Here is a 54105-nt window from a genome sequence, read left to right as displayed (position 1 = left end):
GGTATCGAAGCCCGAGGCGCCGGTGCCCTTGCCCTTGAGGCGTTCATAGCACTCCACGCCGCGGTCGGTGGCGTAGGCGGTTTCGCACTCTTCGTACGTGATCTTGACGCCGTTGACGCCGCCGTCGCGTTCGTTGACCAGCTTCAGGTAGTCCAGCTTGCCGTCCGCCCAGGGAATGCCCAGCGGGGCGAAGGATCCGGTGCGATACACCAGCAGCGGAACGAACTGCTCTTCTGCCGCCATCGCCGGCGTGGCCACGGCGCCAACGGCGCCGGCTGCGGCCACCAGGGCTGCCGCCAACTTCAGGTTAAGACGCTTCATCTCCATTTACCTCCTGCGTGGTGTTGGGTCCATGAACCCTGGGACACCGGGGTTGGCCCGGTCTTGAGCCGGGTATTCAGTACAGCAATGTGCTAGTGCGGGAAAGGCCAGATGCGGAGTTTTTCCTTGCCGATGCTCCACAGGCGGGCCAGTCCATGCGGTTCCGCGATCAGGAAGAACACGATCAGCGCGCCGAACACCATGTGCTCGACGTGCGCCGCGGTGTCCACCGACAGCGACAGGCCCAGCATGTGCGGCACGTTGGTCAGCGCCACCGGCACCAGCACGATGAACGCGGCGCCGAAGAAACTGCCGATGATCGAGCCCAGCCCGCCGATGATGACCATGAACAGCAGCTGGAACGAACGCCCCAGGTCGAAGGCCAGCGGTTCCCACGAACCCAGGTGGATGTAGCCCCACAGCGCGCCGGCCACGCCGACGATGAACGAACTGACCGCGAACGCCGTGAGCTTGGCGTACATGGGGCGTATGCCGATGACCGAGGCCGCCACGTCCATGTCGCGGATCGCCATCCACTGGCGGCCGATGGCGCCGCGCACCAGGTTCTTGGCCAGCAGGCTGAACACCACCACCAGCGCCAGCACGAAGAGATACTTCTCCAGCGCGCTCTGCACCGGCAGGCCGAAGAAGTGCAGCGGCGGCACCGACACGTTGCCCGACGAGGAGTAGTTGGTGAAGAACGGGATGCGCAGGAACGCCCAGTCCACGAAGAACTGCGCCGCCAGCGTCGCCACCGCCAGGTACAGGCCGCGGATGCGCAGGCTGGGTATGCCGAAGACCACGCCGACGATGGTGGCGAAGAAGCCCCCCAGCAGGATCTGCACGATCAGCGGGATCTCCGGAAAGCGCACGCCGAAGTTCCACGCCGCATAGGCGCCGACGGCCATGAAGGCGCCGGTGCCCAGCGAGATCTGGCCGCAATAGCCCACCAGTATGTTCAGGCCCACGGCGGCCAGCGCCAGGATCAGGAACGGGATCAGGATGGCGCGCAGCAGGTAGTCGCTGGCCAGCGCCGGCACGGCGATGAAGGCCGCCGCCAGCAGCAGCCAGATGAAGATGCGGTCCTGGCGGATCGGGAAGATCTGCTGGTCGCTGCGATAGCTGGTCTTGAATTGGCCGTTTTCGCGATAGAACATGTTTTATTCCTCAGACCCGGTCGATGATCTTCTCGCCGAACAGCCCTTGCGGACGGAACAGCAGGAACACCAGCGCAAGCACATAGGCGAACCAGATTTCGATGCCGCCGCCCACGAGCGACCCCAGGTAGACCTCCGACAGTTTTTCTCCGACGCCGATGATCAGGCCGCCCAGGATGGCGCCCGGCACCGAGGTCAGCCCGCCCAGGATCACCACCGGCAGCGCGCGCAGCGCCGCGGTCGAGAGGGTGAACTGCACGCCGAACTTCGAGCCCCAGATCACGCCGGCCACCAGCGCCACCAGGCCCGCCACGCTCCAGACGATGACCCAGATGCGGTTCAGCGGAATGCCGATGGATTGCGCCGCCTGGTGATCGTCGGCCACCGCGCGCAGGGCGCGGCCGGTCGAGGTGTACTGGAAGAACAGCGCCAGCGCCGCCACCAGCAGGGCGGCGATCACGGCCGCGGTCAGGTCTTCCAGGTTGATCAGCAGGCCGCCCTCGAACACGGAGTCCAGGATCAGCAGCGGGTCCTTGGGCATGCCGACGTTGATGGAATACACCGAGCTGCCGAAGGTGATCTGGCCCAGGCCGTCCAGGAAGTAGCTGATGCCCAGCGTGGCCATGAGCAGGGTGGTGGCCTCCTGGTTGACCAGGTGGCGCAGCACGTAGCGTTCGATGGCCACGGCCAGCAGGAACATCACGCCGGCGCTGACGATGAAGGCCAGCACGTTGGCCAGGATCATGTTGTCGAAGCCCAGCCATTGCGGCAGCCACTCCGAGAAACGTGCCATGGACAGCGCGGCCACCAGCACCATCGCGCCCTGCGCGAAGTTGAAGACGCCGGAAGCCTTGAAGATCAGCACGAAGCCCAGGCCGATCAGCGCGTACAGCATGCCGCTCATCAGGCCGCCGAATAAGGTCTCTAGAAAAAATCCCATGTCTGTCCGCCTCAGTGCGACACGCCTAGATAGGCCTTGACCACTTCTTCGTTTGCCCGGACCTCGTCCGGCTTGCCGTCGCCGATCTTCTTGCCGTAGTCCAGCACCACCACGCGGTCGGAGATGTCCATGACCACGCCCATGTCGTGCTCGATCAGCACGATGGTGGTGCCGAATTCGTCGTTCACGTCGAGGATGAAGCGGCTCATGTCCTGCTTTTCTTCGATGTTCATGCCGGCCATGGGCTCGTCCAGCAGCAGCAGGCGCGGCTCCATCGCCAGCGCGCGGCCCAGGTCCACGCGCTTTTGCAGGCCGTAGGGCAGCCGGCCCACCGGGGTCTTGCGGTAGGCCTGGATCTCCAGGAAGTCGATGATGTTCTCGACGAACTCGCGATGCTGGATTTCCTCGCGCTCGGCGCGGCCCAGGCGGAAGGCCTGCGCCAGCAGCCCGCACTTCATGCGCAGGTTGCGGCCGGTCATGATGTTGTCCAGCACGCTCATGCCCTTGAACAGCGCCAGGTTCTGAAAGGTGCGCGCGATGCCCATTTCGGCGGCGCGGCGCGGATTCATGCGCGAGAAGTGCTCGCCGCGGAAGGCGATGGCGCCTTCCTGCGGCGTATAGACGCCGTTGATGACGTTGAGCATCGAGCTCTTGCCGGCGCCGTTGGGGCCGATGATGGCGCGGATCTCGTGTTCGCGCACGTTGAAGGAAATGTCGGTCAGCGCCTTGACGCCGCCGAACGACAGGGAAATGTTCTGCATGTCCAGCATGACGTCGCCGATACGCTGGTCGCGGTCGTTGTGGCTCATGGTCTACGCGGCTCGGGCGGTGATGGCGGGAAACGTCTTTACCGGGCGGATTTTCAGGTCCGCCGAAATCTTGCCGGTGCGTCCGTCTTCGAATTTCACTTCGGTCTCGATGAACTGCGACTGCTTGCCGCCGTACAGCGCGTCGATCAGCACGCCGTACTTCTGCGCGATGAAGGCGCGGCGCACCTTGCGCGTGCGGGTCAGTTCGTCGTCGTCGGGATCGAGCTCCTTGTGCAGGATCAGGAAGCGGCTGATCTGCGAGGCCGACAGCTTGGGATCGGTGGCGAGATCCGCGTTGACCTGCTCCACGCAGTCGGCGATGAGCTGGTAGACCTCGTCCTTGGAGGCCAGGTCGGTATAGCCCGCGTAGGGCATGCCGCGGCGCTCGGCCCAGTTGCCCACGGCCTCCAGGTCGATGTTGATGAAGGCGCAGACGTCGTCGCGGTTGGCGCCGAAGGCCACGGCCTCCTTGATGTGCTGGAAGAACTTGAGCTTGTTCTCGATGTACTTGGGCGCGAACAGGCTGCCGTCGGCCAGCTTGCCCACGTCCTTGGCGCGGTCGATGATCTTGAGCTGGCCGTCGGTGTCCAGATAGCCGGCGTCGCCGGTATGGAACCAGCCGTCGGCGCTGCGGGCCTCGGCCGTCGCTTCCGGGTTGCGGTAGTACTCCTTGAAGAGGCCGGGGCTCTTGACCAGGATCTCGCCGTTTTCGGCCACGCGGATCTCCACGCCGTCGACCGGCGGGCCGACGGTGTCGTCGCGCACGTGGCCGTCGGGCTGCACGCAGACGAACACCGAGGTCTCGGTGGAACCATACAGCTGCTTCAGGTTGATGCCGATCGAGCGGTAGAACACGAACAGGTCGGGGCCGATGGCCTCGCCCGCCGTGTACGCCACGCGCACGCGGCTCATGCCCAGCGCGTTGCGCAGCGGGCCGTAGATCAGCACATTGCCCAGCGCGTAGCGCAGGCGGTCCCACGCGCCGACGGATTCGCCGTCCAGGATGCGGGTGCCGACGCGGCGCGCCAGCTTCATGCAGCTGGCGAACAGCTTGCGCTTGATGAGGCCGGCGTCTTCCATGCGGATCATCACATGGGTCAGCAGGCCTTCGAGCACGCGCGGCGGCGCGAAGTAATAGGTGGGGCCGATGTCGCGCATGTCGATGGACACGGTGTCGGGCGACTCGGGATGGTTGACGGTGAAGCCGGTGACCAGCAGCTGCGTGTACGAGAACATGTTCTGGCCGATCCAGGCCGGCGGCAGATAGGCCAGCACGTCTTCCTGGTCGGTCAGTTTTTCCAGTTCGGAGACGGCGCGCGCGCGGTCGATCAGCGCATGGTGGGTCAACACCACGCCCTTGGGCTTGCCGGTCGTGCCCGAGGTGTAGAACATGGCGGCGGGGTCCTGCGGCTGCACCGCGGCGATGGCGGCGTCCAGAAAGCCGGGGTGCCTGGCCGCGTATTCGTCGCCCAGCGCTTCCAGCTTTTCATACGACATCAGCATGTCGTCGGCGTAGTGGCGCAGGCCGCGCGGATCGTCGAACACCACGCGCTCGAGCGCGGGGCACTGTTCGCGGATCTCCAGCATCTTGTCGACCTGTTCCTGGTCCTCGACCACGGCGACGCTGATCTCGGCGTCCTGCAGCACGTAGACCATTTCCTGGGCCACGGCGTCCTGGTAGAGCGGCACCGGGATCGCGCCCAGCGACTGCGTGGCCATCATGGCCATGTACAGGCGCGGCCGGTTCTCGCCGACCACGGCCACGTGCATGCCGGGCTGGATGCCCAGGGCGGCCAGGCCACTGGCGACGCGCCGTACGTGCTCGGCCACTTCCGACCACGTAAGGGTTTGCCAGATCCCCAGATCTTTTTCGCGTATCGCGGGCCGCGACCCGCGCACCTTGGCATGCGTGAACAGCAGCGCCGGAAAAGTATCCGACGCCGCCGGCATCCGGGCGGATGCGGGCGGTGTATGTGCCACGTTGTCTCCTCCGGTTTGGGCGCTACGGGCCGGGGCCGCGCGGGGCGGCGCTGGCGATGGGCGCTTGACCAGTTGGTTTTAGATTTACGGCAGGACTTAAGGTATAAGGTTGGGTTGCTACCAACTGTCACCATCGCGACATTCAAGGACCTTTTAGGGTATTCCCGATGCAGCTAGCCGACTCCCTGCAACTCGCCGCGGCCTGGTTTCGCGTGCTCGACCGCGACCAGCAATCGCGGGTCGAGCGGGACCTGACCGTGCAGCAGGCCGCCGCCGGCTCGATCATAGAGCGCAAAGGGGAGCTCGCACAGGCTTGGATCGGCGTGCTGGCGGGGCTGGTCAAGGTGTCGGTGGGCAATGCCGAAGGCAAGGTCGCATCGCTGACCGGCGTGCCGGCCGGCGGCTGGATCGGCGAAGGTTCGCTGCTCAAGCGCGAGATCCGCAAATACGACATCGTCGCGCTGCGCGACTCGGTGGTCGCGCGCCTGCCGGCGGCCACCTTCGACTGGCTGCTCGACACCAGCATTCCCTTCAACCGTTATCTGCTGCATCAGTTGAACGAGCGCGTCGCGCAGTTCATCGGCAAGGCCGAATACGACCGCCTGCTGGACCCGGACGCGCGCGTGGCGCGTTGCCTGGCCGAGCTGTTCAACCCCTTGCTGTATCCCGGCATGGGGATGCGATTGACGATTACGCAGGAAGAGGTCGGCTATCTGGCCCGGGTATCGCGCCAGCGCGCCAACCAGGCCCTGCGCAAGCTGGAAGAAGCCGGCCTGCTGAATGTGGAGTACGGGGCGGTGCGGGTGCTGGACCTGGACGGGCTGAAAGGGTATGGGTCGGATCGTGGGGCGGAGGATGGGACGGGCGGCGCCTGATGGGTTGCGCGCGTTCGGCCGCGGGTTTCTTATGTTGAGTGTCTCGCGCTACACCCATCCTACGGACATCGAACGCGCGCAACCCATCTGCCGCCCTCCCTAATGCGACCCCCCCAGATACGCCGCCACCACCGCCGGATCGTGCTTGAGCTTGTCGGCGCTGCCGTGCACCGAAATCCGCCCGTTCTCCAGCACGTAGCCATAGTCGGCGACGTTCAGCGCGGCGGCGGCGAATTGCTCCACCAGCAGCATCGTCACGCCCTCGCTCTTGAGCCGCTCGATGATCCTGAATACTTCTTCCACCAGGATCGGCGCCAGCCCCATCGACGGTTCGTCCAGCAGCACCACTTCGGGGTTGAGCATCACGGCGCGGGCCATGGCCAGCATCTGCTGCTCGCCGCCGGACAGCGTGCCGGCGAGCTGGGTGCGGCGTTCCTTCAGGCGCGGGAACAGGTCCATGGCGCGGCCCAGGTCGGCCTGGACGTCGCCTTTGGGGCGGCTGCCGCTCAGGCGCGGAAAGGCGCCCAGCAGCAGGTTGTCGGTCACCGACAGGGTGGGGAACACGCGCCGGCCCTCGGGCGAGTGCGCCAGCCCCAGCCGCGCGATGCGGTGGGACTCCAGCCCGTCGATGCGCCTGCCGCCCAGCGTGACCTCGCCCGCGGCGGGGCGGATCATGCCCGAGAGCGCGCGCATGGTGGTCGTCTTGCCGGCGCCGTTCGAGCCGATCAGCGTCACCACCTTGGCCTTGGGCACCTCCATGCTGATGCCGTGCAGCACCTTCACCTTGCCGTAGCCCGCTTCCAGATTCTTGATCGATAGCATGTTGTCGTCTCCCTGGCGTCAGGCGGGCGCGCCGCCCAGATACGCCTCGATGACCTTGGCGTCGCTTTGCACTTCGTTGGGCAGCCCCTCGGCGATCTTCTGCCCGAAGTCCAGGACCGACACGGTGTCGCAGACCCCCATCACCACGTCCATGTGATGTTCGATGAGGATCAGCGTGAGGCCGTGGTCGCGCACCTTGCGGATGATGGCGAGCAGTTCGACGATGTCGGGCGCGGTCAGGCCGGCCGCGGGCTCGTCGAGCAGCAGCAGCTGCGGGTCCAGCGCCAGCGCGCGCGCGATCTCCAGCAGGCGCTGCTTGCCGTAGGGCAGGTTGCGGGCTTCTTCGCCGGCCAGGGACTGCAGGCCGACGAATTCCAGCAGCGCCATGGCGCGCGCGCGGGCGCGCCGTTCCTCGTCCTTCCATCGGGACGTGCGCAGCGCGATGCCGGCCAGTCCGGTGGTAAAGGTGTGGTGCAGGCCGACCAGCACGTTCTCCAGCGCGGTCATTTCGCCGAACAGCTGCACGTTCTGGAAGGTCCGCGCGATGCCCGCCTCGGCGATGTCCGCCGGCGCCAGGCCCACCAGCGACTTGCCGGCGAATTCCACCGCGCCGGCCGTCGGCACGTAGATGCCCGTCAGCACGTTCATCATGGTGCTCTTGCCCGAGCCGTTCGGTCCGATCAGGCCGTGGATGGTGCCGCGCCTGACGGTCAGGTCGACCTGGTTCAGCGCCTTCAGGCCGCCGAACTGCATCAGCACGCCCTTGGCCGCCAGCAGGGTTTCGTTCTTGCCGCGGGCCGCGTCGGGCACGGCGTCCTGGGTCCTGACCAGCTCCGATTCGACCGCCAGCGCGCTGCGGCGTCCCGAGAAGAACAGATTGCGCACGAAACCCACGATGCCGTCCGGCAGGTAGTACACGACGAACAGGATCATGGCGCCGAAGATCGTCAGGCGCCAGTCGGTCACGGCATCGAGCCAGTACGCGAAAATCGCCAGCACGATGGTGCCGGCCACCGGCACGGCCACCCGGCGCGGTTCGGCGCGGCCCTTGGAGACGGCCACCGCGCTGCCGATGGCGACCACGATCGCCACGCCCAGCGCGATCAGGCGGAAGGTGGCGATGTCGTCCAGCATCTTGGGCAGCAGCACGATGATGGCGGCGCCCAGCAGCGCGCCCGTGCGGCTCTTGCGCCCGCCCATGATGATGGCCAGCAGGAACAGGATGGTGAGCTCGAAGTTGTAGGTGTTGGGCGAAATGTACTGTTCCGAGTACGAGTACAGCGCGCCCGCCAGCCCGGCGAAGCCGGCGCTGATGACGAAGGCGAACACCTTGTGCCGGTACACCGACACGCCCATGCAGTCCGAGGCGATCGGGCTGTCGCGCAGGGCCTCGAACGAGCGGCCCAGGTGCGATTTCAGGATGCGGTGCACCACGATCAGCGACAGCACCAGCAACGCGGCCACCAGCCAGAAGTACTCGCTCTTGGTCAGGATGTGCCCGGCGATCGACGGTTTCGGGATCTTGATGCCCAGCGGGCCTTCGGTCAGGAAGGTCATCTCGTTGATCAGGATCTGGATGATGGTGCCGAACGCCAGCGTGACCATGGCCAGGTACGGTCCCGTGACCCGCAGCGCGGGCAGCGCCAGCACCGCGCCGAAGGCCGCCGCGATCAGGATGGCCGCCGGAAGCGTGGCCCAGATCGGCAGCTGCAGATGGAAAAACAGCGCGCCGGCCACGTACGAGCCGATGCCGAACAGGCCGGCATGGCCGAGCGAGACCTGGCCGGTATAGCCCACCACGATGTCGAGCCCGAACAGCAGGATCGCGTAGATCATGATGGTTTCGATCAGGTGCAGGTAGTACGTGTTGGTGACGCCCAGGGGCACGGCGGCCAGGCAGGCCACGGCCACGATGGAAAGCAGGAGGTGCAGGGGTTTCATCGTCACACCTTCTTGATCGCGGTCTTGCCGAACAGGCCGGCGGGTTTGAACGTCAGCACGAGCAGAAGCAGCACCAGTCCGGGCACGTCCTTGTACCCCGTCGACAGATAGAAGCCGGTGGTCGTTTCGGCGATGCCCAGGATGAGTCCGCCCACCACCACGCCCATGCCGCTGGACAGGCCGCCGATGATGGCGACCGCGAAGGCCTTCAGGCCCAGCACCGCGCCCATGGTGGCGCCGGTCAGCGTCAGCGGCGCCACCAGCACGCCGGCGAATGCGGCGGTCAGCGAAGACAGCGCGTACGAGAACGTGATGACCATGCCGGTGTTGATGCCCATCAGGCCGGCGGCGTCGCGGTCGTTCGAGGTGGCGACGAAGGCCTTGCCGTAGATGGACTTGCGGTTGAACAGCTCCACCAGCAGCATCATGGCCAGCGCGCCGAACACCACCAGCAGCTCCATCGGCAGGACGTTGGCGCCCAGCACCTGTATCGGGGCCTCCGGCAGGGGCGAAGGGAAACGCAGGTCGTCGCGGCCCCAGATGTTCTCGGCCACGTTCTTGAAGATGATGCCCAGCGCGATGGTGGCCATGATCCAGCCGAACTCGGAGCGGGTCTTGATGGCGGGCCGCACGCCCACGCGTTCGACCAGCGCGCCCTGCGCGAAGCCGAAGATGCAGACGATGGGAATCATCACCCAGTAGTTCACGCCCAGTCCGACCAGCGTGAGGCCGACGAGCGCGCCCAGCATGAGGGCTTCGCCCTGGCCGAAGTTCAGGGTGCCCGAGGTGGCGAAGGTGAGCTGGTATCCGAACGCGATGACGGCATAGATCATGCCCAGCGCGATACCGCTGTAGACAAGCTGTAGAAGAATCATGGTGTCAGTGTGGTGTAGCGGGACGGAACGCGGCTTGCGGGCGGCACGAGGCCCGCGCCCCGGCGGCCGGGGCGCGGATGGCGGCGCGGCCGCCGCGATGCGTTGCTAGTTGGCTTTGACGACGCGGCCGCTCTTGACCTCGCCGATGACCACTTCCTTGGCGGTGATCGCGTCGTGGTTGTCGTGGCTGAACGGCTTGTTGTAGGTCATCACCACGCCTTCGACCGGCGTCTGCAGGTTCTCCAGCGCTTCGCGGACCTTGGGGCCGTCGGTGGAATTGGCCTGCTTGATCGCGGCCGCCAGCAGGAAGATCGAGTCATAGCCCTGGGCCGCCGACACCGGGGAATCGATGCGGTCGTTCTTGGGCTTGAACTTGGCCAGATAGGCGTCGATGAAGGCCTTGCGCTTGGGCGTGTCCGGGTCCTGGATGAAGGTCTGCGGCATGCGCGCGCCTTCCCCGTTGGCGCCCGAGTTATCGATATAGTTGGCCATCGACAGGGTCCAGCTGCCGATCATCGGCACCTTCCAGCCCAGCTTGGTCATGCCGTTGGCGATCTGGGCCAGCTCGGGTCCGATGCCATAGGTCAGCACGGCTTCGGCGCCGGCGGACTTGGCCTTCAGCAGCTGGGCCGTCATGTCGACGTCCTTGATGTTGAACTTCTCCACGGCCACCGGCTTGATGCCCTTGCTGGCCAGCGCCTTCTCCAGGTCTTCGCGGCCGAGCTGGCCGTAGTTGGTGGAATCGGCCAGGATCGCGACCTTCTTGTAGCCGCGGCGGGTGATCGCCTCTTCGACGATCATGGGCGCCTGGATGCTGTCGTGCGCCGCGTTGCGGAACACGTAGTTGTCCGGGTATTCGGGCGCCTGGAACTGATGCGTGATGACGCTGCCGGTGGCCACGTTGTTGAACACCGGGATCTTGGCGTCCTGGTAGAAGCGCTGCGAGGCCAGCGCCACGCCGGTATTGATGTAGCCGACGGTGGCGGTCACCTGTTCCTTGTTGATCAGCTCCTGCGCGATCTGCACGCCGCGTTCGTTCTTGGCTTCGTCGTCGCGTTCCACCGCGACCAGCTGCCGACCCAGCACTCCGCCGTTCTTGTTGATTTCTTCGATGGCCAGGCGCACACCGTCGCGCATGCTCACGCCCATGGAGGACGACCCGCCGGTGTAGGGACCGGCGACGCCGATCTTGATGGGGTCGGCGGCGTGGCTGACGGCCGTTGCGGCAAATGCGAGGGTTCCTGCAAGCAGCTTCAAACGAAAATCCATGGATGTCTCCGTTGTAATTGGTAGGACTGCGTGGAAAACCGAATGCCGGCGCGTAGGTGCTGCGGCGCGCTCTATGTTGCAAGGGTGTGACTGTCTGCCCTATCACTTACGCGAATCTGACGCGATGGGGCTTGTGCGCGTAAATACCTACGCGTGGACGAGGACGCCGGAAACGGCGCCGCGCGCGCCTGGCCAGGGCGGCGGCGCCTTAGGCGGAATATCGTTCCGCCTCTTGCTGGAAATTTATTCCTGACTGGTCCGCGCGCCGCGCGGCCATTGCGATACCCGCCGGCATACGTCGTGCAGCCAGTCGGAGAACGCCTGGCGCGCGCGGGTCAGCGGACGCGAGGCTTCGGTGCAGAGGTAGTACTGGGATTCGCCGGGGATCTCGATGTCGAAGACGCGCACCAGCCTGCCTTCGTCCAGCCACTGCGCGGCCAGGGTGCGGCGCGTAAGCGCGATGCCCTGGCCGGCGCGCGTGGCTTCCAGCGTCATGCCCAGATCCACCAGCCACACGCCGCGCGACGGCTCGGGCCAGTCCAGCCCGGCCGCGTCCAGCCAGGGGCGCCAGGGCTCCATCGGACAGCGCAGCAGCTGCGCCCGCGCCAGGTCCGCGGGCTGTCTGAAGGGACCGTGCGCGTCGAGATAGCCGGGCGTGCAGACCGCGAACACCGGGTCGGCGGTGAGTTGGCGCGTGTGCAGCCCCGGATACTTGCTGCTGCCGAAGCGGACCCAGACATCCGCGTTCGGCGGCATGATTTCCAGGTAGGGGATGGAGAGCATGATCTCCAGTTCCACGTCGGGATGCGCGGCGGTGAACTCGGCCAGGCTGGGGATCAGGACCTGGCGCGCGAAGGTCGGCGTGGACACCACGCGCAGCGTTTCGGGCTTGGGCTCGCCGCGCTTGTGCAGCGAGGCGTCCGACAGCAAGTCCAGCGCGGTGCGGACCTGTTCCAGGTATTCCTGTCCGGCCGAACTCAGGGTCGCCCCGCGGCGGCTGCGTATGAAGAGCGAGACGTCCAGCAGCGCTTCGAGCATGGCGATGCGCTTGCCGATGGCGCTGGCCGTGACGAAGAGTTCTTCGCTGGCGCGCTCGAAGGAGCCGAGCCGCGCGGCCGCTTCGAACGCCTGGATGGCGGCCAGCGGCGGCAGGCGCACGTCTTTGGAGGAGGGTCCGCGCATGATCGTCTGGCGGGCCGGCGCTGCGCCCGACGCAAGATTGGCAAGGGGCCGATTATAAGGACGGCGCCCTTGCCGGGCTGCGCGTCATACGCCCTTGAGGGCCAGGCTCACCGCCAGCGCCGCCATCACCACCGCGATGATGCCGTCCAGCACGCGCCAGGCCGAGGCGCTGGCGAAGAACGGGGCGAACAGGCGCGAGCCGATGCTGAGCACGGCCAGCCACAGCAGGCTGGCGGTGAGCGCGCCGGCGGCGAACGCCATGCGGGCGTCCTCGAAGCCGTGCGCCAGCGAGCCGACCACCACCATGTCCAGCCAGAAGTGCGGATTGAGCAGCGAAAAGCCCAGCGCGCCCAGCATGGCGGCGCGGCGCGACGGCACCACGTCGCGGGCGGCGGCCAGCCCGCCGTTGGCGGTCCAGGCGCGGCGCGCCGATTGCAGGGCGTACCAGGTCAGGAAGGCGACGCCGAACCACAGCACGGCGGTCGTCAGCCACGGAAACCAGGTGGTCAGGGCCTGCAGCCCGGAGACGCTGGCGAAGATGAAGACGGCGTCGATCAGCGCGCAGATCGCGACCACGCTCAGCAGGTGCGCCCGCATCAGCCCCTGGCGCAGGATGAACGCGCTTTGCGCGCCCACGACGGCGAACAGGCCCAGCCCGGTGGCCGTTCCGCTGGCCCAGGCAGTGAAGAAGAGGGGGGAAGACAACGTGGCGAACATGACGCAAACACCTTATGACTGCTACGCCTGTGGCGGCGCTTGATTTGGCGCCGGCAGCGGCGGGGCGTGCCGGCAATGCGTCATTTTCCCTTGTCGGATAGATGAAATAAAGCTAATTTTCCTTCACTATCTTAAGCAAAGCTAATGATATGAAACTCGATCACGGCAACCTCAGGGCCCTGGCGGCGGTGGTGCGCGAAGGCAGCTTCGAGCGCGCCGCGCTGTCGCTGAACGTCACCCCGTCGGCGGTGTCGCAGCGGATCAAGGCGCTGGAGGACCGCATGGGCCGCCTGCTGGTGCAGCGCACGGTGCCGGCGGCGGCCACCGCCGACGGCCAGGTGCTGGTGCGGCTGGCCGAGCAGACTGCGCTCCTGGAGCACGACGCGCTCAGCCGGCTGGGCGTGGCCGACGACGACGTGCCCTATGCCAGCATCCCCGTGGCGGTGAACCACGACAGCCTGGAAACCTGGTTCGTCGACGCGGCGGTGCAGTTCTCGGCGCGTACCCGCGCCACGCTGGACATGCAGTCCGAAGACCAGGACCACACCGCCGCCTTGCTGCGCAACGGCTCGGTGCTGGGTGCGGTGACCGCGCTGGCCGAGCCGGTGCAGGGCTGCCGCATCCATGCGCTGGGCAGCATGCGCTACGTCGCGACCTGCACGCCGGCATTCCACAAGCGCTATTTCTCGCAAGGGGTCAACGCGCAGACGCTGGCGCAGGCGCCGGTGCTGGTGTTCAACCGCAAGGACGCCCTGCAGGCCCGCTTCGCCCACAAGATCGCCGATCCGGCGCCGTGGCAGCCGCCGGTCTGGTGGGTGCCGTCGACGCGCGCCTTCGTGCAGGCCACGCTGGGCGGGCTGGGCTGGACCATGAATCCGCTGCCGCTGGTGCAGGAGCACCTTGACGCAGGTCAGTTGATGCTGCTGCGCGGGCGCGCCTGGGAGGATGTGCCGCTGTATTGGCAGCATTGGCGGGTAAACTCCGAAGCCATGGAAGCCCTGACCGATTCGGTTCTGTCAGCCGCCCGCAGCCTGGTCAGGAGGCGTTGACCCGCGGCGTTAACCCTTAGGAGTACTAGTCATGAACATCCGCAAGTTCGCTGTGATCGCCGCCCTGGGCCTGTGCACGGCCGGCACGGCCTGGGCGAAGGACTACAAGGTCGGCCAGATCGAGATCGACGACCTGTGGGTGCGCGCCTCGGCGCCGGGCCAGTCCAACGGCGCGGGCTATATGGACATCGACAACGACGCCAAGACCGAGGACCGCCTGCTGTCGATCACGTCCGACGCCGCCGAACGCGTCGAGCTGCACACGGTGCAAACCGAAAACGGCGTGTCCAAGATGCGCCAGGTCGAAGGCGGCATCGCCTTGCCCGCCGACACCGAGGTCAAACTCAGCCCGGGCGGCTACCACGTCATGTTCATCAAGCTGAAAGCGCCGTTCGCCGAAGGCGCAACCGTGCCCGCCACCCTCAAGTTCGAAAAGGCCGGCGAAGTCGCGGTCCAATTCAAGGTCAAACCCGCCACCCACAACCCCGGCATGACCAACATGAACCACGGCACGATGAAGCATTAAGGAGCACTAAGGCGCGCGCCGCGCGCCTTCGCCCCACGGGGCAAACCCTCCCCAAGAGCGCGGGGCCGCACGGATCCGGCTCCGCCGGTCCGTAGCGGCGCCCCCCTGGGGGGGAAGCGCCAAAGGCGCTTCGGGGGGGGCCTAATACAAGCCTTGCTGCCGCATAGCGTCAGCCACCTTCACGAAACCGGCGATGTTCGCGCCGTCCAGGTAGTTGACGTATTCGCGCTCGGTGTGGCCGTGGCGCACGCAGTTTTCATGGATGTCGCGCATGATGGCGTGCAGGCGGGTGTCGACTTCCTCGCGCGTCCAGGACAGGCGGGCCGAGTTCTGGGCCATTTCCAGGCCCGATACCGCCACGCCGCCGGCGTTGCTGGCCTTGCCCGGGGCGTACAGCACGCGGGCCGCGACGAAGGCCTTGGCGGCCTCCAGGGTGGCCGGCATGTTGGCGCCTTCGGCCACGCACAGCACGCCGTTCTTGATCAGCGTCTTGGCGTCGTCCAGCTCCAGCTCGTTCTGGGTGGCGCAGGGCAGGGCCACGTCGACCGGCACGTGCCACGGACGCTTGCCGGCTTCGTATTGCAGGCCGAATTCGCGCGCGTAGGTGTCCAGGCGGCCGCGCAGGTCGTTCTTGATGTGCATCAGCGCGACCAGCTTTTCATGGGTGAAGCCGGCTTCGTCGACCACGGTGCCGTTGGAGTCGGAGACGGTGACCACCTTGGCGCCCAGCGCCATGGCCTTCTCGATGGCGTACTGGGCGACGTTGCCCGAGCCCGACACCGAGACGCGCAGGCCGTCGAACGAACGGCCGACGCGCTTGAGCATTTCTTCGGCGAAATAGACGGTGCCGTAGCCGGTGGCTTCGGGGCGGATCAGGCTGCCGCCGAAGGTCAGGCCCTTGCCGGTGAACACGCTGGCGGTCGAGTTCGACAGCTTTTTCATCATGCCGGCCATGAAGCCGACTTCGCGCGCGCCCACGCCGATATCGCCGGCCGGCACGTCGGTGTCCGGACCCAGGTGGCGGTACAGCTCGATCATCAGGGCCTGGCAGAAACGCATGACTTCGGCGTCGGACTTGCCCTTGGGGTCGAAGTCCGAACCGCCCTTGCCGCCGCCCATGGGCAGCGTGGTCAGCGAGTTCTTCAGGGTCTGTTCGAAAGCCAGGAACTTCAGGATCGACAGGTTCACCGAGGGGTGGAAGCGCATGCCGCCCTTGAACGGGCCGATGGCCGAGTTGTGCTGAATGCGGAAAGCGCGGTTGACCCGGGCCTGGCCGCGGTCATCGGTCCAGCACACGCGGAACTGGATCACGCGTTCCGGCTCCACCAGGCGCTCGAGCAGGGCGTGCTCGGCGTAGTGCGGGTGCTTCTCGATGAAAGGCCACAGACTCAGCATCACCTCCTGGACGGCTTGCATGAATTCAGGTTGTTGCGGGTCGCGCGCGGCAACGCCACGCAGGAAGTCGTCCAGACTCTGCACTTTCAACATGTTCTCCTCGGGGGTGCTTCGAATAGGTGCGGGGTGGCCCCGGATTGGGGCGCGATAGACACGGGTTTGGTGCAAGTTCGCACCCGTATGGTGCGGAATTGTAGGGCTAAATTATTGCCCTGCGCAAAGCCGTGAAATGCTGCATCACATTGATATCAAAGCGATTTTTTGCGACCCGATAATTGGGGCCGCATCATGTCGAAATGGGCGGCTCACGTCTGGAAAATTCCCTGGACCGGTGGAATTCCGTTGAATTTCCTGGGGAAAACAATGTGTCCCCAAATAATTGCACAGGGAGAAACCGGCGCCGGGCAGGCCGGGCCGCACGTAAATCGGACCATTAGCCATGCCTGGAAGCCTCATCAGGCAGACAGTCCGATTTAATGCGTCCCCATTATTAATTTGAGAAAAGTCACACGCAGGCAACAGTTCAGACCTGCGCGACCGCCAGCGCGCCGCCCAGGGCCATCAGCACGGCCCCCACCACCCGGTCCGCGGTGCGCTGATGGTCCAGCAGCGCGCGGCGCAGCACGGGCGAGGAAACCGACCATGCCACGACGCTGAACCACGCCCAGTGCGCGAACGACATGAACAGCCCGTAGCCGAATTGCCGGGTCAGCGGCGTGCCCGGCGAAACCAGCTGGGTGTAGGTGCTGACCACGAACAGCGTGGTCTTGGGATTGAGGGCGTTGGTCAGAAAGCCGTCGTAAAGCGCCCGCCAGGCCGAGATGACCGGGCGCGCCGACAGGTCGCGGTCGACCGGCGTGCGGTTGAAAAACGTCTTCCAGCCCATGTAGATCAGATAACAGGCGCCGGCCAGCTTGATGCCCTGCAGCACGGGCCGGGCGTAATGGGCCAGCAGGCTGACGCCGAACATGGTGTAGAACACGTGCACCTGCACGGCCAACGCAATGCCGGCGGCGCAGGTCAGGCCGGTGCGCCGGCCATACAGATAGCTGTAGCGGGTCACCATCGCGAAGTCCGGCCCGGGGCTGATGACGGCAAGAACGGTGATCAGGGCGACGGCTATCAGTTCGGTCATGGAAGGGAAGCGCAAGCAAGAGGGAGCCGGTATTGTCCGGCGCTGGCGCACGCCCGAAAAACGATTTTTAATGCCGGATATACGTCAGAAAAACTCACCGATAGCCATGAAACTCCCGCCGCTCAACGCGCTGCGCGTCTTCGACGCCGCCGCCCGCCACCAGGCCTTCGGCAAGGCCGCAGAAGAGCTGAACGTGACCCACGGCGCGGTCAGCCGGCAGATCCGGCTGCTGGAGGACAGCCTGGGAATGCGCTTGTTCGAGCGGCGCAACCGGGGTGTTTTCCTGACTGATCGAGGCGGGCAGCTGCACGAGCTGACCCGCGCGCTTTTCGAGCAGCTCGCCACGGGCCTGGCCAGGCTGCGCCAGCCGGCGCCGGACGCGCCCCTGGTGCTGTCCTGCGAGCCCACGATCGCCATGATGTGGCTGATTCCGCGCCTGCCGGATTTCCAGCGCCTGCATCCGGCCGTGCAGGTGCACCTGTATGCGGCCGGCGGTCCGCTGGATTTCGCGGCCCAGGGCGTGGACGTGGCGCTGCGGCGCAATGATTTCGAATGGGACGCCGCGCTGCATGCCGAGCGGGTGTGCGAGGAATGGACCGGGCCGGTATGCCGGCCGGGCCTGCTGGGTCCCGCCGGCGAGGGCTGGGACGGCGCGCCGGCGCTGGGCAGCGCGACGCGGCCGCAAGCCTGGCGGCAGTGGTCCCAGGCCGCAGGCGGCAGGCCGCCCAGGCGCGCCGGGCCGGCCTATGAGCATTTCTACCTGAGCCTGCAGGCCGCCGCCGCGGGGCTGGGCGTGGCCATCGGGTCAGCCCTGATGGCCTGCGACGCCGTGCGCGACCGCCGCCTGGAGGCGCCGCGCGGCTTCGTGCGCGACGGCTCCGCCTATTTCCTGCTGTCGCCCCGGCCGTATGCCGAGGATCCGCGGGCGCGGGTCTTCCTGCAATGGCTGCGCCGGGAGGCCGCCGAGTCGCTGCGGCAATCCGGCGCCGGGGCCGGCCATCAGAGCGTGGCGTCGTAGTCGATCGTCAGCGGCGCGTGGTCCGAGAAGCGTTCGTCCTTGTAGATGGCGACGCTGCGGGCGCGGGCCGCGATGCCCGGCGTGGCGATCTGGTAGTCGATGCGCCACCCGACGTTCTTGGCCCAGGCCTGGCCGCGGTTGCTCCACCAGGTGTACTGGTCGGGCCGGTCGTCGATGGTGCGGAACACGTCCACGAAGCCGCGCTTGTCGAACACGTCGGTCAGCCAGGCCCGCTCTTCGGGCAGGAAGCCCGAATTCTTCATGTTGCCCTTCCAGTTCTTCAGGTCGATTTCCTTGTGGGCGATGTTCCAGTCGCCGCAGATGATGAACTCGCGGCCGGTGGTCCGGTGCTCGTGCATCAGGGCGTCGATCCAGGGACCGAACCGGTCCAGGAACCGGTACTTGGCCTGTTGCCGCTCGTCGCCGCTGGAGCCGGACGGCAGGTAGGCGCTGATGACGGACAGGTTCTTCCAGTCGGCGCGGATGATGCGGCCCTCGGGGTCGAATTCCTCGCATCCCAGGCCGGTGTGCACGCGCTCGGCGGCATTGCGCAGATAGATGCCGACGCCGCTATAGCCTTTCTTCACGGCATGGTGGAAGTGGCCGGTATAGCCGGGCGGGTGGCGCAGGTCTTCGGTCAGGTCGTCGTGGGAAATCTTGATCTCCTGCAGGCACAGCACGTCCGCGGCGTGCTTTTCCATCCAGGGTTGCAGGCCCTTGCGAAAGGCGGACCGGATTCCGTTGAGGTTGATCGAGGTAATGCGCAGCAAAGCGAAACTCCTATAGGCGGGGCGCGAGGCCCGGGCAATGCCAGGAATTTAACCGACTCGGCGCCCAGGCCAGGGAAAAGCCCCGACAACGGATAAAATGCCGGGGTTTGCCATCTACCGGATCCCTCGCATGACCGCCGCCCAATCCTCCGCCACCGCTCTCGACTTCGTCCGCTTCGCCTTGAACGAGGGCGTGCTGCGCTTTGGCAGCTTCAAGGTCAAGTCGGGTCGTATCAGTCCGTATTTCTTTAACGCGGGGCTGTTCAACAACGGCGGTTCGGTCGGCAAGCTGGCGCAGTTCTACGCGCAGGCGCTGCTGGATTCGGGCGTGGCCTTCGACATGCTGTTCGGCCCGGCCTACAAGGGCATTCCGCTGGCCACCGCCACCGCCGTCGCGCTGGCCGGCCACCCCGACATGCAGGGCAAGAGCGGCGTGCCCTTCGCCTACAACCGCAAGGAAGCCAAGGACCACGGCGAAGGCGGGACCCTGGTGGGCGCGCCGCTTGCGGGCAAGGTCGTCATCATCGACGACGTGATCACCGCGGGCACTTCGGTGCGCGAGTCGGTGGAAATCATCCGCGCCGCGGGCGCCGAGCCGGCGGCCGTGCTGATCGCCATGGACCGCATGGAACGCGCCGGCCCGGACGACGCCCTGTCGGCGCACTCGGCCGTGCAGGACGTGTCCAAGACCTACGGCATCCCGGTGGTGGCCATCGCCTCGCTGGCCGACATCCTGGCGCTGCTGCAGGACGACGCATCGTTTTCCGAACACCGCGACGCGGTGCTGGCCTACCGGACGAAGTACGGGGTGTAAGGGACGTTTTCCCAATCCCCGCCATAGTGTGCGGTCGGCTCGGCCAGCCGGTCGGCCTGTGCGCTTAGCGTCACGCCTAGGGCACGCGCGGCGCACGCCAGCTTGCTGTCGAACGTGGCGAGCGCCGCGTTGACGGTCAAGGCCAGTTCGAGATACGACGCGTCATATACGGTCAGTCCGTGTTCACGGGCCAATGACACGCTTGCGGCCAACCATTGCGCAGGCGGACGCAGGTCGTGCACCACGGGAGCGCTGCGCAAGGTCAGCGCAAAGCGGGCGAGGATGTCCGGGGTTGCCGCCTTGGTCCGTTCCACACGCAATGCGCCCTGGGCGACCTCCAACGGCCAGACCACAGGAACATGCGCGGGCATGCCGGATAGGCCGCCCAGTATGTCCATGGCCTGTAAACGGAACGGTTGGCTGGGCAATTGCAGCCAGCTCAGCGCGACTGAGGCATCCAGCACGAGCTTCATTCATGCACGCCTTTGACGATGTACCACCACGTGGCTTCGTCGACGTAGGGAATCCTGGGGAAATTCTTGAGTTCTTCAATCGCGTTGTGCGCCTCTTCGGTCAGCAGCGGATTGACTTGGCAGATCTGCGCATGAGCCTGGCCGTTGCGGGTGATGACGACGCGCGCGCCGTCTCGCGCAGCCTGAATCATGTCGTCCAGGCAACTGGCTAGCTCTTCCTGCGGGATGGCGACGTAAGGAATGGCCATGAAGGCGTCTCCGGTCTGGGGCGATCCGGAAATTCTTCGCCAAACAAAAGGCCGCAGCAAGATGCTGCGGCCCTTCGTTTCGTCTGGTACGGGCGCTTGCGCGGCCCGTGATCCATCAGCTGTCCAGCTTCTGCTTGAGCAGTTCGTTGACCTGCTGCGGGTTGGCCTTGCCGCGCGCGGCTTTCATGATCTGGCCGACCAGCGAGTTGAAGGCCTTCTGCTTGCCGGCCCGGTACTCTTCCACGATGGCGGGGTTGGCCGCCAGCACCTCGTCGATCATGGCGCCGATGGCGCCGGTGTCGCTGATCTGCTTCAGGCCGCGGGCCTCGATGATGGCGTCGGGCTGGCCGCCGTGTTCGCCGGCCCACATGGCGCCGAACACCTCGCGGGCCATCTTGTTGGAGATGGTGCCGTCGATGATGCGGCCGATCAGGGCGGCCAGGGCCGGGGCCTGCACGGGCGAGTCGGCGATGTCCTTTTCTTCCTTGTTCAGCGTCGCGGCCACTTCGCCCATGATCCAGTTGGCCGCCAGCTTGGCCTGGCCGGCCGGCAGGGCCTGCGCCACCGCCTCGAAGTAGGCGGCCAGGCCGCGGCTGGCGGTGAGCTGGGCCGCGTCGTAGGCGCTCAGGCCGTAGTCGGACTCGAAGCGGGCGCGCAGCGCGGCCGGCAGTTCGGGCATGGCGGCGCGCACTTCGTCGACCCAGGCGCTGGAGATCACCAGCGGGGGCAGGTCGGGGTCGGGGAAGTAGCGGTAGTCGTGCGCGTCTTCCTTGCTGCGCATGCTGCGCGTCTCGTCGCGGTCGGCGTCGTACAGGCGGGTTTCCTGCACCACCGTGCCGCCGTCCTCGATCAGCTCGATCTGGCGGCGCGCTTCATACGCGATGGCGCGTTCCAGGAAGCGGAACGAGTTGACGTTCTTGATCTCGGTGCGGGTGCCGAATTCCTTCTGGCCCACCGGGCGCACCGACACGTTGGCGTCGCAGCGGAACGAGCCTTCCTGCATGTTGCCGTCGCAGATGCCCAGCCACACGACCAGGCTGTGCAGGGCGCGGGCATAAGCCACGGCCTCGGCGGCCGAGCGCATTTCGGGTTCCGTCACGATTTCCAGCAGCGGCGTGCCGGCGCGGTTCAGGTCGATGCCGCTGCCGGGCGAGCCGTCGGCCAGGCGGAAGTCGTCATGCAGCGATTTGCCGGCGTCTTCTTCCAGGTGCGCGCGGGTCAGGTTGACGGTTTTTTCTTCCTCGCCGACGAAGAAGGACAGCGAACCGCCCACGACCACGGGCAGTTCGTACTGGCTGATCTGGTAGCCCTTGGGCAGGTCGGGGTAGAAGTAGTTCTTGCGCGCGAACACCGAGCGCGGCGCGATGGTGGCGCCCACCGCCAGGCCGAAGCGGATGGCGCGTTCGGCCGCGCCGCGGTTCATGACCGGCAGGCTGCCCGGCAGCGCCAGGTCGACTTCGTTGGCGTGGGTATTGGGCGCGGCGCCGAATTGGGTGCTGCTGCCCGAAAAAATCTTGGAGTCGGTGGAAAGCTGGGTGTGCGTTTCCAGGCCGATGACGATTTCCCAGTTCATATTAGGCGTCCTGCTGAGCGGGCGTTTCTTTGTGCCAGCCGGTGACTTGTTGGTAGCGGTCGGCGATGGCCAGGAGGCGGCCTTCGTCGAAGTAGTTGCCGATGATCTGCAGGCCGACCGGACGGCGCTGGTCCTGCCCCCCGAAGCCGCAGGGCACGGACATGGCGGGCAGGCCGGCCAGGCTGACGCCCAGCGTGTAGACGTCGGCCAGCCAGTCGGCGGTGGGATCGTCGCGGTTGTCGCCGATGTTCTTGGCCACGGTGGGCGTGACCGGGCCCATGATGACGTCGCACTGGCCGGCGAAGGCGCGCTGGAAGTCCTGCGCGATCATGCGGCGCAGGCGCTGAGCCTGCAGGTAGTAGGCGTCGTAGTAGCCATGGGACAGCACGTAGGTGCCGATCAGGATGCGGCGCTTGACCTCGTCGCCGAAGCCTTCGGCGCGCGAGCGGCTGATCATTTCGTTCAGGTCGCCGTACTGGGCGGCGCGATGGCCGTAGCGCACGCCGTCGTAGCGGGCCAGGTTGCTGGAGGCTTCGGCCGGGGCGATCACGTAGTAGGCGGGGATGGCCAGCTCGGTGCGCGGCAGCGACACCGGCACGCGCACGGCGCCGAGTTCTTCGTAGCGGGCCAGCGCGGCCTCGACCGCGGCGGCCACGTCCGGCGCCAGGCCGGCGCCGAAGTATTCCTCGGGCACGCCGATGCGCAGGCCCTTGAGCGGCTGGCTGCCGGCGGCGTCGAAGCGGGCCTGGGCGGCGTCGAAATCGCGCCGCACCCGGCCGGGCTCGTTGGCCGCGCCGTCGCACTGCTGCAGGCTGGTGGCGTCGCGCGGGTCGAAGCCGCTGATGACGTCCAGCAGTTCGAGCAGGTCGCGGGCGCTTTCGGCCAGGGGGCCGGCCTGGTCCAGGCTGGAGCCGAAGGCCACCATGCCGTAGCGCGAGACCGTGCCGTAGGTGGGCTTGATGCCGCTGACGCCGCACAGGGCGGCGGGCTGGCGCACCGAGCCGCCGGTGTCGGTGCCGGTGGCCGCGGCCACCAGGCGGGCCGCCACGGCGGCGGCCGAGCCGCCCGAGGAGCCGCCGGGCACGGCGGCGTGGTCCCAGGGGTTCCTGACCGCGCCGTAGGCAGAGTTCTCGTTGCCCGAGCCCATGGCGAATTCGTCGCAGTTCAGCTTGCCCAGCGACACGGCGCCGGCCTGGGCCAGGCGTTCCACGACGGTGGCGTCGAAGGGGCTGACATAGCCTTCGAGCATCTTGCTGCCGGCGGTGGTGCGCCAGCCGCGGGTGACGAACGCGTCCTTGTGGGCGATGGGGATGCCGGCCAGCGGGCCGGCCGAGCCGGCGGCCAGCGCGGCGTCGGCGGCGCGGGCCTGTGCCAGCGTCAATTCGGCGTCAATATGTAAAAAGCTATTCAGGCCGCTGGCCGCTTCGGCCGCCGCCAGGGCGCTTTGGGCCAGCTCGACGGCGCTGACCTGGCGTTGCGCGAGGGCCTCGCGCAGGCCGGCGATGCCCTTGAATTGGGTGTGCAGTGCGGGTTTCGTCATGTCTCAGTCCAGGACCTTGGGGACCAGGAACAGGCCGTCCTGGGCGTCGGGCGCGTTGGCCAGCAGTTCCTGGCGGCGGGCTTCCGAGCTGGTTTCGGTCACGGCGTCTTCACGCAGGCGCAGCACGATGTCCTCATGGGCGGACAGGGGGTGGGCCAGCGGCTCGACGCCCTGGGTGTCGACCGACTGGAGCCGTTCGATCAGGTGGAGGATGCCGTTGAGCTCGGCTTGCGCGAGGGTGCGCTGGTCGGGAGTCAGTTCGATTCTGGCCAGCCGGGCAATGCGGGCCACATCTGTGTCATTGAGCGCCATGGGGAGTGCAAAATCGATAAGCGAAGGCCGAAGGGCGGGACGGGCCAGTATGCATATGCCGAACCCGTTACAAAGCTTGAATAGCCTGCATTTATGCGCTATTTCCGCGGAAATTATAAGTTATGATTCACGGTTTAATCGTCGCGAAGACAGGCGGACCCGTCCCCATCCGGGCCCTACGCCCCGCGGCATGTACCCAATTCCCCCCCAGAGTTAGCTGAGCTCCCATGTTCGGATTCCTGCGCAGTTATTTTTCCAGCGATATGGCGATCGACCTCGGTACCGCCAATACGCTGATCTACGTCCGCGGCAAGGGCATCGTGCTCGACGAGCCGTCCGTGGTCGCGATCCGTCATGAAGGCGGCCCGCACGGCAAGAAGATCATCCAGGCCGTCGGCCACGAAGCCAAGCAGATGCTCGGCCGCGTTCCCGGCAACATCGAAGCCATCCGGCCCATGAAAGACGGCGTGATCGCCGACTTCACGGTCACCGAGCAGATGCTCAAGCAGTTCATCCGCATGGTGCATCCCCGCAACATGCTGGCTCCCAGCCCCCGGATCATCGTCTGCGTGCCCTGCGGTTCGACCCAGGTCGAGCGCCGCGCCATCCGCGAATCGGCGCTGGGCGCGGGCGCCTCGCACGTGTTCCTGATCGAGGAACCCATGGCCGCGGCCATCGGCGCCGGCCTGGCCGTCTCCGACGCCAGCGGCTCGATGGTGGTCGACATCGGCGGCGGCACCACCGAAGTGGCGGTCATCTCGCTGGGCGGCATGGTCTACAAGGGTTCGGTGCGCGTCGGCGGCGACAAGTTCGACGAGGCCATCGTCAACTACATCCGCCGCAACTACGGCATGCTGATCGGCGAGCCCACCGCCGAACTCATCAAGAAGGAAATCGGCTCGGCCTTCCCCGGCTCCGAAGTCCGCGAAATCGAGGTCAAGGGCCGCAACCTGGCCGAAGGCGTGCCGCGCAGCTTCACGGTCTCGTCCAACGAGATCCTGGAATCGCTAACCGACCCGCTCAACCAGATCGTTTCGGCCGTGAAGATCGCGCTGGAACAGACGCCTCCCGAACTGGGCGCCGACATCACCGACAAGGGCATCGCCCTGACCGGCGGCGGCGCGCTGCTGCGCGACCTGGACCGCCTGCTGCAGGAAGAAACCGGCCTGCCCGTGGTGGTGGCCGACGATCCGCTCACCTGCGTCGTGCGCGGTTGCGGCGAGGCGCTGGAACATCTTGAAAAGCTGGGCGCCATTTTCATCAACGACTAATTCCGCGCGCCAGCCCGGAGCCCCGCAGGTTCGCGGCTCCGGCCGCTGCCGCAGCGATGGGCGCGGGCGTCCGGGCTGAAATTCATGCAACGACAAGGGACTCCCCCCCTATTCAGGCGCGGCCCTCCTGCGGAGGTGCGGCTGGTCGTCCTGGTCTTGCTTGCCCTGGCCCTGATCGTCATGGATTCGCAGTGGCGCATGCTGGAACCGGCGCGCCGGGCGGTGTCCGTGGCGCTGTATCCCTTCCAGCGCGCCGTCATGGCGCCGCGCGACCTGGTCGAACAGGTCAACGAATGGGTCAACGCGGCCAATCTCATCCGCAGTGAAAACGAAGCCCTGCAGCGCCAGCGCATCGAACTGGCCCAGGTGGCCACGCACGCGGCCCAGCTGGCCGCCGAGAACGCGCAGCTGCGCCGCCTGCTGGGCGTGACCGATACCGTGGCGCAGGCCGCCGTGGTGGTCGAGGTCATGTACGAACCCACCAACGCCTTCACCCAGCGCCTGGTCTTCAACAAGGGCAGCAAGGCCGGCCTGGCGCCGGGCATGCCGGTGATCGACGAAGGCGGCGTGGTCGGCCAGATCGTGCGCGTCACGCCGATGACGGCCGAGGCCGCGCTGGTCACCGACGAGCAGGTCTCCATTCCCGTGCAGCTGCTGCGCAACGGCCTGCGGCTGATCGCCTTCGGCGGCAACTCGCCGGGCAAGATCGAGGTCCGCTACCTGGCGGCCAATGCCGACATCAAGGAAGGCGATACCATAGTCACCAGCGGCGTGGGCGGCCTGTTTCCGGCCGGCCTGCCGGTGGCCAAGGTGACCTCGGTCGAGCGCGATACGGCCTCGGGCTTCGCGCGCGCCGTGGGCGAACCGCTGGCCCATCCCGAACGCTATCGCCACTTCCTGGTGCTGCAGGTGGACGTGGCGCGCGCCGAATCCAACCGTCAGGAGGTCGATTCCGGTGGATCGGACTAATCAATCCGCGGCCCGGCCCCGCCGCCTGGGCACGCCCAGCAACGTGGAGCCCGACCGCCTGTCCGGTCCGGCGCACGGCCTGTTCGTCTGGGGCACGGTGCTGCTGGTGTGGCTGGTGTCGCTGCTGCCGTGGCGGCTGTGGCAGGGCGCGCCCGACGTGCTGCTGCTGATCATCGCCTTCTGGTGCGTGCACGAGCCGCGCCGGGTGGGCCTGTTCACCGCCTTCTTCTTCGGCCTGCTGATGGACGTGCACGACGCCGGCCTGCTGGGCGAGCACGCGCTGTCCTACACGCTGGTGGCCTACGGCGCGGTGGTGCTGCACCGCCGGCTGCAGCGCTTCGACCTGTGGAGCCAGGCGATGCACATGCTGCCGGTGTTCTTCCTGGCGCGCCTGCTGACGCAGATCATCCACGCCTGGCTGGCCGGCAAATGGCCGGGCTGGGACTGGGGCGTCAGCGTGCTGCTGACCGCGGCCCTGTGGCCCCTGGCGGGCTGGGTTCTGCACCTGCCGCAGCGCGGCGCCGACGACGCCGAATCGTCCTCCGCCTGAGGGCGGCGCCGCGTCATGTTCGAATTCAAAAAAACCGGCCAGCAGCAGAAGCAGCGGTTCCGCCTGCGCGCCTGGGTCGGCGGGCTGTTCGCGCTGGCGTGTTTCGGGGTGCTGGTCGGGCGCTTCTGGTATCTGCAGGTGGACCGCTACGAGGGCCTGTCCGAGCGCGCCGACCGCAACCGCATCGCGGTCGTGCCGATTCCGCCGCGCCGCGGTGAAATCCTGGACCGCAACGGCGAAGTGCTGGCGCGCAATTACCGCACCTATACGCTGGAAGTGGTGCCGGCGCAGGCCGGCAACCTGAACGAGCTGTTCGAGCGGCTGACCGAGGTCGTGTACATCAGCCCGGCCGACCAGCGGCGCTTCAAGCGCCGCGCCGCCGAGTCCAGCCGCTACGCCAGCCTGCAGCTGCGCAACAATCTCAACGACACCGAGGCCGCCTGGTTCGCCGCGCATTCCTTCCAGTTCCCGGGCGTGGAACTGCGCGCGCGCTGGGTGCGCGAGTATCCGCAAGGCGTGTCGGCGGCCCATGTGGTGGGCTATATCGGCCGCATCGCCGAGGGCGACATCGAAGAGCTGGACCGCACCGGCCAGATGGGCAATTACCGCGGCACCGACGTCATCGGCAAAAAGGGCATCGAGAAGACCTGGGAAGAACAGCTGCACGGCAAGACCGGGCTGGAAGAGGTCGAGGTGACCGCCGGCGGGCGTCCCATGCGCACGCTGCGCCGCATCGACCCGGTGCCCGGCTCCGACATCATGCTGTCGATCGACCTGGGCCTGCAGAAAGTGGCCGAACAGGCGTTCGAAGGGCAGCGCGGCGCGCTGGTCGCGCTCGATCCCGACACCGGCGAGGTGCTGGCCTTCGTGTCGCAGCCGTCCTTCGATCCCAATCTGTTCGTCGACGGCATCGACGTGGACAACTGGCGCATGCTGAACGAATCGCCGGACCACCCGCTGATCAACCGGCCGCTGTACGGCACCTATCCCATCGGCTCGACCTACAAGCCCTTCGTCGGCCTGGCGGCGCTGGAGCTGGGCAAGCGCCGCGCCACCGACCGCATCTCCGATCCGGGCTACTTCGAGTTCGGCGGCCAGAAGTTCCGCAACGCCGGCGGCGCGGCCTACGGCATGACCGACATGCACCGCGCCATCGTGGTGTCGTCCGACACCTACTTCTATTCGCTGGGCCCCGAGATCGGGGTGAACGCGCTGCACGATTTCACCAAGCAGTTCGGTTTCGGCCAGATCACCGGCATCGACCTGGAAGGCGAGAAGCGCGGCGTGCTGCCCTCGACCGACTGGAAGCGCTCGGCCTACAAGGACAAGGAGCGCCAGCGCTGGTACGCGGGCGAGACGATTTCGGTGGCGGTCGGCCAGGGCTACAACGCCTTCACGCTGCTGCAGCTGGCGCAGGGCACCTCCACGCTGGCCAACAACGGCCTGTACCGCCGTCCGCACCTGGTGCACGCGGTGCGCGATCCGCGCAGCGGCGTGGCCAAGCCGACCGAATCGACGCCCGACTACCGGATTCCCCTGAAGCAGGCCAACGTCGACGTCATCAAGAACGCGATGGCCGACGTGGTGCGCGTGGGCACGGCGCGGCGCGCCTTCGCCAACACGCCTTACCAGGCGGCAGGCAAGACCGGCACCGCGCAGGTGTTCAGCCTGCGCGGCGGCCATTACCGCGCCAGCGCGATCGACGAGCGCCTGCGCGACCACGCCCTGTTCATGGGCTTCGCGCCGCTGGAGCACCCCCGCATCGCGGTGGCGCTGATCGTGGAGAACGCCGGCTGGGGCGCCAGCGTGGCCGCGCCGGTCGCGCGCAAAGTGTTCGATTACTGGCTGGCCAAGGAGCGCCAGGACCAGGTCGCGCAGCCGCGGCCGCAGCCGCAGCCCGCCGATCCCCTGGCTTCGGTCGAAGCCATAGCCTCCGACGTGGTGCGCCAACGATGAAACGCCTGGGTCTCATTCTGCTGCGGGTGTTCACCGCCTTCGACTGGCCGCTGCTGGCGATCCTGCTGATGTTCGCGGCGCTGGGCCTGACCGTCATGCATTCGGCGGTGGGCGGCACCGACTGGCGCTTCGCCGAGCAGTCGCGCAATTTCGTCATCGCGTTTTTCGCGATGTGGACCATGGCCCTGATTCCGCCGAAGTGGCTGATGAAGCTGGCCCTGCCGTTTTATGTGGTGGGGGTGGTGCTGCTATTGGGAGTGGAGTTTTTCGGCGAGACCAGCAAGGGGGCGACCCGCTGGCTGAACCTGGGCGTGACCCGCATCCAGCCGTCGGAGATGATGAAGATCGCGGTGCCGATGATGCTGGCCTGGTATTTCCAGCGCCATGAGGGCGCGGTGCGTATCCGCGACTTCCTGGCCGCGGCGGCGATGCTGGCCGCGCCGTTCGGCCTGATCGTGCTGCAGCCCGACCTGGGCACGGCGCTGCTGGTGTTCGGCGCGGGCTTTTTCGTGATCTATTTCGCGGGCCTGTCGTTCAAGCTGCTGGTGCCGGTGATGCTGGCCGGCATCCTGGCCATCGGCACGCTGGTCTATTACGAGGACCAGCTGTGCGAGCCGGACGTGGACTGGGTGGTGCTGCACGACTACCAGAAGCACCGGGTCTGCACGCTGCTCAATCCCAGTTCCGATCCGCTGGGCAAGGGGTTCCACACGATCCAGTCGATGATCGCGGTGGGCTCGGGCGGGGTGTACGGCAAGGGCTACATGAAGGGCACGCAGACACATCTGGATTTCATCCCGGAACGGACGACGGACTTCATTTTCGCGGTGTACGCGGAGGAGTTCGGGCTGTACGGGGGGATTGCGCTGCTGGTGCTGTACGGCTTGATGATGGCGCGCGGGTTGACGATCGCGGCGCGGGCGTCGTCTCAGTTCGGGCGGCTGCTGGCGGGGGCGTTGACGATGATGCTGTTCATCTACGTATTCGTGAACGTGGGGATGGTGACGGGGATTCTGCCTGTGGTGGGAGTGCCGTTGCCGTTCATGAGCTATGGGGGGACGGCTTTGTTCACCATGGGGATTGCGTTCGGCATCATGATGAGTATCAGTCGGCATCGCTCGGCTAAGACTTAGTTTTTTCTGAGTGGCTTCTTCGTAGGTCGCCCGTTGGCGTGGGCGGCGTGGCTGCTCGCGCCAACGGGCTGCCGTCGTCTTGGCTTGTCGCGCTGCTAGAGCAGGGTTCAGTGTCGAGTCTTGGTGTGCCCGCCACTTTAGGCCGCCCGGGCGGCCTAAAGTGGCATACGCATTTTGGGCGTTTGCGGCGGGTGCGCTTGCGCGAATGCGCTGGGGAGGGTGCTTGGGGTCCCCCCAAAAGGGCTTGGGGGGAGTGGTGATGGGGTTGAATTGACGGTTGCTCAGCCTTCGTGCGGCAGGGCTTCCGGGACGCCCAGGTCCACGGCGAGTCTGGTCAGGCCTTCCCAGATGCGGGTGTCGAATTCCACGGTGTCCGCGTTGATGGCGCGGTTGCGGGCTTCGTATTCGCCGGGATATTGCACCGATTCGACGCCGGGTTGGGGCTTGCAGGCGTGCAGGTAGTCGATGAAGGCGCCGACTTCCAGGGAGCGCCAGTCGGTGTTGAAGTCCACCTGCGGGTCCAGCAGGAGCGCGAACATGTTGTTCGTGGCCACGCCGTTGCGGGGGTGTTGCGGCTGGATCGTGCCGCCGCCGGACAGGACGCCGGCCAGCAGTTCGGCCACCAGGCCCAGGGCGTAGCCCTTGTGGCCGCCGAAGGGCAGCAGGGCGCCGGGCGGGTCGGTGAAGAGTGCGCCGGGGTCGGTGGTGGGGTTGCCCTGGGCGTCGATCAGCGCGCCTTCGGGGGCGGGTTCGCCCTTGGCGGCCAGCACGCGGGCCTTGTTGACGGCGATGGAGCTGGTGGCCATGTCCACGATGAAGGGCGGGCGGCCTCCGGGCAGGGGGCCGGCGAAGCACAGCGGGTTGGTGGTCAGGCAGGCCTGCGCGCCGCCGAAGGGGGCCACGGTGGGGGCGCGGTTGATCACGTTGGTGAAGGCCAGCAGGATCAGGCCCTTGGCCGCCACCATTTCGCCGAAGTGGCCCATGCGGCCCAGGTGGTGGCTGTGGCGCAGGGTCAGGATGCACTGGCCGTGCTCCTGGGTGCGCTCGATGGCTTTTTCGATGACCACCTTGCCGACGTACTGGCCCAGGCCGTTGTGGCCGTCGTAGGCCAGCATGGCGCCGCGGTCGTTGACCAGTTCGGGGCGGCCGTCGGGGCGGGCCAGGCCCTCGGACAGCACGCGGCGGTAGTTTGTCAGGATGGACAGGCCGTGGCTGGCGTAGCCCACGCGGTCGGATTCGACCAGGTGTTCGGCCACGTCGCGGGCGATGTCCTCGGGCACGCCTTGCGCCATCAGCACGCGGCGGCCGTATTCATAGGCTTGGGCGATGGAGAGCTTTTTCATGATGCGCGCTCCTTACAGCCAGCCCAGCCAGCGCCAGTAGGTCGCGCCCATCAGCATCATCAGCGCGTAGCCGATGATGGTGACCAGGATGCCGACCTTGGCGAACTGCTTGGCGTTGAAGGTTTCCGTGCCCAGGCACACCATGTTCTGCGGCGCGTTGATGGGCAGGATGAAGCCGTAGCTCACCACGAAGCCCAGCAGCATGGTCATGCCCAGGCGGCTGAAGTCGCCCGGCAGCGTGGCCAGCACCGAGATCAGGATGGGCAGCATCGCCGAGGTCAGCGCGGTGGCGCTGGCGAAGCCCAGGTGGATGATGATCAGGAAGGCCGACAGGATGGCGAAGATGGCCAGCGGTCCCAGGTGGTCCAGGCCGGTGTGGGCCACGACCTGGTTGCCCAGCCATTGGCCGGCCTGGGTGGTCAGCAGGGCGGTGCCCAGGCTGATGCCGACGCCGAACACGATCACGGTGCCCCATGGGATGCGCGATTGCACGTCTTTCCAGGTCATCACGCCGAAGCGCGGCAGCAAGAGGAGCACCAGGCCGAAGTAGGTGGTGGAGGTGGTGTCGAAGCGGTGCAGCTTGCCTTCGGTCGACCAGAACAGCAGCAGCAGGATGGACACGGCCATCAGGCGTTTTTGCGCGCCGGTCATGGGGCCGAGTTCGAGCAGCGATTTCTCGACGGCTTCCTTGCCTCCCGCGATGCTGTCGCTTTCCGGCGGCAGCAGCTTGAGCACGATGATGATGAGCACGGCCGACATGATCAGCGACCAGGGGGCGCCGGCGATCAGCCAGTCCGACCAGGCCACGCGCTGGCCCAGCATTTTTTCCATGAAGCCGACAGTCAGCAGGTTCTGCGCGGCGGCGGTCTGGATGCCGACGTTCCAGATGCTGGTGGCCTGAGCCACGATGATCATGATGCCGGCGGCGATGTTGGAGCGCTTGTCCACGCCGAAGGCCGCGATCACGCCCATCATGATGGGCACCACGGCCGCGCTGCGCGCGGTGGCGCTGGGCACGACCAGGCTGAGCACGATGGTCACGGCGATGCAGCCGATCAGGATGCGGCGCGTGCTGGTGCCGACCCGGGACAGGGTCACCAGCGCGATGCGGCGGTCCAGCCCGGTGAAGGTCATCGCCGCGGCGATGAACAGCGCGCCCGTGACCAGCGCGAGCGCCGAGTTGGAAAAGCCGTTGAGCGCCATGCTGATCGCGGCCGAGGTGCCGTACATCACCTGGGGGTCCTTGATCGTCGGAGCCGTTCCCAGCAGGAAAGCCATCAGCGTGGTGATCATGATCGCGCTGGCTTCGTAGGAAACGGCTTCGGTGATCCAGACCACGACGGCGAACGCGAGGATGGCGAGCATCCGGTGGCCCGCGACCGGCAGGTCGGCCGGCAGAGGCAGCATCAGCACGCCTATCAGCGCGATGATGCCGGCGATCAATCCGGTGGGGATTTTGGTTTTCTTTGGCGCCTGTGTGGCAGGCGCGGCGGCTTGCGCGGTCATATCCATCTCCGGTTGAGGTCAAACTGACGACATGCCGCCCCGCGAGCTCGGGCCCTGTTCAATTCGGCATGTCGATGCTACAGAATGATCGTGACGGCATTAAGGAAAACCCGTATTGATGGAGATCAATCGAACTACGAATCACGCTTGTGGAAAACTTGCCTCGCGCATTATGCTCATCGGCCCCCGCCGGCGGCAAGGCGTCTACCCCAGCGCCAGGCGCAACTGTTCATCCAGGTGCAGCGTGGGCGCAACACGCCAGCCGCTCTGCGCATAGCGCAGCCAGCGGCCCAGCACCAGGTGCGTCAGCAGGCTGGCGTGCGCCGACACATTGGCCTGCGGCGGCAGGCCGCCGTCGCTGACCGCAATGCGCAGCGACTGCTTGAGCGAAGCCTCGATGCGGTCGTTGATGTGGTTGATGCGTTCCTGCAGGCGGTTGTCTTCGGTCACCAGGGCGTCGCCCGTAAGCACCCGCGTCATGCCTTTGTTGCGCTCGGAGAAGGTCAGCAGCATGGCGACCGTCTGGTGCGCCTGGGCCAGGCCCTGCGGCTCGGCCGCGGCGATCTGGTTGACCAGCGTGAAGATGCTGGTCTCGATGAATTCGATCAGCCCTTCGAACATCTGGGCCTTGCTGGCGAAGTGCCGGTACAGCGCGGCCTCCGAGACTTCCAGGCGCGCGGCTAGGGCGGCCGTGGTGATGCGGGAGGCGTGCGGCTGCTCCAGCATCTCGGCCAGGGTCTGCAGAATCTGGGTCTTGCGCTCGCCGGGTTTGCTCGCCATGGAAGTGTCTGCTCTCGCGCAGGCTGACGGTGGAGGGGAGGGAGGAGCGCGCCGCTACCGCAGGGGGCGTCGGCGTAACAGCAAATCACTGACGCAGTTTACCCGCAAGTCCACGTAGGCCGGACGCTGCGAGCGGCCGCGGGAGAACGGCGTGCCCGGGTGATACACATGGACGGTGCGCAGGCCGGCGCTGCGTGCGCCGCGCAGGTTGGCCAGGGTGTCCTCCACCAGCACCGCGCGGCGCGCCGGCACGCCTTCGCGCGCCAGCACGTAGCGCAGCAGGGCGGGCGAGGGCTTGGGCCGGAACTCGCCGTGCAGCCGCATGTGCTCGATGGCCCACAGGCTGTCGAACTGGCGCAGGATGCCCAGCCGCGCCAGCACCGCGCGGGCGTAGTGCAGCGGCGCGTTGGTCAGCAGCACCTTGCGCCCCGGCAGCCGGCGCAGCTTGTACGCCAGCGCCTTTTCCGCCCGCACCAGCGGATTGACGTCGAAGTCATGGCTGCGGTGCAGGAACTCGTGCGCGTTCACGCCGTGGTGCCGAACCATGCCGATCATGGTGGCGCCATAGCGTTTCCAGTACAGCGACCGCACCCGGTTGGCGGTATCGACGTCCACGCTCAGCGCCTCGGCCACCGCCATGGTCATGCCATGGTCGATCTTCGGAAAAATCGCGTGCGAAGTATCGTGCAGCGTATTGTCCAGATCGAACAGCCACAGCCGCTCGGACGCATCCGCGCCCGTGCGCCGCGACCGGCGCACCCGCACCCCCGGCCGCAGCAACTGACGATGAACCCGCATCAAAAACTCCGTGATCCGAACGAGAAAGCCCCACACAAGCGCCAGCAAGAACTAGGTGCCCCGAATCAGGCACCCCCCCTCAAGCGAGGCCGCGCGGATCCGGCTCCGCCGGTCCGCAGCGGCGCCCCCCTGGGGGGGAAGCGCCCCCGGCGCTTCGGGGGGGGGAAACTCAATGCGAGCTGATCATCGTGCCCACGCCCTGATCCGTCAGGATCTCCAGCAGCAGGCAGTGCGGCACGCGGCCGTCGACGATGTGCACGGAATTCACGCCGTTCTTGGCGGCGTCCAGCGCCGACGAGATCTTGGGCAGCATGCCACCGGAAATCGTGCCGTCGGCGAACAGTTCGTCGATGGTCTGGGCCGACAGGCTGCGCAGCAGCTTGCCGCCCTTGTCCAGCACGCCCGGGGTGTTGGTCAGCATCAGCAGCTTTTCGGCGCCCAGCACCTCGGCCATCTTGCCGGCGACGACGTCGGCATTGATGTTGTAGGCCGTGCCGTCCTCGCCATAGCCGATGGGCGAGATGACGGGGATGAACTGGTCGTCCTGCAGGGCCTTGACCACGGCCGGCTCGACCGTGGTGATGTCGCCGACGAAGCCGATGTCGATGGGTTCGGACGGGTTGTCCTTGTTGTCCATCAGCTTCTTGCGGGCCTGGATCAGGCCGCCGTCCTTGCCGGTCAGGCCCACGGCCTTGCCGCCGACCTCGTTGATCATCATGACGATGTCCTGCTGGACCTGGCCGCCCAGCACCCATTCCACGACTTCCATGGTCTCGGCGTCGGTGACGCGCATGCCCTGGATGAAGGTGCCCTGCTTGCCGATGCGGCGCAGCGCGTCGTCGATCTGCGGACCGCCGCCGTGGACCACCACCGGGTTCAGGCCCACCAGCTTCAGCAGCACGACGTCGTGCGCGAAGCTGCGCTGCAATCGCTCTTCCGTCATGGCGTTGCCGCCGTACTTGACCACGATGGTCTTGCCGTGGAATCGTCGGATGTACGGCAGCGCTTCGGACAGTACGGCAGCTTTGACGGCAGGAGACGAAACGGCAGCAGGGTCGGGGGTGTCGGTCATGGCAGCTAAGTCGGCAAAATAAATATATGAAAGATTAGAAAAAATGCCTGCACAAAAACGCGTTCGGAACGCGGTAGCGCAAGCATACGACGGATTGTAGTACCCACAGGTTTCTTATGCTTTAAACCCATGTTCATATGCCCGACAAATAACCGCCATTCAGGTAAATTGTGGCGCTCAGGCCCACGGGCTATGTTGGCCGGACAAATTGTCCCCAATTTTTAATTCCTACATAAGAGGCAACACATGCGTTTGAATCTTGTCCGCTCGGCCCTGCTGGCCTCGGCCTTCCTGGTGGCGGCCAACGCGGCCCACGCCGAAAAAGTGGTGGTGGGCGCAACCCAGGTGCCGCACGCCGAGATCCTCGAAGTCGTGAAACCCAGGCTCGCCAAGGAAGGCGTGGAGCTCGACATCAAGGTCTTCAGCGACTACGTGCAGCCCAATCTGCAGCTGGCCGACAAGCAGCTCGACGCCAACTTCTTCCAGCACAAGCCCTACCTGGACTCGTTCAACAAGGACCGCAAGGCCAATCTGGTGCCGGTGGCCCTGGTGCACGTCGAGCCTTTCGGCGGCTACTCCAAGAAGGTCAAGAGCCTGGCCGAACTGAAGGACGGCGCCAGCGTCGCCATCCCGAACGACCCGTCCAACGGCGGGCGCGCGCTGGTGCTGCTGCAAAAGCAGGGCCTGATCAAGCTGAAGGACCCGGCCAACATCCTCGCGACCGCGGCCGACGTGGTCGAAAATCCCAAGAAGCTGAAGTTCCGCGAACTGGAAGCGGCGATGTTGCCGCGCTCGCTGGATGACGTGGACCTGGCGCTGATCAACACCAATTACGCGCTGGAAGCCGGCCTGGTGCCGACCAAGGACGCGCTGTTCATCGAGGGTTCCGATTCGCCCTACGCCAATATCCTGGTGACCCGCGAGGACAACAAGAACGCGCCGGGCATCAAGAAGCTGGTCGACGCCCTGCACACGCCTGAAGTCAAGACGTTCATCCAGGACAAGTACAAGGGCGCGGTGGTGCCGGCCTTCTGAGGCCGCCACCGCGGCGGGCGGGCTCAGCCCGCCAGCGCCTTTTCCACCGTGGCGTGGAATTCGGCGACGTCGTATTCGCCCAGGTAGCGCTTGATGATGTTGCCCTTCTTGTCGATCAGGAAGGCGGTGGGCGTGAGGCGGATGTCGCCGAAGGCGCGGGCGATGTCGCCCTTGGTGTCCAGCGCCACCGGGAACGGCAGCTTGCGCGTCTCGGCGAAATTCAGCACGAAGTTGGGCGGATCGTAGTCCATGGCGACGGCGACCGCCTCATAGCCCTGGTCTGCGTACTGCTTGTAGGCCGCGATGGTCTCGGGCATCTGCTTCACGCAGGTCACGCAGCTGGTGGCCCAGAACTTGACCAGCACGACCTTGCCGCGCAGGTCCTGCATGGAGAAGGTCTTGCCTTCCAGGGTCGTGAAGGTGACGTCGGGCGCGGTCTGGGTGGGCCGCAGCACGAACCAGGCGCCGATGCCGACCGCCACCAGGACGGCGAGCGCTACGATGGCTTTTTTCATTTGATGGGCATGACCTCAACGCCGCCGCCCGTGCCGCCCGCGTTGCCGCTGGGCGCGCCGGAGCCGCTTTCGATGGGCGCTTTGGATTCCGTGGTGGGGTTGGACGAGGAACCGCTGTTCGACAGCCGGATCGCTTCCTCGCGGCTGATCGTTTCAAACAGTTTAACCACCTTGGCCACGCCGCCGACGTCGGCGGCGGCATTGGCCGCGTACTCGCCTTCGGTCTGGGTCAGCTTGCCCATCAGGTAGACGACGCTGTGGTCGGTGGTGACGGCGATGGTGCCCGACGGCACGTACTTGGTGTTGAGCAGGGCGGTCTTGACCTTGGAGGTCAGCCAGGTGTCGTTGGAGCGCACGCTGAACGAGGCGATGGGGCCGACCGTCAGCTGGTTGACGACCTGTTTGACGTTTTCCACGCCCTGGGCGATGGCGGTGGCCTGGCTCTTGGCCTCTTCGGAGGGCACGTCGCCGGTCAGCAGCAGGTGGCCGCCGTAGGCCATGGCGTTGACGCGGGCGGTTTCGCCCAGCTTCTGCGAGATCTGGCTTTGCGCCTTGAAGGCGATGTTCTGGTCCTCGAGCTGGACGCCGGAGGTCCGGCGGTCGGTCACGACGACCGCCGTGGTGGCGGCGGCGCCGCCCACGATCAGCGGCGCGCAGGCCGTCAGCGACAGGGCGGCGGTGGACAGTGCCGCGGCGAGCATCAGCGGACGGGCAGCGGTACGGACGTCAGAAATCATTCGGTGTCTCCAAGCAGAAGAGCGTCTATGCCGTCGCACAGCGCGTGCAGCAGCAGAATATGGACTTCCTGGATGCGCATCGTGCGATCGCTGGGAACACATAGATGGACGTCCATGGGCGTGATGAGTTCCCCCATGACGCCGCCGCCCTTGCCGGTCAGGGCGAGCACGTGCATTTCACGGGCGCTGGCGGCCTCCATGGCGCGCACCACATTGGGAGAGTTGCCGCTGGTGGAGATCGCCACCAGCACGTCGCCGGCCTGGCCGAAGGCGTTGACCTGGCGCTCGAACACCTCGTCGAAGCCGTAGTCGTTGCCCACCGCGGTCAGGATGGAGGTGTCGGTATTGAGCGCGATGCCGGCCAGGGGCAGGCGCTCGCGCTCGAAGCGGCCCACCAGTTCGGCGATGAAGTGCTGCGCGTCGGCGGCCGAGCCGCCATTGCCGCAAGCCAGAATCTTGCCGTTGTTCGCCAGGGCGCCGAACAGCACGTCCACCGCTATCGCCAGCGGTTCGGCCAGCACGTTCATGCTTTGTTCGTAGGCAGCCATGGCGTCGCGAAAGTGCGACGTCATTCGAGAGGTCATGTCCATGGCCGCGATTATCTCACGGTGCCGTACCGCCGTTCTGTCCAGGCGTAACCGTGGCGGGCGCGGCGTTACGGCCCGGACTCAGTCCAGCGCGAAGGCCGCGCGCAGCCATTCGGCGCGGCCGGCCTCGAAGACAACGGCGTCGAAGCGGGCCGGCGGCAGCCGGCCGTGCCAGTGGCGGCGCGCCAGTTCGGGCAGCCACTGGGCGGCGGCGCGTGCCAGTCGGGCCTGTTTTTCGGCCCCGATGCTGGCCGCGGCGCCGCCGTAGCGGCCGGCCCGGCGCGCGCGGACTTCGACGAACACCAGCGTGTCGCCATCGCGCATGGCCAGGTCGATCTCGCCGGCTGGGGTGCGCAGGTTGCGCGCCAGCAGCGTCAGGCCGCGGGCCAGCAGCAGGCGCAGGGCGGCGGCCTCGTGGCGGTCGCCGCTGCGCTGGGTGGGCGAGCGTTGCGGACAAGGGCGCGGGGCCGGCGTGCTTGGCGCGCGCCGGCGGCGTTTGGCGGCGCGGCGGCGCGCGGCCAGGGCCAGTTCGCAGGCCAGGCGCAAGGTCTCGTCGTTCATGGGAGGCTCCGGGGGCATGGGCGGCTGCGGCTACACTGACATGGTTTTCCGTGTCAGTAGGCCGCAATGAATTCAAATGTCTCACCCGCGTCCGCCGGCGATGCCTGGTCGCGCGTCGCCGAGCGCGTGACCGAGCAGCATTGGCCGGCCGCGACGCTGTACGTCGTGGCCACGCCGATCGGCAATCTGGGCGACCTGGGCCTGCGCGCCTGGCATGCCTTGCAGCGCGCCGACGTGATCGCCGCCGAGGACACGCGCGCCAGCCGCACGCTGCTGGACGCCTGGGGCGTGGCCACGCCGCTCATGGCGGCCCACCGCCACAACGAGGCCGCGGCGGCCCAGGCCATATGCGAGCGGCTGCAGCAGGGCCAGCGCGTGGCCCTGGTGTCCGACGCCGGCGCGCCAGCGGTCAGCGATCCGGGCGCGCGCATCGTGCGCGCCGTGCGCGAGGCCGGCTTCACGGTGGTGCCGGTGCCGGGGCCCAGCGCCGTGATCGCCGCGCTCATGGGCAGCGGCGTCACCACGGACGAAAACCCGGCCTACGCCTTCGCGGGATTCGCGCCGTCCAAGGCGGCGGCGCGCCAGCGCTGGCTGCGCACCTGGTGCGCCCTGCCGGCGCCGGTGGTGATGTTCGAGTCGCCGCACCGCCTCGCGGCGACGCTGGCCGACCTGCTGGAAGTCTGCGGGCCGCAGCGCCGCCTGACCGTGGCGCGCGAACTGACCAAGCGCTTCGAGGAAATCGCCACCTTCGCGCTGGAAGCGGGCGCGGCCTGGCTGGCCGCCGACGCCCATCGCGAGCAGGGCGAATTCGTGCTGATCGTGCACGCCGACGAAACACAGCCCGAGCAGGACGAGGCCGACCCGCGCACCGACGCGCTGCTCGACGCCCTGCTGGAATCGCTGTCGCTGCGCGACGCCGCCCGCGTCGCGGCCAAGGTCTCGGGCCTGCCGCGCGACGTGCTGTACAACCGGGCGCTGGCCCGCAAGAAATCATCGGAATAAGCCATGACGTACCCGACCGTGGTGTCCAGGCCCGCCGATTCCGGCGAACGGCTCACCTACCGCGACATCCCCACGCCGCTGGGCGACATGCGCCTGGTCGCCAGCGCCAAGGGCCTGCGCGGCGCCTGGTTCACCGACCAGGACCTGCTGCCTTCGGCCGAGGGCTGGCTGTTGACGCATTCCGATCCCATCCTGGAGCAGGCCCGCCGCGAACTGGACGAGTGGTTCGCTAGCCGCCGCCGCGGATTCGAGGTGCCGCTGGACCCCGTGGGCACGGCTTTCCAGCACCAGGTCTGGCAGGCCCTGTGCGATCTGGAGTTCGGCGTGCTGGCCAGCTACGGCGAACTGGCGCGCCGGGTCGGCCGGCCCAAGGGGGCGCAGGCGGTGGGCGGGGCGGTCGGGCGCAATCCGGTCAGCATCATCATTCCGTGCCACCGCGTGATCGGGGCGGATACCTCGCTGACAGGCTTCGGCGGCGGCTTGCCGCGCAAGCAGGCGCTGCTGGCGCACGAGGGCAACCTGTACCGCAGCCGCAATGCGCGCGCGCGCCGCGTCTGCGACGGGCAGGCGGAACTGCCCTGGTAGCGCTGCGGCCGGGTTATTGCGCGGCGATGCTGGGCAGGATGCCGATGCGCTCGGACACCAGCTGCACGGCGTCCAGCGCGCTCTGGCGGTCGGGGTAGGGCCCGATCTTGACCCGATAGAGATTGTTCGACTGTTCCATCAGGGCCGGCGGCGCGCCGGCCGTGCCCAGCTGCGTGTTGATGCGGCTGACCAGCGATTGGGCGTTGGCCGGCTGGCTGAACGCGCCCACCTGCAGATAGACATTGCCCAGGCCCGCGGCCGGCGCCTGGCGCACCGGCGCGGAGCCGGGCGCGGGCGCCGTCAGCGGCTGGGCCGTGAGCGGCGCGGGGACGGCGGCGATGGGCGAGGGCACCGGCATCGAGCCGGTGGCGGATTCGGGTTCCGGGGCGGCGGCCGGCGCGCCCTGCGAGGCCAGGCGCCGGATCTCGTCGGGCGGGATGGCCTCGACGACCACCTGCCCGCTGCCGGGGCCGACGATGCCCAGCTTGTGCGCGGCGGCGTAGGACAGGTCCATGATGCGGTCGCTATGGAACGGGCCGCGGTCATTGACGCGGACCACGACGGTCTTACCGTTGACCATGCTGGTCACGCGCGCGTAGCTGGGCAGCGGCAGCGTGGTGTGGGCGGCGGTCATGGCGTACATGTCGTAGGTTTCGCCGATGGACGTGGAATTGCCGTGGAACTTCTTGCCGTACCACGAGGCGATGCCGCGCTTTTTATAGGGCTGGCCGCTGGTGTCCGGCACGTAGCGCTGGCCGAACACCACGTAGGGCCGGTTCGCGCCGCTGGCGTAGGGTTCGATTTTGGGCACCGCGTCGGGGATCTGGTCCAGGTTCGAGGGCGGATTCGCGTCCGGCCCGTCGTCCTTGTAGTAGCCGCCCTTCTTGCGTCCGCCGGTGGAGGAACAGGCGGCCACGGCGAAGGCCAGCAACAGCGTCAGGATCAGGCGCAGCGGTCGGGACAGGGTCATGCGGATTCGTCGGGCAGTTGGGTGCGGTGGCGCACCAGCAGCGGGTCGTGGTCGGCGAAGCGCAGCGCCAGCTGCTCGACCACATAGACCGAACGGTGCTGGCCGCCGGTGCAGCCGATGGCGACGGTGAGGTAGTTGCGGGTGTCCTGCGTGTATTGCGGCAGCCAGCGGTTCAGGAAACCGGCGATGTCGTCGATCATCTGCCCGACCTGGTCGAAGCCTGCCAGCCACGCGGCCACGGGTTCGTCGCGGCCGGTCAGGGGGCGCAGGTTGCGGTCGTAATAGGGATTGGGCAGGCAGCGCACGTCGAACACCAGGTCGGCGTCGCGCGGCACGCCGCGCTTGTAGGCGAAGGATTCGAACGTCAGCACCAGCGGCGCGCGGTCGGCGTGGATCAGGTCGCGGATCCAGACCCGCAGTTGCCCCGGCGTCAGGTCCGAGGTGTCGATGACGTGTTCCTGTTCGCGCAGCGGGGCCAGCAGTTCGCGCTCCAGCGCGATGCAGTCGGTCAGCGAGGGCGCGGTGCCGCCGCGCTGCAGGCGGTCGGTGAGCGGATGGCGGCGGCGGGATTCGGAATAGCGCTGCACCAGCGTGGCGGTGCTGGCGTCCAGGAAGACCACGCGCAGGCTGGTGCCCATGGCGCGCAGCGCGGTGACCACGTCCGGCAGCTCGGCCAGTTCGCCGGGCGAGCGCACGTCGATGGCGACGGCCACGCGCTCCAGGCCCTCGTCGCGGGCGTTGGCGATGAACTCGGTCAGGAACCGCACCGGCAGGTTGTCGACGCAGGTATAGCTGGCATCCTCGAGCATGCGCAGGGCGACGGACTTGCCGGAGCCTGAGATGCCGGTGACTAGGACGACTTTCAACATGGACATGATTGTGGCACGCTTTTCCAGGGCGATGCGGCAAGGCGGCATCTGATATGGCCGTAAACTCGAAATCTGATCTGTACCTTTTTTGCGCCGGTGGCGTAAAGTTGGCCGGCATCAGACAGACTTCATCGACAGATTTCACATACGCGCCCCGCCGTCATGCGCTTCGGGGGGATTGGAATTCGACATAGATGTTAGCCTTCATTTCCTTTCGTAGTGTTTCACTGCCGCGGTTTTGGGCAATTCCGATCCTCGCCGCCGCTTTTGCGGCCACGCCAGCCCAGGCCCAGGAGACCCTGCGCCCGGACACCATGGCGGCGCGCGTGGCGGCCTGTACGGCCTGCCACGGCGAGCAGGGCCGCGCCGGCGCCGACGGCTACTATCCGCGCCTGGCCGGCAAGCCCCAGGACTATCTGTACCACCAGCTGCTGAATTTCCGCGACGACCGGCGCCAGTATCGGCCCATGACGCACCTGCTCACCGGGTTGCCGGACGAATACCTGCGTGAAATGGCGGCGTATTTCGCCGGGCAGCACGTGCCGTATCCGCCGCCGGCCCGCCCCGAAGTGTCCGCCGCCACGCTGGAGGCCGGCCGCAAGCTGGCGCTCGACGGCGACGCGGCGCGCGGGCTGCCCGCCTGCGCGGCCTGTCACGGCGCCGCGCTGGGCGGCGTGCTGCCGGCCATCCCGGGCCTGCTCGGCCTGCCGCGCGACTACATCGGCTCGCAGATCGGCGGCTGGAAGAACGGCCTGCGCCGCGCCGCCGAGCCGGACTGCATGGCCGACGTCGCCGCCAAGCTCACCCCCGCCGACATCGGCGCGCTGGCCGCGTGGCTGTCGTCGCGGCCCGTGGTCGAACCTTATGCTCCCGAGCCCGCGGGCTCGCTGCGCCTGCCGGCCGAATGCGGCAGCCAGGCGCAACGCTAGGGAGCCGCGATGAAACTCATGAAGAAAGTCCTGTGGGTCCTGTTGCTGGCGCTGGTCGTGGCGGCCGGCGGCCTTTACTGGGCGGGCACGCGCGACGACGCCAGCACCGGCCCGGCGGCCGCCGCGCAGGACGCGGCCACGCTGGTCGAGCGCGGCCGCTACCTGGCGCAGGCCGGCAACTGCATGGCCTGCCACACCAGCCGCGGCGGCCAGCCGCTGGCTGGCGGCACGCCCATCCCGACGCCGTTCGGCACGGTGTACGGCCCCAACATCACGCCCGACGAACAGACCGGCATCGGCGCCTGGACGGCCGACGATTTCTGGCAGGCGCTGCACAACGGCAAATCGCGCGACGGCACGCTGCTCTATCCCGCGTTCCCGTACACCGAGTACACGCGCATCACGCGCGCGGACGCCGACGCGTTGTACGCCTACCTGCGCAGCGTGCCGCCGGTCAGCCGCGCGAACCGGCCGCCCGAGCTCGAATTCCCGTACGACCAGCGCGCCCTGCTGGCCGCCTGGCGCGCGCTGTACTTCAAGCCCGGGGTGATGGAGCCCGACGCCGGCCAGTCGCTGCAATGGAACCGCGGCCGCTATCTGGTCGAAGGGCTGGGGCATTGCGCCGCCTGCCATACGCCGCGCAACAGCATGGGCGCGCTGCGTTCGGAGCAGCCGCTGGGCGGCGGCGTGATTCCGGTGCTGGACTGGTACGCGCCGCCGCTCACGAATGACATGCAGACCGGCATGGGGCGCTGGTCGGCCGAGGACATCGCCACGCTGCTCAAGACCGGCGTGTCGCGGCATTCCAGCGTCAGCGGGCCGATGGCCGAGGTGGTGCTGGGCAGCACGCAGCACCTGAGCGACGACGACGCGCTGGCCATCGGCGTCTACCTCAAGTCGCTGCCGGCCGCGCCGGCCGCGGCGCAGCCGCCCAAGGCGCCGGTGTCGCCGGCGGCGATGGAACTGGGCGGCAAGCTCTACCAGCAGCAATGCGTGCAATGCCACCAGGCCGAAGGCCAGGGCAGCGGCACGGCCTGGCCGGCGCTGGCCGGCAATCCCACGGTGACCGCGCCGTCGCCCGTCAACGCGATCCGCATGGTGCTGGACGGCGGCTACGCGCCCGCCACGGCGGCCAACCCGCGGCCCCACGGCATGCCGCCGTTCGGGCAATTGCTGAACGACAGCGATGTCGCCATGCTGGTGTCGTACATCCGCAATAGCTGGGGCAACGAGGCCGGGGGTGTGACGCCGCTGGAGGTCAAGCGGGCGCGCGCGGCGTCTACGCGGAATTAGGGGGTGGCGTTGCCTGATGGGTTTCGCGCGTCCGGCGCTTGATTTCTTATGTCGAATATCTCGCGCTGCACCCATCCTACGAGTTGCATCGCAGGATGGGTGCAGCGCGAGAATCTTTGGACAAGAACGCGAACATCGAGCGCGCGAAACCCATCACGCTATTTGCTGCTCTGCAGAATCGCCATCGCCTGGCGTTCCATGAATTCGCCCAGCGTGTCGATGCCGCGCAGCTTGAGGATGGTGTTGCGCACGGCGGCCTCGACCAGCACGGCCAGATTGCGGCCCGCGGCGACCTGCAGCATCACCTTGCGCACCGGCAGGCCCAGCATGTCCTGGGTGATGTCCTGCAGCGGCAGGCGTTCGAACTTGTCCTGCGCGGTGGCGCGCACCAGGTGCACGATGAGCTTGAGGCGCATCTTGCGGCGCACGGAGGTCTCGCCGAAGATGGTGCGGATGTCCAGCAGGCCCAGGCCGCGTACTTCCAGCAGGTTCTGCAGCAGCTGCGGGCAGTGGCCTTCGATCATGTTGGGCGCGGTGCGCGAGAACTCCACCGCGTCGTCGGCCACCAGGCCGTGGCCGCGCGAGATCAGTTCCAGCGCCAGTTCGCTCTTGCCCAGGCCGGATTCGCCGGTGATCAGCACGCCCAGGCCGAGCACGTCCAGGAACACGCCGTGGACCGTGGTGGTGGGCGCCAGCTTCTTGCCGAGGTAGATGCGCAGCAGGTCGATGAGCTGCGCGGCCGCGACCGGCGTGGACAGCAGCGGCACCTGGTGCTGGTCGCACTGGTCGATCAGGTCCTGCGGCGGGCTCAGGCCGTCGGCCAGCAGGATGGCCGGAACGCCGCCGATCAGCAGCTCGTCCATGTGGTGCATGCGCCGGCGCAGGTCGAAGCGGGTGTAGTACGCCAGCTCTTCCTGGCCGAAGACCTGGATGCGCGACGGGTGGATCAGGTTCAGGTGGCCGACCAGGTCGGCGGCCGACATGCCGTCGTCGGGAATGGCGCGGTCCGCCGCGCCCTGGCCCGAAATCCAGTTAAAGGGGATTTTGTCGGCGTTGTCGTCGACGAGTTCCTGCACCGTGAGCATGGCAGCGTGTCCGCGAGTGGATCAGAGTTGCCCGGTCGTCAGCATCTTGTGGACGACGGCCGGATCGGCTTCGGTGGCCAGGGCCTCGCGCAATGCCTTGTTGGACATGAGCTGGGCCAGTTCGGCCAGGATGTCCAGGTGCTGCTGCGTGGCCGCTTCGGGCACCAGCAGGCAGAGCAGCATCGAGACCGGCTGGCCGTCGGGCGCATCGAAGGCGATGGGCTGGGCCAGCCTGATGAAGGCCGCCAGCGCCTGCTCCAGGCCCTTCACGCGGCCGTGCGGCACCGCCACGCCCTGGCCCAGCGCGGTGGACCCCAGGCGTTCGCGGGCGAACAGGCTGTCGAAGACGAGCGCGCGCGCCAGGCCGTGGTTGTTTTCGAAGAGTAGGCCGGCTTGTTCGAACGCACGTTTCTTGCTCGTGGCGAGCATATCGAGCACGACGTTGCCGGCGGGAAGGATGCGCGACAAATGATTCATCGGATCATTATATGGTTATATGACGCAGTGCAATAATCGGCCTCTGGACGCGTCCCCTGCGAAGGCGCGCCGTGGGACGGCAAGAGCGACAGCATAGACCGTAAGCGCCGGATTGTGGGCATTCTTGCGCCGTGCGCCACGGCGTGGACGGGGAATTCGGGAGGCGGGCGGGAAAACGGGTGCGCCGGGCGGGCCGGTACGGGGGAAAACGCTGGGGGAGGGGGTGAAGCCGGGAGGGGGGAAGTTTGCCGATGCCCCGGCTGGACGCGTGGTCTAGCGGGACACCGGGACTCAGGCAGGATTCGAGAATCGCTGTTTCGTTAGCCGCACATGGCGAGCTGTCGTGAGGCGCGTTACTACTGGGTTGGCGAGAGGTTCGCCGCTTGCCGCTTCACTGACTCGGCCGTGTGGCTTCGTACCTTGTCCTTGTGCTTGATGACCTGACGGTCGACCTTGTCTGCCAGAAGATCTATGGCCGCATAGAGATTTTCATCGGTAGCTTCACAATGAATGTCCTTACCGCTCAGACGCATGGTGATTTCGGCTCTATGCCGCAGGGGCTCTACCGAGAGCATGACCTGGGTATCGATGACGTGATCGAAATGCCGCAGCACTCGCGCCAGTTTGTTCATGACATATTCCCGGATGGCCGGGGTGACGTCGAGGTGACGACCGCAGATGCTCAGGTTCATAGTGTGCTCTCCTTCTAAAAGAGGGAAAAAAATTGCGCAGAAATGCGCGGCTTGTGCGTTAGGCGTTCTCCTTGAATTCAGCGGTTTCGGTTAGTACTAGTGTATAGACTCGGGCCGATAAAACAAGCTGAGCTAGCGCAATAACATGTCATTTTTATGGCTGAGTCCCTAGGATGTACCGGCGGCCCGCCTAGGGTCTTCCCGGACCCGCCGGTTACATGCGGAAGTGTTCGCCCAGATAGACGCGGCGCACCGCGGGATCGCCCACGATTTCCTCGGGATGGCCGTCGGTCAGCACCTTGCCCTCGCTGATGATGTAGGCGCGGTCGCAGATGCCCAGCGTCTCGCGCACGTTGTGGTCGGTGATCAGCACGCCGATGCCGCGCCCCTTCAGGAAGCGCACGATGCGCTGGATTTCGATCACGGCGATGGGGTCGACGCCGGCGAAGGGCTCGTCCAGCAGGATGAAGCGCGGGCTGGTGGCCAGCGCGCGCGCGATCTCGACGCGGCGGCGTTCGCCGCCCGACAGCGAAATGGCCGCATTGCTGCGGATATGGCCGATCTGCAGTTCTTCGAGCAGGGATTCCATCTGCTCGTTGATCTTGGCCGTGGACAGCGCGCGCCCATCCGGCCCCGTTTGAAGCTCGAGCACCGCGCGGATGTTCTGCTCCACCGTCAGGCGGCGGAACACCGAAGCATCCTGCGGCAGGTACGACAGCCCCATGCGCGCGCGCTTGTGGATGGGCATGGCCGTGATGGCGGCGCCGTCGATCTCGATGCGGCCGGCGTCGGCGGGCACCAGGCCCACGATCATGTAGAAGCTGGTGGTCTTGCCGGCGCCGTTGGGGCCGAGCAGGCCGACGACTTCGCCGCTGACGACGGACAGGGAGACGTCCTGCACCACCGTGCGGCCGTTATAGGTTTTGCGCAAGCCGGTTGCGCGCAGGCTGCCCTGCTTGACGCCCGTCGGGGCGGAGGTCACGGGAGTCTGCACTGTGGGTTGGTTCATCGTGGCTGCGTATGGTGTGGCTGGGAGGCGCTTCAACGCCCTTTCTTGGCGGCCTGCTGCTTGCGGCATTCCGCGATGGCGGCGTCGGACTTGGCGCGCGGCTCGGCGACCGAACGCACCCGCCCGCCGGGGGCCGACGAGTTGGGGCCGCCCTGGGCTTCGTAGGTGCCGGTCTTTTCGTTGTAGCGCACCCGTTCGCCGCGGATGGTGTCGAAGGGTTTGCCACAGACGTAGCGGATCACGACCGCCTGGCCGATCAGGTCGAACGTGCTCTTGGAGCCGTCGTATTCGGCGCGCAGGCCCTTGCCTTCGATGAGCTCGAAGGTCTCGGGGCGCTCCTGGCGGATGGTCACGACCTTGCCCTTGTTGGCGGTGGCCGTGCCGAACTGGTTGCCCTTCGCGTCCTCGTTGACCTCCAGCACGTCCGAGGTCAGCGTCATGAGCCCGCGCGTCAGGCTGACGTTGCCCGTGAAGACGCTTTTCTTCTTCACGTCGTCGTAGTGCAGGGTCTCCGACAGGATCAGCGTGCTGGGCTCTTCGGCCGCAGGCGCCGATTTGGAACCCTGTTCCGCGGCGTGGACCGGCGCCAGCGCCGCGGCCGCCAGCAGGGCGGCGCCGATCAGGCGGGTCGTCGGGGCAAGGAGAATCCGGAGGTCGGTCATGGTTTTTTCTGGTCAGTGTTGTTGGCGGGAACGCCGTTCCGGGGCTGCTGCTTGCCTTCGGAACCGGCGATTTCCACATCGGTCGATGCCGAAACCTGCAGCTGGCGCGTTTTGTTGTTGTAGCGCATGCCCTTGCCGTTCATGCGCGAACGGCCCTTGAGGACCTCCGCCGGCAGGTCGGTATAGACCACGTCCTCGTCGGGCAGGATGATCAGTTGCTGGCTGCGCACGTCCAGCATGTCGTTGTTGGCGTCGGGCTGGCGATGCACGTGCGCGTCGCCGTTCATGACGATGCGCTTGCCGCCTTGCTCCATCACGGCCGTCTTGGAGACGGCCACCGTGATGGGGTTGGTCTCGCGCTGGCCCACCGCGCGCGGCGCGGTGATGTGATAGGAGTCGTCGTCGGGGAAGTGTTCCGCGTACTGGCCTTCGAGCCGGTTGATGGGCCGGCCGCTGGGATCGGTGCGCAGCATGACGAAATCGCGCGACCAGGCGTCCATCTCGTGGGTGACGCGGCGCGGCGGGTCCACCGGGATGGCCCGCTGCGCGTAATCGGCCGCCCACCAGGAGCTGGTGACCAGCACCACCAGCAGGAACAGGGCGATCAGAGAGGGAAAACGTTCTTTCATCGGGTTCGCCGCAAGGGCGTGTCGGTTGTCGCGGCGGTCATTGGATGGCGCCCGGGCCCAGCAGGCCCGGCGCCGCCAGGAATGCGCCCAGGCGTCCCTGGGACGCCAGCAGCAGGTCGCAGCATTCGCGCACCGCGCCGTTGCCGCCGGCCTGCGTGGACACCCAGTGGGCGGCCTGGCTGACGTAGCCCGGGGCGTTCGGCACGCTGGCGGCGAAGCCCGCGCGCTGCATGGCCGGCAGGTCGATGATGTCATCGCCCATATAGCCGGTCTGGTTCAGTTGGACACCGCAGCGCTGCGCAAGTTCAGCCAGCGCGCCGCCCTTGTCGCGCACGCCCTGGACCACCTCGGCGATGCCCAGTTCGGCGGCGCGGCGCGCCACGATCGGGCCCGAGCGGCCGGTCATCAGCGCCACCGTCAGCCCGCCTTCCATCAGCAGGCGCAGCCCGTGGCCGTCCAGCGCGTTGAAGCGCTTCTGCAGTTCGCCGCTTTCGCCGTAATAGAGGCTGCCGTCGGTCAGCACGCCGTCCACGTCGAACACCATCAGGCGCACGGTGGCGGCGCGTTCGCGCACGGCGGCGGGGATGCGGGCGAGGACCAGCGCGTCGGCCGGGTGAGTCACGGAAGCAGGAAGAGTCATAGTCATACCACTTTAGCGGCCATCAGATCATGCATGTGCAGGGCGCCGAGCAGGGCGCCGTCGGCATCCAGCACCAGCATGTGGTTGAGCCGTTGTTCGTCCATTTGCTGCGCGGCCTCGACGGCCAGCGCGTCGGGATTGATGCTGCGCGGCGAGCGCGTCATGCCGGATTCCACGGTCAGGCTGCGGATGTCGCCGTGCCGCGCGATCAGGCGGCGCAGGTCGCCGTCGGTGAAGATACCCAGGGGGCGGTGCTGCGCGTCGGTCACGACCGTCATGCCCATGCCTTTGGCGGACATGACCTCGAGCGCCTGCGACACCGGCGTGCCGGCCAGCACGATGGGCAGGGCGTTGCCCTGGCGCATCACGTCGCGCACGTGCGTCAGCAGGCGGCGGCCCAGCGCGCCGCCGGGGTGCGAGCGCGCGAAATCCTGCGGGCCGAAGCCGCGCGCCTCCAGGCAGGCCACGGCCAGCGCGTCGCCCAGGGCCAGCGCGGCGGTGGTGCTGGCCGTGGGCGCGAGGTTCAGCGGACACGCCTCCTGGGCCACGCTGGCGTCCAGGTGCACGTCGGCCAGCTCGGCCAGTTCCGAACGCGGATTGCCCGTGATCGCGACCAGGCGCGCGCCCATGCGGCGGGCCACCGGCAGGATGGTCAGCAATTCCTGGCCGCTGCCCGAATACGAAATCGCGATGATCACGTCGTCGCGGGTGATCATGCCGAGATCGCCGTGCACGGCCTCGGCCGCGTGCAGGAAAAAGGCCGGCGTGCCGGTCGAGGCCAGCGTCGCCGCGATCTTGCGGGCGATATGGCCGGTCTTGCCGATGCCGCTCACCACCACGCGGCCGCGACAGGCCAGCAGCATGGCGACCGCCTGCGCAAAGCTGTCGTCCAGCCGGGCCGACAGGTCCAGCAGCCCCTGGCTTTCGATTTGCAGCGTTCTGCGCGCAGATGCCAGCGCGGTCTCGGACGTAGTGGTGGGATGGTCAGTCATGGGCGGATTTTAATATCAGTATGCGGGTTTGCCCCGAGCAGGGGGGTATGGCATCCTGGCGGCTCTTTTCAACGGCTTCCAAACTCTCCTGCAGGTTCGTCCATGTCCAGCCTTCCCAGCCCCGTTCTAGGCACGCCTTTGTCTCCCCTGGCCACCCGCGTCATGCTGCTCGGGGCGGGCGAGCTGGGCAAAGAGGTCATCATCGCCCTGCAGCGGCTGGGCGTGGAGGTCATCGCGGTGGATCGGTATGCCGACGCCCCGGGCCACCAGGTGGCGCACCGGGCGCATGTGGTCTCGATGACCGACCCGCAGGCCTTGCGCAAAGTCATCGAACAGGAGCGGCCGCACGTTATTGTCCCCGAAATCGAGGCCATTGCCACCAATTTGCTGGTCGACCTGGAAGCGGCCGGCGTGGCCCGGGTGACGCCGACCGCCCGCGCCGCCCAGCTCACCATGAACCGCGAGGGCATCCGCCGCCTGGCGGCCGAAACCCTGGGCCTGCCGACCTCGCCCTACCGCTTCGTCGACACCGAGGCCGAGCTGCGCCAGGCCATCGACGGCGGCATCGGCTATCCCTGCGTCATCAAGCCGGTCATGTCGTCCTCGGGCAAGGGCCAGTCCCTGATCAAGAGCGCCGACGACATCGCCGACGCCTGGCGCTACGCCCAGGAGGGCGGCCGGGTAGGGGGCGGGCGCGCCATCGTCGAAGGCTTCATCCGCTTCGACTACGAAATCACCCTGCTCACCGTGCGCGCCCGCGGCGCCGACGGCCAGATCGAGACCCGCTACTGCGAGCCCATCGGCCACAAGCAGGTCGACGGCGACTACGTGGAAAGCTGGCAGCCGCACCCGATGTCGCCCGCGGCGCTGGAGCGCGCGCGCGAGATCGCGCTGGCCGTCACGTCCAACCTGGGCGGTTTGGGCATCTTCGGGGTGGAACTGTTCGTCGCCGGCGACCAGATCTGGTTCTCGGAAGTCAGCCCGCGCCCGCATGACACCGGCCTGGTCACCCTGATCACCCAGGTCCAGAGCGAGTTCGAACTGCACGCCCGCGCGCTGCTGGGGCTGCCGGTGGACACCAGCCTGCGCCAGCCGGGCGCCAGCAGCGTCATCTACGGCGGCGTCGACGCCGCGGCCGTGTCGTTCCACGGCGTGGCCGAGGCGCTGGCCGAGCCCGGCACCGATATCCGCCTCTTCGGCAAGCCCGAATCCTTCGTCAAGCGCCGCATGGGCGTGGGCCTGGCCGTGGCCGACGACGTCGCGGCCGCGCGCGCCAAGGCCAAGCGGGTGGCCGCCGCCGTGTCGGTCCAGGCCGGCTAGCCGCTTTTTCTTCGGTTTTCACCAGCAGCCCCCGCCCAGGCGGGGGCTGCTTGCGTTCGTCCGCCGTCGATGCCCGTCCCGCTTGCGTGCATCCCCATGCCGCCGGTGTGGTTTGCGCTTTCTCATGGTTTGTTCGATAATTTCAGAAATTTCTGGAAGTGACGTAACTGGATTTTTCTGGTTCGCCGCTTCCGTACCGCTGGCGCAGGATCGATCATGGCTCTCACCCCGCAAAACGAACGCTTCATCCTGCATTTCGGGGAAATGGGCAGCCGCTGGGGCGTGAACCGCACGGTCGGCCAGATCTACGCCCTGCTGTTCCTCTCCCCCAAGCCCCTGAACGCCGACGACATCGCCGACGCGCTGGGCTTTTCGCGCTCCAACGTCAGCCTCGGCCTGAAAGAGCTGCAGTCCTGGCGCCTGGTCAAGCTCATCCACCAGGTGGGCGACCGCCGCGACTACTTCGAAACCCCCAAGGACGTCTGGGAGATCTTCCGCACCCTGATGGAAGAAAAGCGCAAGCGCGAGATCGATCCCACGCTCTCGCTGCTGCGGGACACCCTGCTGGAGCCGCCATCCGGGCCGGATGAGGCTTACGCGCAACAGCGCATGACCGAGATGCTGGAGCTCATCGAGCTCTCCACCGGATGGTTCGACGAGGTCCAGCGCCTGCCTCCCGAAACCCTGCAGAACCTGATGAAACTGGGTTCCAAGGTGCAGAAGGTGCTGGGCTTCGCCGGCAAATTGCGCGGCAAGGAATGAAAGTGATCTGTCCTGAATTTATGGATAACCCCTATGAAGTTGTATCCAACGCCCTTACCATTGGGCGCAGACGGCCTGGGAACCATGCCGGTTGCCGTGGCATCTCTTTGGGAGCGCCCCGATGATTGATCTCGACGTCGTGAACCTGTCGCGATTCCAGTTTGCCGCGACCGTCCTCTACCACTTCCTGTTCGTTCCCCTCACGCTCGGCCTGTCTTTCATCCTGGCCATCATGGAAAGCGTGTACGTCATGACCGGCCGCCCCATCTGGCGAAAGATGACCATGTTCTGGGGCACGCTGTTCGGCATCAACTTCGCGCTGGGCGTGGCCACCGGCGTCGTGATGGAATTCCAGTTCGGCATGAACTGGTCCTACTACAGCCACTACGTGGGCGACATCTTCGGCGCGCCGCTGGCCCTCGAGGGGCTGATGGCCTTCTTCCTCGAAGCCACCTTCGTCGGCCTGTTCTTCTTCGGCTGGAACCGCATGTCCAAGGTCAGCCACCTGGTGGTGACCTGGCTGGTGGCGTTCGGCACCAACTTCTCGGCGCTGTGGATCCTGATCGCCAACGGCTGGATGCAGAACCCGGTGGGCGCGGTCTTCAATCCCGACACCATGCGCATGGAGATGACCGACTTCGCCGCGGTGATCCTCAACCCGGTGGCCCAGGCCAAGTTCGTGCACACGGTCAGCGCGGGCTACGTGGCCGGCGCCATGTTCGTCATGTCGATCAGCGCGTGGTACCTGCTGAAGGGCCGCCACATCGACCTGGCCAAGCGCTCGATGGCGGTCGCGGCCAGCTTCGGCCTGGCCTCGGCGCTGTCGGTCGTGGTGCTGGGCGACGAAAGCGGCTACCTCACCACCGAACACCAGAAGATGAAGATCGCGGCCATCGAGTCCATGTGGCACACCGAGCCGGCGCCCGCGTCCTTCAACCTGGTGGCCTGGCCCAACCAGGAAGAGCGCAAGAACGACTTCGCCATCGAGATCCCGTACGTCATGGGCATCATCGGCACGCGCTCGCTGACCACGCCGCTGCTGGGCATCGACGACCTGATCCTGCGCGCCGAGAACCGCATCCGCGACGGCATCGTGGCGTACGACGCGCTGCAGAAGATCCGCGCCAATCCCAAGGACGTGGACGCGCGCATGGTGTTCGACCGGACCTGGCCCGACCTGGGCTACGCGCTGCTGGTCAAGCGCTACCAGCCCGACATGAGCAAGGTCACCGAGGCCGACATCAAGCAGGCCGCGGTGGACACGGTGCCCACGGTGGCGCCGCTGTTCTGGACCTTCCGCATCATGGTGGCGGTGGGTATGTACCTGATCGTGTTCTTCGCCGTGGCCTTCTGGCTGGCCTCGCGCGGCCGCCTGGACAGCCGCCGCGGCCTGCTCAAGGTGGCGCTGTGGAGCCTGCCGCTGCCCTGGATCGCCATCGAAAGCGGCTGGTTCGTGGCCGAGTACGGACGCCAGCCCTGGGTGATCGAAGGCGTGCTGCCGACCTACTACGCGGCCTCGGGCCTGACCGTCATGGACCTGGTCATCTCCCTGGCGATCTACCTGGTGCTGTACACGGTGCTGGCCATCATCGGCGTCAAGGTGATGCTGCACGCCATCAAGGCCGGACCGAAGTC

The 54105-nt window shown here is 67.1% G+C and carries 56 protein-coding genes (2 of these 56 cut by a window edge); 18 read left to right on the top strand and 38 right to left on the bottom strand.

Annotated features, from left to right (window positions below; translation table 11 throughout):
* The 5 genes from A6B37_RS21685 to A6B37_RS21665 all read right to left on the bottom strand — a co-directional run.
* Positions 1–327: the 5' portion of an ABC transporter substrate-binding protein gene (locus tag A6B37_RS21685; RefSeq protein WP_102775183.1), read on the bottom strand. The gene continues 1011 nt to the left of window position 1, outside the view; the window shows 327 of its 1338 coding nt (coding positions 1–327); its start codon is at positions 325–327; its stop codon lies off the left edge, out of view.
* 86 nt (positions 328–413) lie between these two features.
* Entirely contained in the window at positions 414–1478 is a 1065-nt protein-coding gene (locus A6B37_RS21680; protein WP_102775184.1) for a branched-chain amino acid ABC transporter permease, read from the bottom strand.
* 10 nt (positions 1479–1488) lie between these two features.
* On the bottom strand, positions 1489–2418 hold the full coding sequence (locus tag A6B37_RS21675; RefSeq protein WP_102775185.1) for a branched-chain amino acid ABC transporter permease: 930 nt from the start codon (positions 2416–2418) through the stop codon (positions 1489–1491).
* Between the two features lie 11 nt (positions 2419–2429).
* Positions 2430–3227, bottom strand: coding sequence for an ABC transporter ATP-binding protein (locus tag A6B37_RS21670; RefSeq protein WP_102775186.1), 798 nt, complete (start codon positions 3225–3227; stop codon positions 2430–2432).
* A 3-nt stretch (positions 3228–3230) separates the two neighbouring features.
* Positions 3231–5207 carry an AMP-binding protein gene (locus A6B37_RS21665; RefSeq protein ID WP_111826872.1) on the bottom strand — a complete coding sequence of 659 codons (1977 nt, stop codon included), beginning with the start codon at positions 5205–5207 and terminating at the stop codon, positions 3231–3233.
* Between the two features lie 167 nt (positions 5208–5374).
* On the opposite strand from A6B37_RS21665, the gene A6B37_RS21660 reads away from it, so the two are divergent.
* Complete coding sequence (locus A6B37_RS21660; RefSeq protein WP_102775188.1) at positions 5375–6082, top strand: Crp/Fnr family transcriptional regulator; 708 nt, start codon at positions 5375–5377, stop codon at positions 6080–6082.
* 99 nt (positions 6083–6181) lie between these two features.
* Here the strand turns inward: A6B37_RS21660 and A6B37_RS21655 are convergent, their stop codons facing one another.
* From A6B37_RS21655 to A6B37_RS21630, 6 genes are all read right to left on the bottom strand, one after another.
* Positions 6182–6904: an ABC transporter ATP-binding protein gene (locus A6B37_RS21655; RefSeq protein ID WP_102775189.1), complete on the bottom strand. Its 723-nt coding sequence runs from the start codon at positions 6902–6904 to the stop codon at positions 6182–6184.
* 18 nt (positions 6905–6922) lie between these two features.
* Positions 6923–8845 carry a branched-chain amino acid ABC transporter ATP-binding protein/permease gene (locus tag A6B37_RS21650; RefSeq protein ID WP_102775190.1) on the bottom strand — a complete coding sequence of 641 codons (1923 nt, stop codon included), beginning with the start codon at positions 8843–8845 and terminating at the stop codon, positions 6923–6925.
* A gap of 2 nt (positions 8846–8847) precedes the next feature.
* A complete protein-coding gene (locus tag A6B37_RS21645; RefSeq protein WP_102775191.1) occupies positions 8848–9720 on the bottom strand; it encodes a branched-chain amino acid ABC transporter permease in 873 nt (290 codons plus the stop codon).
* A gap of 105 nt (positions 9721–9825) precedes the next feature.
* Positions 9826–10989 (bottom strand): ABC transporter substrate-binding protein, encoded by a 1164-nt coding sequence (locus A6B37_RS21640; RefSeq protein ID WP_102775192.1) that lies wholly within the window; start codon positions 10987–10989, stop codon positions 9826–9828.
* Between the two features lie 243 nt (positions 10990–11232).
* Positions 11233–12171, bottom strand: a complete 939-nt coding sequence (locus A6B37_RS21635; protein ID WP_168202281.1) for a LysR substrate-binding domain-containing protein — start codon at positions 12169–12171, stop codon at positions 11233–11235.
* Positions 12172–12255: 84 nt separating this feature from the next.
* Positions 12256–12888 carry a LysE family transporter gene (locus A6B37_RS21630; protein ID WP_111826871.1) on the bottom strand — a complete coding sequence of 211 codons (633 nt, stop codon included), beginning with the start codon at positions 12886–12888 and terminating at the stop codon, positions 12256–12258.
* 149 nt (positions 12889–13037) lie between these two features.
* On the opposite strand from A6B37_RS21630, the gene A6B37_RS21625 reads away from it, so the two are divergent.
* Positions 13038–13937: a LysR family transcriptional regulator ArgP gene (locus A6B37_RS21625; RefSeq protein ID WP_102775194.1), complete on the top strand. Its 900-nt coding sequence runs from the start codon at positions 13038–13040 to the stop codon at positions 13935–13937.
* Positions 13938–13968: 31 nt separating this feature from the next.
* Positions 13969–14463, top strand: coding sequence for a copper chaperone PCu(A)C (locus tag A6B37_RS21620; RefSeq protein ID WP_111826870.1), 495 nt, complete (start codon positions 13969–13971; stop codon positions 14461–14463).
* Between the two features lie 141 nt (positions 14464–14604).
* Here the strand turns inward: A6B37_RS21620 and gdhA are convergent, their stop codons facing one another.
* Complete coding sequence (gene gdhA / locus A6B37_RS21615; protein WP_102775196.1) at positions 14605–15951, bottom strand: NADP-specific glutamate dehydrogenase; 1347 nt, start codon at positions 15949–15951, stop codon at positions 14605–14607.
* A 430-nt stretch (positions 15952–16381) separates the two neighbouring features.
* A complete protein-coding gene (locus tag A6B37_RS21610; protein ID WP_102775197.1) occupies positions 16382–16993 on the bottom strand; it encodes a LysE family translocator in 612 nt (203 codons plus the stop codon).
* Between the two features lie 106 nt (positions 16994–17099).
* On the opposite strand from A6B37_RS21610, the gene A6B37_RS21605 reads away from it, so the two are divergent.
* Positions 17100–18011 (top strand): LysR substrate-binding domain-containing protein, encoded by a 912-nt coding sequence (locus tag A6B37_RS21605; RefSeq protein ID WP_102775198.1) that lies wholly within the window; start codon positions 17100–17102, stop codon positions 18009–18011.
* On the opposite strand, the gene A6B37_RS21600 is transcribed toward A6B37_RS21605, so the two are convergent.
* On the bottom strand, positions 17993–18781 hold the full coding sequence (locus A6B37_RS21600) for an exodeoxyribonuclease III (RefSeq protein ID WP_102775199.1): 789 nt from the start codon (positions 18779–18781) through the stop codon (positions 17993–17995). The genes A6B37_RS21605 and A6B37_RS21600 overlap by 19 nt on opposite strands.
* Positions 18782–18878: 97 nt before the next feature.
* Here A6B37_RS21600 and pyrE point away from each other — a divergent pair, with 97 nt between their 5' ends.
* Positions 18879–19595, top strand: coding sequence for an orotate phosphoribosyltransferase (pyrE, locus tag A6B37_RS21595; RefSeq protein ID WP_102775200.1), 717 nt, complete (start codon positions 18879–18881; stop codon positions 19593–19595).
* Here the strand turns inward: pyrE and A6B37_RS21590 are convergent.
* The 5 genes from A6B37_RS21590 to gatC all read right to left on the bottom strand — a co-directional run bounded on the left by A6B37_RS21590 (position 19571) and on the right by gatC (position 23741).
* Positions 19571–20068, bottom strand: a complete 498-nt coding sequence (locus A6B37_RS21590) for a type II toxin-antitoxin system VapC family toxin (protein ID WP_246842537.1) — start codon at positions 20066–20068, stop codon at positions 19571–19573. The genes pyrE and A6B37_RS21590 overlap by 25 nt on opposite strands.
* A complete protein-coding gene (locus A6B37_RS21585) occupies positions 20065–20316 on the bottom strand; it encodes a hypothetical protein (protein ID WP_111826869.1) in 252 nt (83 codons plus the stop codon). Before A6B37_RS21585 ends, A6B37_RS21590 begins: the two co-directional genes overlap by 4 nt.
* 115 nt (positions 20317–20431) lie before the next feature.
* Positions 20432–21889 (bottom strand): Asp-tRNA(Asn)/Glu-tRNA(Gln) amidotransferase subunit GatB, encoded by a 1458-nt coding sequence (gene gatB, locus A6B37_RS21580; RefSeq protein ID WP_111826868.1) that lies wholly within the window; start codon positions 21887–21889, stop codon positions 20432–20434.
* A gap of 1 nt (position 21890) precedes the next feature.
* On the bottom strand, positions 21891–23429 hold the full coding sequence (gene gatA / locus A6B37_RS21575; protein WP_102775204.1) for an Asp-tRNA(Asn)/Glu-tRNA(Gln) amidotransferase subunit GatA: 1539 nt from the start codon (positions 23427–23429) through the stop codon (positions 21891–21893).
* Positions 23430–23432: 3 nt separating this feature from the next.
* A complete protein-coding gene (gene gatC, locus A6B37_RS21570; protein ID WP_102775205.1) occupies positions 23433–23741 on the bottom strand; it encodes an Asp-tRNA(Asn)/Glu-tRNA(Gln) amidotransferase subunit GatC in 309 nt (102 codons plus the stop codon).
* 227 nt (positions 23742–23968) lie between these two features.
* Here gatC and A6B37_RS21565 point away from each other — a divergent pair, with 227 nt between their 5' ends.
* From A6B37_RS21565 to rodA, 5 genes are all read left to right on the top strand, one after another.
* Positions 23969–25012, top strand: a complete 1044-nt coding sequence (locus A6B37_RS21565; RefSeq protein ID WP_006216320.1) for a rod shape-determining protein — start codon at positions 23969–23971, stop codon at positions 25010–25012.
* A gap of 84 nt (positions 25013–25096) precedes the next feature.
* Entirely contained in the window at positions 25097–25981 is an 885-nt protein-coding gene (gene mreC, locus A6B37_RS21560; protein ID WP_102775206.1) for a rod shape-determining protein MreC, read from the top strand.
* Positions 25968–26531 carry a rod shape-determining protein MreD gene (gene mreD / locus A6B37_RS21555; RefSeq protein WP_168202279.1) on the top strand — a complete coding sequence of 188 codons (564 nt, stop codon included), beginning with the start codon at positions 25968–25970 and terminating at the stop codon, positions 26529–26531. Before mreC ends, mreD begins: the two co-directional genes overlap by 14 nt.
* 15 nt (positions 26532–26546) lie before the next feature.
* A complete protein-coding gene (gene mrdA, locus A6B37_RS21550; protein ID WP_111826866.1) occupies positions 26547–28487 on the top strand; it encodes a penicillin-binding protein 2 in 1941 nt (646 codons plus the stop codon).
* On the top strand, positions 28484–29620 hold the full coding sequence (gene rodA, locus A6B37_RS21545) for a rod shape-determining protein RodA (protein WP_102775209.1): 1137 nt from the start codon (positions 28484–28486) through the stop codon (positions 29618–29620). The genes mrdA and rodA overlap by 4 nt, the downstream gene beginning before the upstream one ends.
* A gap of 281 nt (positions 29621–29901) precedes the next feature.
* Here the strand turns inward: rodA and A6B37_RS21540 are convergent, their stop codons facing one another.
* The 5 genes from A6B37_RS21540 to argB form a co-directional block, all read right to left on the bottom strand.
* Positions 29902–30963, bottom strand: coding sequence for an Ldh family oxidoreductase (locus tag A6B37_RS21540; RefSeq protein WP_111826865.1), 1062 nt, complete (start codon positions 30961–30963; stop codon positions 29902–29904).
* 12 nt (positions 30964–30975) lie between these two features.
* A complete protein-coding gene (locus A6B37_RS21535; protein WP_111826864.1) occupies positions 30976–32469 on the bottom strand; it encodes a DASS family sodium-coupled anion symporter in 1494 nt (497 codons plus the stop codon).
* A 204-nt stretch (positions 32470–32673) separates the two neighbouring features.
* Entirely contained in the window at positions 32674–33249 is a 576-nt protein-coding gene (gene slmA / locus A6B37_RS21530; protein ID WP_102775212.1) for a nucleoid occlusion factor SlmA, read from the bottom strand.
* A 54-nt stretch (positions 33250–33303) separates the two neighbouring features.
* Positions 33304–34047 (bottom strand): pyrimidine 5'-nucleotidase, encoded by a 744-nt coding sequence (locus tag A6B37_RS21525; RefSeq protein WP_102775213.1) that lies wholly within the window; start codon positions 34045–34047, stop codon positions 33304–33306.
* A 169-nt stretch (positions 34048–34216) separates the two neighbouring features.
* The gene (gene argB, locus A6B37_RS21520) at positions 34217–35119 is read right to left on the bottom strand and encodes an acetylglutamate kinase (RefSeq protein WP_102775214.1); all 903 of its coding nucleotides are present in this window, start codon (positions 35117–35119) and stop codon (positions 34217–34219) included.
* Between the two features lie 246 nt (positions 35120–35365).
* Between argB and A6B37_RS21515 the strand changes: the two genes are divergently transcribed.
* On the top strand, positions 35366–36154 hold the full coding sequence (locus A6B37_RS21515) for a MetQ/NlpA family ABC transporter substrate-binding protein (protein ID WP_102775215.1): 789 nt from the start codon (positions 35366–35368) through the stop codon (positions 36152–36154).
* A gap of 23 nt (positions 36155–36177) precedes the next feature.
* On the opposite strand, the gene A6B37_RS21510 is transcribed toward A6B37_RS21515, so the two are convergent.
* The 4 genes from A6B37_RS21510 to A6B37_RS21495 form a co-directional block, all read right to left on the bottom strand.
* Positions 36178–36669 (bottom strand): TlpA disulfide reductase family protein, encoded by a 492-nt coding sequence (locus A6B37_RS21510; protein ID WP_102775216.1) that lies wholly within the window; start codon positions 36667–36669, stop codon positions 36178–36180.
* Positions 36666–37406, bottom strand: coding sequence for a BON domain-containing protein (locus tag A6B37_RS21505; protein ID WP_102775217.1), 741 nt, complete (start codon positions 37404–37406; stop codon positions 36666–36668). Before A6B37_RS21505 ends, A6B37_RS21510 begins: the two co-directional genes overlap by 4 nt.
* The gene (locus A6B37_RS21500; RefSeq protein WP_165359025.1) at positions 37403–37996 is read right to left on the bottom strand and encodes a phosphoheptose isomerase; all 594 of its coding nucleotides are present in this window, start codon (positions 37994–37996) and stop codon (positions 37403–37405) included. The genes A6B37_RS21505 and A6B37_RS21500 overlap by 4 nt, the downstream gene beginning before the upstream one ends.
* A gap of 78 nt (positions 37997–38074) precedes the next feature.
* Complete coding sequence (locus tag A6B37_RS21495; protein WP_111826863.1) at positions 38075–38554, bottom strand: YraN family protein; 480 nt, start codon at positions 38552–38554, stop codon at positions 38075–38077.
* Between the two features lie 66 nt (positions 38555–38620).
* On the opposite strand from A6B37_RS21495, the gene rsmI reads away from it, so the two are divergent.
* Positions 38621–39556, top strand: a complete 936-nt coding sequence (rsmI, locus tag A6B37_RS21490; protein ID WP_111826862.1) for a 16S rRNA (cytidine(1402)-2'-O)-methyltransferase — start codon at positions 38621–38623, stop codon at positions 39554–39556.
* 3 nt (positions 39557–39559) lie between these two features.
* Complete coding sequence (locus A6B37_RS21485; protein ID WP_102775221.1) at positions 39560–40141, top strand: methylated-DNA--[protein]-cysteine S-methyltransferase; 582 nt, start codon at positions 39560–39562, stop codon at positions 40139–40141.
* Between the two features lie 13 nt (positions 40142–40154).
* On the opposite strand, the gene A6B37_RS21480 is transcribed toward A6B37_RS21485, so the two are convergent.
* Entirely contained in the window at positions 40155–41111 is a 957-nt protein-coding gene (locus tag A6B37_RS21480) for a septal ring lytic transglycosylase RlpA family protein (protein WP_111826861.1), read from the bottom strand.
* The gene (gene rapZ / locus A6B37_RS21475; protein WP_102775380.1) at positions 41108–41980 is read right to left on the bottom strand and encodes an RNase adapter RapZ; all 873 of its coding nucleotides are present in this window, start codon (positions 41978–41980) and stop codon (positions 41108–41110) included. The genes A6B37_RS21480 and rapZ overlap by 4 nt, the downstream gene beginning before the upstream one ends.
* A 194-nt stretch (positions 41981–42174) precedes the next feature.
* Between rapZ and A6B37_RS21470 the strand changes: the two genes are divergently transcribed.
* The gene (locus A6B37_RS21470) at positions 42175–42909 is read left to right on the top strand and encodes a c-type cytochrome (protein ID WP_102775223.1); all 735 of its coding nucleotides are present in this window, start codon (positions 42175–42177) and stop codon (positions 42907–42909) included.
* A 9-nt stretch (positions 42910–42918) separates the two neighbouring features.
* Positions 42919–44202 carry a cytochrome c gene (locus tag A6B37_RS21465; protein ID WP_111826860.1) on the top strand — a complete coding sequence of 428 codons (1284 nt, stop codon included), beginning with the start codon at positions 42919–42921 and terminating at the stop codon, positions 44200–44202.
* Positions 44203–44360: 158 nt separating this feature from the next.
* Here the strand turns inward: A6B37_RS21465 and hprK are convergent, their stop codons facing one another.
* From hprK to A6B37_RS21425, 8 genes are all read right to left on the bottom strand, one after another.
* Positions 44361–45287 (bottom strand): HPr(Ser) kinase/phosphatase, encoded by a 927-nt coding sequence (gene hprK, locus A6B37_RS21460; protein ID WP_102775225.1) that lies wholly within the window; start codon positions 45285–45287, stop codon positions 44361–44363.
* A gap of 21 nt (positions 45288–45308) precedes the next feature.
* A complete protein-coding gene (locus A6B37_RS21455; RefSeq protein WP_102775226.1) occupies positions 45309–45764 on the bottom strand; it encodes a PTS sugar transporter subunit IIA in 456 nt (151 codons plus the stop codon).
* Positions 45765–46120: 356 nt separating this feature from the next.
* The gene (gene raiA, locus A6B37_RS21450; RefSeq protein WP_006391806.1) at positions 46121–46456 is read right to left on the bottom strand and encodes a ribosome-associated translation inhibitor RaiA; all 336 of its coding nucleotides are present in this window, start codon (positions 46454–46456) and stop codon (positions 46121–46123) included.
* Between the two features lie 214 nt (positions 46457–46670).
* A complete protein-coding gene (lptB, locus tag A6B37_RS21445) occupies positions 46671–47465 on the bottom strand; it encodes an LPS export ABC transporter ATP-binding protein (RefSeq protein ID WP_102775227.1) in 795 nt (264 codons plus the stop codon).
* Positions 47466–47497: 32 nt separating this feature from the next.
* The gene (gene lptA, locus A6B37_RS21440) at positions 47498–48127 is read right to left on the bottom strand and encodes a lipopolysaccharide transport periplasmic protein LptA (protein ID WP_102775228.1); all 630 of its coding nucleotides are present in this window, start codon (positions 48125–48127) and stop codon (positions 47498–47500) included.
* Complete coding sequence (gene lptC / locus A6B37_RS21435) at positions 48124–48756, bottom strand: LPS export ABC transporter periplasmic protein LptC (RefSeq protein ID WP_102775229.1); 633 nt, start codon at positions 48754–48756, stop codon at positions 48124–48126. Before lptC ends, lptA begins: the two co-directional genes overlap by 4 nt.
* A 37-nt stretch (positions 48757–48793) precedes the next feature.
* Positions 48794–49402: an HAD hydrolase family protein gene (locus tag A6B37_RS21430; protein WP_181391051.1), complete on the bottom strand. Its 609-nt coding sequence runs from the start codon at positions 49400–49402 to the stop codon at positions 48794–48796.
* Positions 49399–50388: a KpsF/GutQ family sugar-phosphate isomerase gene (locus A6B37_RS21425; protein ID WP_102775231.1), complete on the bottom strand. Its 990-nt coding sequence runs from the start codon at positions 50386–50388 to the stop codon at positions 49399–49401. The genes A6B37_RS21430 and A6B37_RS21425 overlap by 4 nt, the downstream gene beginning before the upstream one ends.
* A 102-nt stretch (positions 50389–50490) precedes the next feature.
* On the opposite strand from A6B37_RS21425, the gene purT reads away from it, so the two are divergent.
* The 3 genes from purT to A6B37_RS21410 all read left to right on the top strand — a co-directional run.
* On the top strand, positions 50491–51708 hold the full coding sequence (purT, locus tag A6B37_RS21420) for a formate-dependent phosphoribosylglycinamide formyltransferase (RefSeq protein WP_102775232.1): 1218 nt from the start codon (positions 50491–50493) through the stop codon (positions 51706–51708).
* A 216-nt stretch (positions 51709–51924) separates the two neighbouring features.
* A complete protein-coding gene (locus A6B37_RS21415) occupies positions 51925–52470 on the top strand; it encodes a GbsR/MarR family transcriptional regulator (RefSeq protein ID WP_102775233.1) in 546 nt (181 codons plus the stop codon).
* A 121-nt stretch (positions 52471–52591) separates the two neighbouring features.
* Positions 52592–54105: the 5' portion of a cytochrome ubiquinol oxidase subunit I gene (locus A6B37_RS21410; RefSeq protein ID WP_102775234.1), read on the top strand. The gene runs 58 nt beyond the window's last position; the window shows 1514 of its 1572 coding nt (coding positions 1–1514); it begins with the start codon at positions 52592–52594; the stop codon falls past the right edge of the window.

The organism is Achromobacter sp. HZ01, assembly GCF_003267925.1.
Taxonomy (GTDB): Bacteria; Pseudomonadota; Gammaproteobacteria; order Burkholderiales; family Burkholderiaceae_B; genus Achromobacter; species Achromobacter pulmonis_A.
Note: the sequence above shows the minus strand (reverse complement) of the source record. Positions and strands in the feature narration are given on the sequence as shown.

Excerpts from the sequence above, each read along its gene's own strand:
- A6B37_RS21565 (WP_006216320.1), top strand. The coding sequence starts at position 23,969 with ATGTTCGGATTCCTGCGCAGTTATTTTTCCAGCGATATGGCGATCGAC.
- rsmI (WP_111826862.1), top strand. The coding sequence starts at position 38,621 with ATGAATTCAAATGTCTCACCCGCGTCCGCCGGCGATGCCTGGTCGCGC.
- lptC (WP_102775229.1), bottom strand. The coding sequence starts at position 48,756 with ATGAAAGAACGTTTTCCCTCTCTGATCGCCCTGTTCCTGCTGGTGGTG.
- A6B37_RS21455 (WP_102775226.1), bottom strand. The coding sequence starts at position 45,764 with ATGAATCATTTGTCGCGCATCCTTCCCGCCGGCAACGTCGTGCTCGAT.
- A6B37_RS21670 (WP_102775186.1), bottom strand. The coding sequence starts at position 3,227 with ATGAGCCACAACGACCGCGACCAGCGTATCGGCGACGTCATGCTGGAC.
- A6B37_RS21680 (WP_102775184.1), bottom strand. The coding sequence starts at position 1,478 with ATGTTCTATCGCGAAAACGGCCAATTCAAGACCAGCTATCGCAGCGAC.
- A6B37_RS21415 (WP_102775233.1), top strand. The coding sequence starts at position 51,925 with ATGGCTCTCACCCCGCAAAACGAACGCTTCATCCTGCATTTCGGGGAA.
- A6B37_RS21425 (WP_102775231.1), bottom strand. The coding sequence starts at position 50,388 with ATGACTGACCATCCCACCACTACGTCCGAGACCGCGCTGGCATCTGCG.
- argB (WP_102775214.1), bottom strand. The coding sequence starts at position 35,119 with ATGACCGACACCCCCGACCCTGCTGCCGTTTCGTCTCCTGCCGTCAAA.
- A6B37_RS21480 (WP_111826861.1), bottom strand. The coding sequence starts at position 41,111 with ATGACCCTGTCCCGACCGCTGCGCCTGATCCTGACGCTGTTGCTGGCC.
- gatC (WP_102775205.1), bottom strand. The coding sequence starts at position 23,741 with ATGGCGCTCAATGACACAGATGTGGCCCGCATTGCCCGGCTGGCCAGA.
- mreC (WP_102775206.1), top strand. The coding sequence starts at position 25,097 with ATGCAACGACAAGGGACTCCCCCCCTATTCAGGCGCGGCCCTCCTGCG.
- A6B37_RS21515 (WP_102775215.1), top strand. The coding sequence starts at position 35,366 with ATGCGTTTGAATCTTGTCCGCTCGGCCCTGCTGGCCTCGGCCTTCCTG.
- A6B37_RS21630 (WP_111826871.1), bottom strand. The coding sequence starts at position 12,888 with ATGTTCGCCACGTTGTCTTCCCCCCTCTTCTTCACTGCCTGGGCCAGC.
- A6B37_RS21650 (WP_102775190.1), bottom strand. The coding sequence starts at position 8,845 with ATGAAACCCCTGCACCTCCTGCTTTCCATCGTGGCCGTGGCCTGCCTG.
- A6B37_RS21495 (WP_111826863.1), bottom strand. The coding sequence starts at position 38,554 with ATGAACGACGAGACCTTGCGCCTGGCCTGCGAACTGGCCCTGGCCGCG.
- raiA (WP_006391806.1), bottom strand. The coding sequence starts at position 46,456 with ATGAACCTGAGCATCTGCGGTCGTCACCTCGACGTCACCCCGGCCATC.
- A6B37_RS21525 (WP_102775213.1), bottom strand. The coding sequence starts at position 34,047 with ATGCGGGTTCATCGTCAGTTGCTGCGGCCGGGGGTGCGGGTGCGCCGG.
- A6B37_RS21485 (WP_102775221.1), top strand. The coding sequence starts at position 39,560 with ATGACGTACCCGACCGTGGTGTCCAGGCCCGCCGATTCCGGCGAACGG.
- A6B37_RS21505 (WP_102775217.1), bottom strand. The coding sequence starts at position 37,406 with ATGATTTCTGACGTCCGTACCGCTGCCCGTCCGCTGATGCTCGCCGCG.
- lptA (WP_102775228.1), bottom strand. The coding sequence starts at position 48,127 with ATGACCGACCTCCGGATTCTCCTTGCCCCGACGACCCGCCTGATCGGC.
- A6B37_RS21655 (WP_102775189.1), bottom strand. The coding sequence starts at position 6,904 with ATGCTATCGATCAAGAATCTGGAAGCGGGCTACGGCAAGGTGAAGGTG.
- purT (WP_102775232.1), top strand. The coding sequence starts at position 50,491 with ATGTCCAGCCTTCCCAGCCCCGTTCTAGGCACGCCTTTGTCTCCCCTG.
- A6B37_RS21500 (WP_165359025.1), bottom strand. The coding sequence starts at position 37,996 with ATGGACATGACCTCTCGAATGACGTCGCACTTTCGCGACGCCATGGCT.
- A6B37_RS21540 (WP_111826865.1), bottom strand. The coding sequence starts at position 30,963 with ATGAAAAAGCTCTCCATCGCCCAAGCCTATGAATACGGCCGCCGCGTG.
- A6B37_RS21465 (WP_111826860.1), top strand. The coding sequence starts at position 42,919 with ATGAAACTCATGAAGAAAGTCCTGTGGGTCCTGTTGCTGGCGCTGGTC.
- A6B37_RS21585 (WP_111826869.1), bottom strand. The coding sequence starts at position 20,316 with ATGGCCATTCCTTACGTCGCCATCCCGCAGGAAGAGCTAGCCAGTTGC.
- A6B37_RS21535 (WP_111826864.1), bottom strand. The coding sequence starts at position 32,469 with ATGACCGCGCAAGCCGCCGCGCCTGCCACACAGGCGCCAAAGAAAACC.
- slmA (WP_102775212.1), bottom strand. The coding sequence starts at position 33,249 with ATGGCGAGCAAACCCGGCGAGCGCAAGACCCAGATTCTGCAGACCCTG.
- A6B37_RS21640 (WP_102775192.1), bottom strand. The coding sequence starts at position 10,989 with ATGGATTTTCGTTTGAAGCTGCTTGCAGGAACCCTCGCATTTGCCGCA.
- A6B37_RS21620 (WP_111826870.1), top strand. The coding sequence starts at position 13,969 with ATGAACATCCGCAAGTTCGCTGTGATCGCCGCCCTGGGCCTGTGCACG.
- mrdA (WP_111826866.1), top strand. The coding sequence starts at position 26,547 with ATGTTCGAATTCAAAAAAACCGGCCAGCAGCAGAAGCAGCGGTTCCGC.
- A6B37_RS21605 (WP_102775198.1), top strand. The coding sequence starts at position 17,100 with ATGAAACTCCCGCCGCTCAACGCGCTGCGCGTCTTCGACGCCGCCGCC.
- A6B37_RS21645 (WP_102775191.1), bottom strand. The coding sequence starts at position 9,720 with ATGATTCTTCTACAGCTTGTCTACAGCGGTATCGCGCTGGGCATGATC.
- rapZ (WP_102775380.1), bottom strand. The coding sequence starts at position 41,980 with ATGTTGAAAGTCGTCCTAGTCACCGGCATCTCAGGCTCCGGCAAGTCC.
- A6B37_RS21660 (WP_102775188.1), top strand. The coding sequence starts at position 5,375 with ATGCAGCTAGCCGACTCCCTGCAACTCGCCGCGGCCTGGTTTCGCGTG.
- gatA (WP_102775204.1), bottom strand. The coding sequence starts at position 23,429 with ATGACGAAACCCGCACTGCACACCCAATTCAAGGGCATCGCCGGCCTG.
- A6B37_RS21590 (WP_246842537.1), bottom strand. The coding sequence starts at position 20,068 with ATGAAGCTCGTGCTGGATGCCTCAGTCGCGCTGAGCTGGCTGCAATTG.
- A6B37_RS21625 (WP_102775194.1), top strand. The coding sequence starts at position 13,038 with ATGAAACTCGATCACGGCAACCTCAGGGCCCTGGCGGCGGTGGTGCGC.
- A6B37_RS21510 (WP_102775216.1), bottom strand. The coding sequence starts at position 36,669 with ATGAAAAAAGCCATCGTAGCGCTCGCCGTCCTGGTGGCGGTCGGCATC.
- A6B37_RS21675 (WP_102775185.1), bottom strand. The coding sequence starts at position 2,418 with ATGGGATTTTTTCTAGAGACCTTATTCGGCGGCCTGATGAGCGGCATG.
- gatB (WP_111826868.1), bottom strand. The coding sequence starts at position 21,889 with ATGAACTGGGAAATCGTCATCGGCCTGGAAACGCACACCCAGCTTTCC.
- A6B37_RS21635 (WP_168202281.1), bottom strand. The coding sequence starts at position 12,171 with ATGCGCGGACCCTCCTCCAAAGACGTGCGCCTGCCGCCGCTGGCCGCC.
- hprK (WP_102775225.1), bottom strand. The coding sequence starts at position 45,287 with ATGCTCACGGTGCAGGAACTCGTCGACGACAACGCCGACAAAATCCCC.
- gdhA (WP_102775196.1), bottom strand. The coding sequence starts at position 15,951 with ATGTTGAAAGTGCAGAGTCTGGACGACTTCCTGCGTGGCGTTGCCGCG.
- A6B37_RS21430 (WP_181391051.1), bottom strand. The coding sequence starts at position 49,402 with ATGACTATGACTCTTCCTGCTTCCGTGACTCACCCGGCCGACGCGCTG.
- lptB (WP_102775227.1), bottom strand. The coding sequence starts at position 47,465 with ATGAACCAACCCACAGTGCAGACTCCCGTGACCTCCGCCCCGACGGGC.
- A6B37_RS21610 (WP_102775197.1), bottom strand. The coding sequence starts at position 16,993 with ATGACCGAACTGATAGCCGTCGCCCTGATCACCGTTCTTGCCGTCATC.
- A6B37_RS21470 (WP_102775223.1), top strand. The coding sequence starts at position 42,175 with ATGTTAGCCTTCATTTCCTTTCGTAGTGTTTCACTGCCGCGGTTTTGG.
- rodA (WP_102775209.1), top strand. The coding sequence starts at position 28,484 with ATGAAACGCCTGGGTCTCATTCTGCTGCGGGTGTTCACCGCCTTCGAC.
- pyrE (WP_102775200.1), top strand. The coding sequence starts at position 18,879 with ATGCCGGGGTTTGCCATCTACCGGATCCCTCGCATGACCGCCGCCCAA.